General features: G+C 60.7%; 48 protein-coding genes and 1 tRNA gene (1 of these 49 running past the window's edge). 35 read left to right on the top strand and 14 right to left on the bottom strand.

The features are described from left to right. The first annotated feature begins 71 nt into the window (after window positions 1–71). The 7 genes from AC1D1M_RS11000 (at window position 72) to AC1D1M_RS10970 (ending at window position 8,226) form a co-directional block, all read left to right on the top strand. Entirely contained in the window at window positions 72–374 is a 303-nt protein-coding gene (locus AC1D1M_RS11000; protein WP_477775649.1) for a transposase, read from the top strand. Beyond that, window positions 371–1,018 carry an IS3 family transposase gene (locus tag AC1D1M_RS10995; RefSeq protein WP_477775656.1) on the top strand — a complete coding sequence of 216 codons (648 nt, stop codon included), beginning with the start codon at window positions 371–373 and terminating at the stop codon, window positions 1,016–1,018. Before AC1D1M_RS11000 ends, AC1D1M_RS10995 begins: the two co-directional genes overlap by 4 nt. 316 nt (window positions 1,019–1,334) lie before the next feature. Beyond that, window positions 1,335–2,243: a LysR family transcriptional regulator gene (locus AC1D1M_RS10990; protein ID WP_477775648.1), complete on the top strand. Its 909-nt coding sequence runs from the start codon at window positions 1,335–1,337 to the stop codon at window positions 2,241–2,243. Between the two features lie 78 nt (window positions 2,244–2,321). After that, entirely contained in the window at window positions 2,322–3,854 is a 1,533-nt protein-coding gene (locus AC1D1M_RS10985) for an MFS transporter (protein WP_477775647.1), read from the top strand. A gap of 26 nt (window positions 3,855–3,880) precedes the next feature. After that, window positions 3,881–4,951: an HlyD family secretion protein gene (locus tag AC1D1M_RS10980; protein WP_477775646.1), complete on the top strand. Its 1,071-nt coding sequence runs from the start codon at window positions 3,881–3,883 to the stop codon at window positions 4,949–4,951. Continuing rightward, complete coding sequence (locus AC1D1M_RS10975; protein WP_477775645.1) at window positions 4,948–6,525, top strand: efflux transporter outer membrane subunit; 1,578 nt, start codon at window positions 4,948–4,950, stop codon at window positions 6,523–6,525. The genes AC1D1M_RS10980 and AC1D1M_RS10975 overlap by 4 nt, the downstream gene beginning before the upstream one ends. A 117-nt stretch (window positions 6,526–6,642) precedes the next feature. Further along, window positions 6,643–8,226, top strand: coding sequence for a glycosyltransferase family 39 protein (locus AC1D1M_RS10970; RefSeq protein WP_477775644.1), 1,584 nt, complete (start codon window positions 6,643–6,645; stop codon window positions 8,224–8,226). Between the two features lie 18 nt (window positions 8,227–8,244). On the opposite strand, the gene AC1D1M_RS10965 is transcribed toward AC1D1M_RS10970, so the two are convergent. Both AC1D1M_RS10965 and AC1D1M_RS10960 read right to left on the bottom strand, forming a co-directional pair. Further along, window positions 8,245–9,003 carry a slipin family protein gene (locus AC1D1M_RS10965; protein WP_008049942.1) on the bottom strand — a complete coding sequence of 253 codons (759 nt, stop codon included), beginning with the start codon at window positions 9,001–9,003 and terminating at the stop codon, window positions 8,245–8,247. Between the two features lie 2 nt (window positions 9,004–9,005). Further along, the gene (locus tag AC1D1M_RS10960; RefSeq protein WP_477775643.1) at window positions 9,006–9,539 is read right to left on the bottom strand and encodes an NfeD family protein; all 534 of its coding nucleotides are present in this window, start codon (window positions 9,537–9,539) and stop codon (window positions 9,006–9,008) included. A 198-nt stretch (window positions 9,540–9,737) separates the two neighbouring features. Between AC1D1M_RS10960 and AC1D1M_RS10955 the strand changes: the two genes are divergently transcribed. After that, the gene (locus AC1D1M_RS10955; RefSeq protein WP_477775642.1) at window positions 9,738–10,199 is read left to right on the top strand and encodes an aminoacyl-tRNA deacylase; all 462 of its coding nucleotides are present in this window, start codon (window positions 9,738–9,740) and stop codon (window positions 10,197–10,199) included. A gap of 86 nt (window positions 10,200–10,285) precedes the next feature. Beyond that, window positions 10,286–10,531 carry a DUF2789 domain-containing protein gene (locus AC1D1M_RS10950; RefSeq protein ID WP_046040688.1) on the top strand — a complete coding sequence of 82 codons (246 nt, stop codon included), beginning with the start codon at window positions 10,286–10,288 and terminating at the stop codon, window positions 10,529–10,531. 4 nt (window positions 10,532–10,535) lie between these two features. On the opposite strand, the gene AC1D1M_RS10945 is transcribed toward AC1D1M_RS10950, so the two are convergent. Together AC1D1M_RS10945 and AC1D1M_RS10940 are read right to left on the bottom strand one after the other, a co-directional pair. After that, window positions 10,536–10,817, bottom strand: coding sequence for a type II toxin-antitoxin system RelE/ParE family toxin (locus AC1D1M_RS10945; RefSeq protein ID WP_095945026.1), 282 nt, complete (start codon window positions 10,815–10,817; stop codon window positions 10,536–10,538). Further along, a complete protein-coding gene (locus AC1D1M_RS10940; RefSeq protein WP_095945025.1) occupies window positions 10,814–11,092 on the bottom strand; it encodes an antitoxin of toxin-antitoxin stability system in 279 nt (92 codons plus the stop codon). The genes AC1D1M_RS10945 and AC1D1M_RS10940 overlap by 4 nt, the downstream gene beginning before the upstream one ends. A 199-nt stretch (window positions 11,093–11,291) precedes the next feature. Between AC1D1M_RS10940 and AC1D1M_RS10935 the strand changes: the two genes are divergently transcribed. The 7 genes from AC1D1M_RS10935 (at window position 11,292) to AC1D1M_RS10905 (ending at window position 18,848) form a co-directional block, all read left to right on the top strand. Continuing rightward, on the top strand, window positions 11,292–11,720 hold the full coding sequence (locus AC1D1M_RS10935; RefSeq protein WP_223463244.1) for a MarR family winged helix-turn-helix transcriptional regulator: 429 nt from the start codon (window positions 11,292–11,294) through the stop codon (window positions 11,718–11,720). Beyond that, window positions 11,717–13,789 (top strand): FUSC family protein, encoded by a 2,073-nt coding sequence (locus tag AC1D1M_RS10930; RefSeq protein WP_477775641.1) that lies wholly within the window; start codon window positions 11,717–11,719, stop codon window positions 13,787–13,789. The genes AC1D1M_RS10935 and AC1D1M_RS10930 overlap by 4 nt, the downstream gene beginning before the upstream one ends. Continuing rightward, window positions 13,786–13,995 (top strand): DUF1656 domain-containing protein, encoded by a 210-nt coding sequence (locus tag AC1D1M_RS10925; protein WP_007987399.1) that lies wholly within the window; start codon window positions 13,786–13,788, stop codon window positions 13,993–13,995. The genes AC1D1M_RS10930 and AC1D1M_RS10925 overlap by 4 nt, the downstream gene beginning before the upstream one ends. Beyond that, entirely contained in the window at window positions 13,992–14,879 is an 888-nt protein-coding gene (locus AC1D1M_RS10920) for an efflux RND transporter periplasmic adaptor subunit (RefSeq protein WP_477775640.1), read from the top strand. The genes AC1D1M_RS10925 and AC1D1M_RS10920 overlap by 4 nt, the downstream gene beginning before the upstream one ends. Continuing rightward, the gene (locus AC1D1M_RS10915; RefSeq protein WP_477775639.1) at window positions 14,876–16,324 is read left to right on the top strand and encodes an efflux transporter outer membrane subunit; all 1,449 of its coding nucleotides are present in this window, start codon (window positions 14,876–14,878) and stop codon (window positions 16,322–16,324) included. The genes AC1D1M_RS10920 and AC1D1M_RS10915 overlap by 4 nt, the downstream gene beginning before the upstream one ends. 93 nt (window positions 16,325–16,417) lie before the next feature. Continuing rightward, a complete protein-coding gene (locus AC1D1M_RS10910) occupies window positions 16,418–17,053 on the top strand; it encodes an NADH:ubiquinone oxidoreductase subunit N (protein WP_477775638.1) in 636 nt (211 codons plus the stop codon). Window positions 17,054–17,342: 289 nt separating this feature from the next. After that, a complete protein-coding gene (locus AC1D1M_RS10905; protein ID WP_477775637.1) occupies window positions 17,343–18,848 on the top strand; it encodes a YdgA family protein in 1,506 nt (501 codons plus the stop codon). Window positions 18,849–18,920: 72 nt separating this feature from the next. On the opposite strand, the gene AC1D1M_RS10900 is transcribed toward AC1D1M_RS10905, so the two are convergent. Next, a complete protein-coding gene (locus AC1D1M_RS10900; protein ID WP_477775636.1) occupies window positions 18,921–20,450 on the bottom strand; it encodes an FAD-dependent oxidoreductase in 1,530 nt (509 codons plus the stop codon). A 140-nt stretch (window positions 20,451–20,590) separates the two neighbouring features. On the opposite strand from AC1D1M_RS10900, the gene AC1D1M_RS10895 reads away from it, so the two are divergent. The 4 genes from AC1D1M_RS10895 (at window position 20,591) to AC1D1M_RS10880 (ending at window position 22,198) form a co-directional block, all read left to right on the top strand. Then, window positions 20,591–21,151, top strand: a complete 561-nt coding sequence (locus AC1D1M_RS10895; protein ID WP_477775635.1) for a YbhB/YbcL family Raf kinase inhibitor-like protein — start codon at window positions 20,591–20,593, stop codon at window positions 21,149–21,151. Window positions 21,152–21,206: 55 nt separating this feature from the next. Further along, a complete protein-coding gene (locus AC1D1M_RS10890) occupies window positions 21,207–21,476 on the top strand; it encodes a hypothetical protein (protein WP_223444253.1) in 270 nt (89 codons plus the stop codon). Window positions 21,477–21,593: 117 nt separating this feature from the next. Then, window positions 21,594–21,893 carry a type II toxin-antitoxin system prevent-host-death family antitoxin gene (locus AC1D1M_RS10885; protein ID WP_477775634.1) on the top strand — a complete coding sequence of 100 codons (300 nt, stop codon included), beginning with the start codon at window positions 21,594–21,596 and terminating at the stop codon, window positions 21,891–21,893. After that, window positions 21,890–22,198 (top strand): type II toxin-antitoxin system RelE/ParE family toxin, encoded by a 309-nt coding sequence (locus tag AC1D1M_RS10880; RefSeq protein ID WP_477775633.1) that lies wholly within the window; start codon window positions 21,890–21,892, stop codon window positions 22,196–22,198. Before AC1D1M_RS10885 ends, AC1D1M_RS10880 begins: the two co-directional genes overlap by 4 nt. A gap of 71 nt (window positions 22,199–22,269) precedes the next feature. Here the strand turns inward: AC1D1M_RS10880 and AC1D1M_RS10875 are convergent. Then, a tRNA-Arg gene (locus AC1D1M_RS10875) sits at window positions 22,270–22,346 on the bottom strand. Window positions 22,347–22,695: 349 nt separating this feature from the next. Here AC1D1M_RS10875 and gabD point away from each other — a divergent pair. The 3 genes from gabD (at window position 22,696) to AC1D1M_RS10860 (ending at window position 26,950) form a co-directional block, all read left to right on the top strand. After that, the gene (gene gabD, locus AC1D1M_RS10870) at window positions 22,696–24,138 is read left to right on the top strand and encodes an NADP-dependent succinate-semialdehyde dehydrogenase (protein ID WP_414876931.1); all 1,443 of its coding nucleotides are present in this window, start codon (window positions 22,696–22,698) and stop codon (window positions 24,136–24,138) included. 184 nt (window positions 24,139–24,322) lie between these two features. Then, window positions 24,323–25,600, top strand: coding sequence for a 4-aminobutyrate--2-oxoglutarate transaminase (gabT, locus tag AC1D1M_RS10865; RefSeq protein WP_007994487.1), 1,278 nt, complete (start codon window positions 24,323–24,325; stop codon window positions 25,598–25,600). 135 nt (window positions 25,601–25,735) lie between these two features. After that, entirely contained in the window at window positions 25,736–26,950 is a 1,215-nt protein-coding gene (locus AC1D1M_RS10860; RefSeq protein ID WP_477775632.1) for an HDOD domain-containing protein, read from the top strand. A gap of 38 nt (window positions 26,951–26,988) precedes the next feature. Here AC1D1M_RS10860 and AC1D1M_RS10855 read toward each other — a convergent pair whose 3' ends face one another. Together AC1D1M_RS10855 and desA are read right to left on the bottom strand one after the other, a co-directional pair. Beyond that, the gene (locus AC1D1M_RS10855; RefSeq protein ID WP_477775631.1) at window positions 26,989–27,978 is read right to left on the bottom strand and encodes a GGDEF domain-containing protein; all 990 of its coding nucleotides are present in this window, start codon (window positions 27,976–27,978) and stop codon (window positions 26,989–26,991) included. A gap of 217 nt (window positions 27,979–28,195) precedes the next feature. Further along, on the bottom strand, window positions 28,196–29,380 hold the full coding sequence (desA, locus tag AC1D1M_RS10850) for a delta-9 fatty acid desaturase DesA (RefSeq protein WP_046040722.1): 1,185 nt from the start codon (window positions 29,378–29,380) through the stop codon (window positions 28,196–28,198). A 146-nt stretch (window positions 29,381–29,526) separates the two neighbouring features. Between desA and dibA the strand changes: the two genes are divergently transcribed. From dibA to AC1D1M_RS10820, 6 genes are all read left to right on the top strand, one after another. Further along, window positions 29,527–31,446, top strand: a complete 1,920-nt coding sequence (gene dibA / locus AC1D1M_RS10845; RefSeq protein ID WP_477775630.1) for a phosphodiesterase DibA — start codon at window positions 29,527–29,529, stop codon at window positions 31,444–31,446. A gap of 217 nt (window positions 31,447–31,663) precedes the next feature. Next, window positions 31,664–31,846, top strand: coding sequence for a sulfur starvation response protein OscA (gene oscA / locus AC1D1M_RS10840; protein WP_007975618.1), 183 nt, complete (start codon window positions 31,664–31,666; stop codon window positions 31,844–31,846). Between the two features lie 75 nt (window positions 31,847–31,921). Continuing rightward, entirely contained in the window at window positions 31,922–32,935 is a 1,014-nt protein-coding gene (locus AC1D1M_RS10835) for a sulfate ABC transporter substrate-binding protein (protein ID WP_477775629.1), read from the top strand. A 69-nt stretch (window positions 32,936–33,004) separates the two neighbouring features. Then, window positions 33,005–33,823 (top strand): sulfate ABC transporter permease subunit CysT, encoded by an 819-nt coding sequence (gene cysT / locus AC1D1M_RS10830; protein ID WP_007972956.1) that lies wholly within the window; start codon window positions 33,005–33,007, stop codon window positions 33,821–33,823. Window positions 33,824–33,835: 12 nt separating this feature from the next. Continuing rightward, window positions 33,836–34,705, top strand: coding sequence for a sulfate ABC transporter permease subunit CysW (cysW, locus tag AC1D1M_RS10825; RefSeq protein WP_477775628.1), 870 nt, complete (start codon window positions 33,836–33,838; stop codon window positions 34,703–34,705). A 3-nt stretch (window positions 34,706–34,708) separates the two neighbouring features. Then, window positions 34,709–35,698: a sulfate/molybdate ABC transporter ATP-binding protein gene (locus AC1D1M_RS10820; RefSeq protein WP_090452434.1), complete on the top strand. Its 990-nt coding sequence runs from the start codon at window positions 34,709–34,711 to the stop codon at window positions 35,696–35,698. A 109-nt stretch (window positions 35,699–35,807) separates the two neighbouring features. Here the strand turns inward: AC1D1M_RS10820 and AC1D1M_RS10815 are convergent, their stop codons facing one another. Then, window positions 35,808–36,332: an Mpo1 family 2-hydroxy fatty acid dioxygenase gene (locus AC1D1M_RS10815; protein WP_477775627.1), complete on the bottom strand. Its 525-nt coding sequence runs from the start codon at window positions 36,330–36,332 to the stop codon at window positions 35,808–35,810. Window positions 36,333–36,415: 83 nt separating this feature from the next. Between AC1D1M_RS10815 and AC1D1M_RS10810 the strand changes: the two genes are divergently transcribed. Next, window positions 36,416–37,102, top strand: a complete 687-nt coding sequence (locus AC1D1M_RS10810) for a Crp/Fnr family transcriptional regulator (RefSeq protein WP_477775626.1) — start codon at window positions 36,416–36,418, stop codon at window positions 37,100–37,102. Window positions 37,103–37,310: 208 nt separating this feature from the next. Here the strand turns inward: AC1D1M_RS10810 and AC1D1M_RS10805 are convergent, their stop codons facing one another. Further along, entirely contained in the window at window positions 37,311–38,315 is a 1,005-nt protein-coding gene (locus AC1D1M_RS10805; RefSeq protein ID WP_477775625.1) for an AraC family transcriptional regulator, read from the bottom strand. A 100-nt stretch (window positions 38,316–38,415) separates the two neighbouring features. On the opposite strand from AC1D1M_RS10805, the gene AC1D1M_RS10800 reads away from it, so the two are divergent. Beyond that, on the top strand, window positions 38,416–39,489 hold the full coding sequence (locus AC1D1M_RS10800; RefSeq protein WP_477775624.1) for a fatty acid desaturase: 1,074 nt from the start codon (window positions 38,416–38,418) through the stop codon (window positions 39,487–39,489). 123 nt (window positions 39,490–39,612) lie between these two features. Here AC1D1M_RS10800 and AC1D1M_RS10795 read toward each other — a convergent pair whose 3' ends face one another. The 3 genes from AC1D1M_RS10795 to AC1D1M_RS10785 are packed head-to-tail and all read right to left on the bottom strand — an operon-like array spanning window position 39,613 to window position 43,649. Then, complete coding sequence (locus AC1D1M_RS10795; RefSeq protein ID WP_477775623.1) at window positions 39,613–41,223, bottom strand: arylsulfatase; 1,611 nt, start codon at window positions 41,221–41,223, stop codon at window positions 39,613–39,615. A gap of 15 nt (window positions 41,224–41,238) precedes the next feature. Then, window positions 41,239–42,054 carry an ABC transporter ATP-binding protein gene (locus AC1D1M_RS10790; protein ID WP_477775622.1) on the bottom strand — a complete coding sequence of 272 codons (816 nt, stop codon included), beginning with the start codon at window positions 42,052–42,054 and terminating at the stop codon, window positions 41,239–41,241. Then, complete coding sequence (locus AC1D1M_RS10785; protein WP_477775621.1) at window positions 42,051–43,649, bottom strand: ABC transporter permease; 1,599 nt, start codon at window positions 43,647–43,649, stop codon at window positions 42,051–42,053. The genes AC1D1M_RS10790 and AC1D1M_RS10785 overlap by 4 nt, the downstream gene beginning before the upstream one ends. A 402-nt stretch (window positions 43,650–44,051) precedes the next feature. On the opposite strand from AC1D1M_RS10785, the gene AC1D1M_RS10780 reads away from it, so the two are divergent. Continuing rightward, window positions 44,052–45,065, top strand: a complete 1,014-nt coding sequence (locus tag AC1D1M_RS10780; protein ID WP_477775620.1) for an ABC transporter substrate-binding protein — start codon at window positions 44,052–44,054, stop codon at window positions 45,063–45,065. 106 nt (window positions 45,066–45,171) lie between these two features. On the opposite strand, the gene AC1D1M_RS10775 is transcribed toward AC1D1M_RS10780, so the two are convergent. Next, entirely contained in the window at window positions 45,172–46,092 is a 921-nt protein-coding gene (locus tag AC1D1M_RS10775; RefSeq protein ID WP_477775619.1) for a LysR family transcriptional regulator, read from the bottom strand. Between the two features lie 182 nt (window positions 46,093–46,274). Between AC1D1M_RS10775 and AC1D1M_RS10770 the strand changes: the two genes are divergently transcribed. From AC1D1M_RS10770 to AC1D1M_RS10760, 3 genes are all read left to right on the top strand, one after another. Then, window positions 46,275–47,195 (top strand): TauD/TfdA dioxygenase family protein, encoded by a 921-nt coding sequence (locus AC1D1M_RS10770; protein ID WP_477775618.1) that lies wholly within the window; start codon window positions 46,275–46,277, stop codon window positions 47,193–47,195. Between the two features lie 134 nt (window positions 47,196–47,329). After that, window positions 47,330–49,690 carry a TonB-dependent receptor gene (locus AC1D1M_RS10765; RefSeq protein ID WP_477775617.1) on the top strand — a complete coding sequence of 787 codons (2,361 nt, stop codon included), beginning with the start codon at window positions 47,330–47,332 and terminating at the stop codon, window positions 49,688–49,690. Window positions 49,691–49,949: 259 nt separating this feature from the next. Further along, window positions 49,950–50,006: the start of an energy transducer TonB gene (locus AC1D1M_RS10760; protein WP_477775616.1), read on the top strand. 753 nt of this gene lie beyond the right edge of the window; 57 of the gene's 810 nt are visible here — the first part of the coding sequence; it begins with the start codon at window positions 49,950–49,952; the stop codon falls past the right edge of the window.

The following is a 50,006-nucleotide window of genomic DNA, read 5'->3' as shown; positions in this document are numbered from 1 at the left end:
TGAACTGGCCTAATGATTTTGGACACTTCAATCGGGCGCTATGATGGCGCCCAAATCTGAGGTGTTGGGTTATGCGTAAATCTTATTCGAGTGAGTTCAAACTCAAGGCTGCCAGCATGGTACTGGACGAGGGGCAGTCGGTGCCTGAGGTCTGTGCCAGTCTGGATATCGGCCCAACGGCTTTGCGCCGTTGGGTTGATCAGGTTCGTCACGAACGCTTGGGCTCAACCCCAGTGGGGGCCAAGGCGATTACCGCTGATCAACGAGAGATCCAGAGGCTCAAAGCCCTGCTCAGGGAGAAAGACCTGGACATCGAAATCCTAAAAAAGGCCAGTGCTCTCCTGCTTTTGGACGCCAAAGATCATTCGCGCTGATCGATGAGCTGGACGAGCAGTACGGCGTTAACAAATGTTGTCGGGCGTTCGGAGTCAACCGCAGCAGCTTCTACGCCTGGCGCCAGCGCCAAGGCAGGGCGAATCCTGAGCGGGAGAAGCTCAAAGCCGTGCTGGTCAAGCATCACAAAGCGTCGAGAGAGTCGGCGGGGGCACGCACCTTGGCCAAGGAACTGCAAGCCAGGGGGCATCGTGTCGGGCGGTACATGGCTCGCAGTTTGATGCGTGAAGCTGGCATCGCCAGTTGTCAGCGCAGGCGCCATAAGTACAAGTCGCCGGGCGTGGAGGCCTTGGTGGCACCGCACGTGCTCAAGCGCAAGTTTGATGTGACGGCGGTTAATCAGGTGTGGTGTGGCGACGTGACCTACATCAAGGTCGGCAAGCGGTGGCTGTATTTCGCTGCGGTCCTGGATTTATACGCTCGTAGGGTCGTGGGCTGGTCGTTCTCGATGATCTCCGATGCCAACCTGGCCTGCGAAGCGCTACGCATGGCGATTGAGCTACGCGGCCGCCCCCAAGATGTGCTGTTTCATTCTGACCAAGGTTGTCAGTACACCAGTCATAAATTCCGAAACGAGCTGCTGAAACATGGGCTCCGACAAAGCATGAGCCGTAAAGGGGAGTGACATGAGGCCCGAGCAGATGTGCAGCGCTATGTCTCGCGCTACAACATCAGCAGGCCTCACAGCTACAACGACTACCGGTCGCCAGTCGCGAAGGAGAGACTGGCGGCGTAAACCTTAACGGGTGTCCAAGATTACTTGACCAGTTCAGGCTCGCTCCTACATGGGGCCTTTGTCGTACGCAAATTTTGCAATCTCCTCAGATCCCTTGTAGGAGCGAGCCTGCTCGCGAAGAGGTCGGTGCTAGCAACACATGATTCGGAAGTTTGTTTGCTAGCATTGCACTTGAATCAGTCCTGATCAGACACGAGTGCTCACAATGCAACTCCCGGACATGAACCTGTTGGTCGCCCTCGATGCCTTGCTCGACGAGGGCAGTGTGGTGGGCGCGGCGCGGCGGATGAACCTGAGCCCGGCGGCGATGAGCCGGACGTTGACGCGCATCCGCGAAGCCATTGGCGATCCGATCCTGGTGCGCGCCGGCCGGGGTCTGGTGCCGACACCTAAGGCGCTGGAATTGCGCGAGCAGGTGCGCAGTGTGGTGGAGCAGGCCGGGTTGCTGTTTCGTTCCGCCGATGCGGTGGAGCTGAGTTCGCTGCGGCGGCGCTTCAGTATTCGGGCCAACGACTTCTTTGTCGGCGTCTACGGCGGCAAGCTGTTCGACACTCTTGACCGGCAGGCGCCGCACTGCGAATTGCGTTTCGTCCCGGAAGGCGATGGCGATGATGAGGCGTTGCGCGAAGGGCGGATCGATCTGAGCGTCAGCAACACCCGGCCGTTAACCCCGGAAGTGAAGGTTCAGAACCTGTTTTCCACCCACTTCGTTGGCCTGGTGCGCGAGGATCATCCGCTGTTGGACGATGAGATCACAGCGGAGCGTTACGCGGGGTTCTCGCATATCAGCATGTCCCGGCGCGGCATTGCCCGGGGGCCGATCGATACCGCGCTCAATGCTCTGGGGCTGGAGCGACGGGTGGCGGTGATCGCGCCAAGCTTTCATGCGGCGATGTTTGCCTTGCCCGATTCCGACCTGATTCTGCCGGTGCCCAAGGAAGCCTTGCTGAGTGTGCGACGGCTCGGTCTGAAGCTGCGCTCGTTCGACCTGCCGGGGAGCGAGCTTGCTCGCGATAGCGGCAGGTCAGCCAATAAAGATGTTGAGGCTGCCGGCCTCATCGCGAGCAAGCTCGCTCCCACAGGGTTTGTATTGTTGCGTCAGACGCACTTATAACCTGCCAATAAGTTGATTTTCGTCAGGCATCACGCTTCCTAGAATGCTTCGGTCTTTCCACTCCGGAGCGCGCTGTACATGACTTTCCTCACGGCCCCGGCACCCGTCGCCGCGACCGGCCCGACAGCTTCACCACAGGTTTTCGGCCCGCGGATCATCATCGGTCTGGTGGGTGTGCTGCTGGCGGTACTGGTGTCTGGCCTGAACGAGATGGTGACCAAGGTCGCGCTCGCCGACATCCGCGGTGCGTTGGCCATCGGCTACGACGAAGGCACCTGGCTGGTCGCCTGTTACACCGCGACTTCCGTGGCCGCCATGGCCTTCGCGCCGTGGTGTGCGGTGACGTTCTCGTTGCGGCGTTTCACCCTGTGCGCCATCAGCCTGTTCACCCTGTTGGGCGTGTTGTGCCCCTTCGCTCCGAATTACGAAAGCCTGTTGTTGCTGCGCACCTTGCAAGGCCTGGCGGGCGGCGCATTGCCGCCCATGCTGATGACTGTTGCCCTGCGGTTTCTGCCGGCCAACGTGAAGTTGTATGGCCTGGCCGGGTATGCGCTGACGGCGACATTCGGCCCGGGCCTGGGCACGCCATTGGCGGGGCTGTGGACCGAGTATGTCGGCTGGCAATGGACCTTCTGGCAAATCATCGCGCCGTGCCTGATTGCCATGGCGGCGGTGGCGTATGGCCTGCCCCAGGACCCGCTGCGTCTGGAGCGCTTCAAGTCCTTCAACTGGCGCGGTGTGCTGCTGGGTTTTCCAGCCATCTGCATGCTGGTGATCGGCATCCTGCAGGGCAATCGCCTGGACTGGTTCGAGTCCAGCCTGATCTGCGGATTGCTCGGTGGCGGGCTGTTGCTGCTGGTGCTGTTCTTGACCGGCGAGTGGTCGCAGCCGATGCCGTTTTTCAAGATGCAGATGCTCGGCATCCGTAACCTGTCTTTCGCCCTGCTGACCCTGGCGGGCGTGCTGGTGGTGTTGCAGGCGGTGATCATTATCCCGTCCAGCTACCTGGCGCAGGTCCAGGGATATCGCCCGGTGCAGACCGCGCCGATCATGCTGCTGGCGGCGCTGCCGCAATTGATTGCACTGCCGTTGGTGGCGGCGCTGTGCAACTTTCGCTGGGTTGATTGCCGCTGGGTATTGGGCATCGGCCTGAGCATGCTGGCGCTGTCGTGCGTCGGCGGCTCGCAACTGACGTCCGCGTGGATTCGCGACGATTTCTATGTGCTGCAATGGCTGCAGATTTTCGGTCAGCCCATGGCGGTACTGCCGCTGCTGATGCTGTCCACCGGCAGCATCAACCCGATGGAAGGGCCGTTTGCATCGGCCTGGTTCAACACCGTCAAAGGCTTGTCGGCGGTCATCGCCACCGGGGTGATCGAGGCGTTGACCACGTCTCGCCTGCATTTTCACTCGACCATGCTGGTCGACCGCCTCGGCAATTCGCCGCTGGCCGAACACGACAGCGCAAGCCTCGCTCATCGTCTGCATGAGCAAGCGGTGGTGCTCACTTCCTCTGATCTTTACCTGTGCATGGCCGGTATCGCCGTGACCTTGATCTTGTTGATTTTCTGGCTGCCGACGCGGATCTATCCGCCGCGCGCACCGACCTGAATGCTCCACTGATACAGAAGGTTTTTATGAACACTCAAGCAAAGCGGAAAGTCGTGGTTGCCGTGGCCGTCGCATTGGCCGTCGGCGTGTTGCTGTACCTGGCGATGCCCGGCCTGTTCGGCAAGCGTACCCAGCAGAACACCAACGATGCTTATGTCTCGGCGGATTTCACCCTGGTCGTGCCGCGCGTTGCCGGGTTTATCAAGCAAGTGCTGGTCGAGGACAACCAGCAGGTCAAGGCCGGGCAGTTGCTGGCGCTGATCGATGACCGGGATCTACGTGCAGCCGCCCAAGCCGCCGACGCCGAAACGCTGGTGGCCAGGGCGCAATTGCAAAACGCCCGAGCGACCCTGGAGCGCCAGGCGTCGGTGATTGCCCAGGCGCAATCCTCAGTGGTTTCGGCCAAGGCGGAAATGGCGTTTGCCGAGCATGAGTTGAACCGCTACAACCACCTCGCCGGCGTGGGTGCCGGCACGGTGCAAAATGCGCAACAGGCGCAAACGCGCATCGACCAGGCCTCGGCACGATTGGCCAATGCCACGGCGGTACTGGCGGCGGAGCGCAAGCAGGTGGAGATCCTCACGGCCCAGCGCGATGCAGCCGAAGGGGGGCTGAAACGGGCGCAAGCGAAGCTGGAAATGGCCAGCTACGAGTTGTCCTATACGAGGATCGTCGCGCCTCAGGACGGCATGGTCGGCGAACGCGCGGTGCGGGTTGGTGCCTACGTCACCCCGGGCAGCAAAATCCTCGCGGTGGTGCCGCTGGCGCAGGCGTACGTGATGGCCAATTTCCAGGAAACCCAATTGACGGATGTGCAGCCGGGGCAGGCGGTACAGGTGCGCGTTGACAGTCTGGGCGGTGCGGCACTCAACGGTCGTGTCGAAAGCATTGCCCCGGCTACCGGGGTGACGTTCGCCGCGGTCAAACCGGACAACGCCACCGGCAACTTCACCAAGGTGGTGCAGCGGATACCGGTGAAGATCGTGCTGGAGCCGGGGCAGTCGCTGGCCGAGCGCTTGCGGGTGGGGATGTCGGTGGAGGCGAGTATCGATACCGGCAGCAATGCGGCGCCTGTGCGTGAGGTGACTCAGCGATGAAGGACTGTGTTGACAGTGCAGACGCCATCGCGAGCAAGCTCGCTCCCACAAGGGTTATGCGCGATGTACAAGATTTTCGCATCACAGAAAGTCCATTGTGGGAGCGAGCTTGCTCGCGATGGGGCCAACTGTCGCAACTTACCTTGAGTGCCTTGCTCGCTATTAGCCTCAGCGCCTGCACCGTCGGCCCCGATTTCCAAAAGCCCGAAGCCACCGAAATCACCGAATGGGCAAAGCCGGCCAAATCCGCCGCCAGCCAAGCCATCGCCGAAACCATGAACGAGCGCTGGTGGGAAGTGTTCCACGACCCGAAACTCTCGGCCTTGAGCCAGCGCGCCCTGACTGACAACCTCGACCTGAAGCTGGCCAGCAGCCGCTTGCAGCAAAGTCGTGCGGTGCGTCAGGTCATCACCGCCGAGCGCTATCCCAACACGGCCGCCAGCGGCCGTTATGGACGCAACCGTAACAGTGGTGAAGGCCTGAGCGACCCGTCAGGACACAACGGCCAGTCGGCCTTCAACCTTTGGGATGCCGGCTTTTCCGCCTCCTGGGAGCTGGATGTCTGGGGGCGCGTGCGTCGGGAAACCGAAGCGGCCGACGCCAACCTGGAAGTCGCCGAGAACGACCGGCGGGGTGTGCTGCTGTCGGTGCTGGCCGAAACCGCCCAGGACTACATTCAGCTGCGCGGGGTGCAGAACACCCGGCTCGTCACCGAACAGAATCTAGATGTTGCCCGCCATAGCCTGAAGCTCTCGCAGTTGCGCCTGGCCGACGGCGTCGCGACGGATCTGGATGTTGCCGAAGCCGCCGCACAGGTGGCGGCCATCGAATCACGCCTGCCCGCACTGGAGCAGCGCCAGTGGCAACTGATCAACGTCTTGAGCCTGTTGATGGGCGAGCCGCCCCAGGCATTGGCGGCGGAGTTATCCACAGACGCACCGGTGCCACAAACGCCGCGACAGGTCGCCATTGGCTTGCCCTCGCAACTGGCTGAACGTCGGCCGGACATTCGCCAGGCCGGAGCACGTCTGCATGCCGCCACGGCCAGCATTGGCGTGGCCAAGGGCGATTTCTATCCGCGCATCACCCTGTCGGGGAACATCGGTTCCCAGGCCATGCAGCTGAGCGATTTCGGCTCCTGGGGTTCGCGTTCGTTCGGTATCGGCCCGCAATTCAGCTTGCCGTTGTTCGACGGTGGCCGCTTGCGCGGCGTGCTCGAGTTGCGTGAAGCACAACAACAGGAAGCCGCTATCGCCTATCAGCAGACCGTGCTGCGCGCCTGGCATGAAATCGATGACCAACTGACCGCCTACAACGCCAGCCAATTGCGCCGCGACAGCCTGGCCGAAGCCGTGCTTCAGAACCGTATTGCGCTGGACACCGCGCAACAGCAGTACGTCGAGGGCGTGGTGGATTTCGTCACCGTACTCACCGTGCAAGGGGCGTTGCTGGCGACGCAGGAGCAGTGGGTCGAGAGTTCGACCGGCGTGTCGCTGGCGGCCGTCGGGTTGTACAAGGCGTTGGGTGGGGGTTGGGAGTCGGTGTATCCAGTGGCGCAGACGACGCAGCGCTGACGGTGCAGCCACCGGCTATCGCTCCATTACCGGGTCGGCATCGACGTTGCTCGGCTTGAAGGTCTAAAGTGATGCGCAAACAATCTGGCTCTTTACTCAACGTCACAAGGGGAGGCAATGGAGGCGCGCAGAGAAACGCCGATGGGCGACACTCAGGGACCGCACGCCAATCCTGGTTTCGCCAGGGGCGCGCAGCCGTTGATCCGCTGGGCGCGAGAGCATTGGCTGGTGCCGATTCTGGTATTGGCCGCGCTGGTGCGCTTTTACGATCTGACCGCTGCCGCGATTTGGGGCGACGAGGGTTCCAGCCTGCTGCTGGCCCGTTATTCATTACCTGACATCTGGTTGCACGCCGCCTACGACGTGCACCCGCCGCTGTACTTCATGTTGCTGCACGGCTGGATCGCGATGTTTGGCGACGGCATATTGTCGATCCGCTGCCTCAGTGCCCTGCCGGGGATTGCCTCGGTCGGGCTCGGTGTGTGGCTGGTCGATCGGCTCGCCACCCGCCGTGCCGCGATCTTCGCCGGCGTCCTGCTGGCCCTGCTGCCCACGGCGGTGCGCTACAGCCAGGAAGTGCGAATGTATTCGCTGCTGGGGCTGTGGTTGCTGGGGGCAACCATTGCGCTGGTGTACTGGATCCGCAAGCCGCAGCGCCGGCGCTATCTGGTGATCTATGTCGTGCTGATGAGCGCGGCGTTTTACACCCATTACTTCACGGCCCTGTGCGTGCTCTGCCATTGGTTGTACCTGGGGATCATCCGCGTGCAGCCGGGGCATCGTCTGCGGCACATCCAGCGGGGTGACTGGTGGCTGGCCAATGTGGCTATCGTGGCGCTGTATCTGCCGTGGCTGCCGGGATTCGTCGACCTGTTACGGCACCTGGACCAACTGAAGGCCAATGGCGATGTTGGCTGGGAACTGCCCGTCAGCCTGGATTCCTTACCGTCGATGGTCTGGTCATTGCTGACCCAGGACGACGGAGAAACCCTGCCTCCCCTGGTGTTTATTGCCTTGCCGGTGACCTTGCCGGTGTTGGCGTGGGTGGCACTGGCACGTGATCGCAGTGTGTTCCGTGGCAGCGCGTTGCTCGCGGTCTACACCTTTGTCCCGATGCTGCTGGTGTTTGCGGTGTCGTTTTTTTCGCCGATATTCATCGAGCGCTACCTCACCGCGTATGCCCTTGGCCTGCCGCTGTTGGCGGCATTGGCAATCGACCGCTTGTACTCCGGTTCCCGGGTGCTGGCCCTGACGGTGCTGGTCCTGTTTGTCGGTGTTGAACTGGTGGGCCTGAAAAACAACGCGACGGTGGACGTCCATGATCAGGTCAACGTCCTGGTGGAAGACGTCAACGTGCATTTTCAGCCGGGGGACCGGATCGTTACCAGTGACATGCTCTGGTACTTGAGTTACGTCTACTACAATCGCACCAATACCCAGCCCCTGCTGTACACCCCGCCACGGGCCGATAGCACTTCGAGCCGGCCGAACGACTATGGTTTCGGTACCTTGACGACGCCAGACGTGTATCTGGACCACTTGAGCGATTTGCCCAAAGGCACGGGGCGAATCTGGCTGATCGGCACCGCCGACGTACCTGACGAGTTCGCACCGTTGCCGGTGCAATGGCATATCGCTCGTCAGATGAAGGCTGGTGGTGTTGCCGCGAGGTTGTACCTGTCCGGCAATACCGGACAATGAGTGGCGTCATCGCAACCTTCAGGGTTTCGACGACAAGTCCGCCATGCCCTTGAGCAACTCGATCGGCAGTGGAAAGACGATGGTCGAGCTCTTGTCGCCGGCAATCGAACTCAGGGTCTGCATGTAGCGCAACTGCATGGCCCCCGGTTGGCGGCCAAGCATTTCGGCGGCCTGCATGAGTTTTTCCGAGGCCTGCAATTCGCCTTCGGCGTGGATCACCTTGGCTCGCCGTTCCCGTTCGGCTTCGGCCTGCTTGGCGATGGCGCGGATCATCGATTCGTTGAGGTCCACATGTTTGATCTCGACGTTGGCAACCTTGATGCCCCAGGCGTCGGTCTGAGCGTCGAGTACTTGCTGGATGTCCAGATTCAAGCGTTCGCGTTCGGCCAGCAGTTCGTCCAGTTCGTGTTTACCCAGCACCGCCCGCAGGGTGGTTTGCGCCAATTGGCTGGTGGCGGCCAGGAAATCCTCGACCTGGATGATTGCCTTCTGCGGATCGAGTACGCGGAAATACAGCACCGCGTTGACCTTGACCGACACGTTGTCGCGGGTGATCACGTCTTGCGGCGGCACGTCCAGCACCACGGTCCGCAAATCGACCCTGACCATTTGCTGGACCACCGGAATCAGCAGGATCAGGCCAGGGCCCTTGACCTGCCAGAAGCGCCCGAGCTGAAACACCACCCCGCGCTCGTATTCGCGCAGGATGCGGAACGTCGACCCCGCCAGTGCGATGATCAACAATAGCAGCGCGACAAGACCCAATTGCAAACCCATGACTATTCTCCGCCCGGCGCCGCGTCAGCCGCGGCCACTTGCAGCAGCAAGCCCTTGCGCCCCACCACCCGCACCTGTTGCCCGGGTTGCAGCGGCGTCGCGCTGAGCACTTGCCATCGTTCTCCTTGCAGATGAATCCAGCCGCCATAGGCGTTGCCGGCCTGCAATGACGTCACCGCCGTCACGCTGCCGAGCAGCCCGGCATCACCACTGACGGTGTGGCGCGGTCGGGTCTTCAGGGCGTGAAATACCAAGTAGATCAGCAACAGCGCGCTGACCAGTCCCAGGCCGATCATTAGCGGCTCGGGCACATCGGTATTGGTCAGGATCACCGCGCCGATCACGAACATCACGATGCCGCCCAGGCCGATCACACCGTAATTGGGCAGTGCCGCCTCAGCGATCAGAAACGCGAGGCCGAAGGTGATCAGCCAGATCCCGATGGGGTTGGGCACCAGCAACACAACCGTGTCGGTGGCGAAGGCCGATCCGCTCAACGCCAACAGCAACGCAACTGCACAGCAACGCGTGTTCACTTGACCCTCCGGGAGAGTCTTGGGGTGGCTCTGTAGACAGTTTAGTTGACCGGAGGGTTGTATGAATTTTGCTCAACTGTAGACGACGTCCGATGGGCGGATTTCCCGCCGGAACGCGCCAGCGGGCCTAGACTTTCAGTACCGAAAGAGTTGTTAACCAGCGTCCGCCAGCGGTTGTTGCGGACACCGAGGTGCATCATGCGTATGGCAAGAACCGTGCAGCGAAGCCTGGAAAAGGCTCAATGCGAATATGACATCGTCAGCCACCCACACTCGGCCAGCAGCCTAGAAACGGCGCGGGTCGCAGGTATTCCTGCCGAACGGGTGGCCAAATCGGTGATCCTCGACGATCACCATGGGCATTACCTGATGGCCGTGCTGCCAGCCAGCCGTCACCTTGACCTGAGCAAAGTCCGCAGCAGCGGTGAGTGGCAGGTGTCCCGCGAAAGCAACCTGGCGCACCTGTTCGATGATTGCGAACGCGGTGCCGTACCGGCGCTGGGTGAGTCCTATGGGTTGGAGGTGATCATCGATCCGCTACTGACCCGGCAGAAAGACATCTATCTGGAGGCCGGCAACCACGTCAACCTGGTGCGCATGGACGTGCCCGAGTTTCTGAAAATGGTGCCGCATGCCGAGGTGCGGGAGTTGAGTCATTGAGTTTTGCTTCGTCAATGCTGACGTCATCGCGGGCTTGCCCGCGATGACCGCGTAGCGGTCCCTTAATCGGTTCACAGGAGCCAGACATGGAAAACCCAACCCACAACCTTCCTTCGCTGTTCAAACAACTCGGCCTGCCGGACGACGCCGAAAGCATCGATAAATTCATCGCTACCCATTCACCGCTCAAGCCGGAACTGCACCTTGCGGATGCATTTTTCTGGAGCCCGAGTCAGGCGGAGCTTCTGCGTGAGGAGATACTCGATGACGCGGATTGGGCGGAGGTGGTGGATCAACTGGATGTGATGTTGAGGAAGGGGCGGGGGGTGTGAATCGTCATCGTCCGGGCGGCCACTGTCGGGATGTATGGACTAGGGCGAGTATCCAGATGGCGTCTAGTCCCTGTTCATAAACAATGCGGTAACTCTGATGTGGAATCAGCTCGCGAGTGCCTGAAATGATCCCGGCAGGGCCGCTTTCCGGGTATTGGGCAAGCCGGGATAGCGCATCGCTGAACCGGTTGTCCATGTCGATGGCTGCTTTCGGGTTAACGGCATGCAGGTAATCCCAAATGTCTGCACGGTCCTGTGCTGCTTCTTTCGTCCATATTATTTTCATTCTTGTAGCTCGGCCCGCCTGCGCCTGGCAGCGAACTCTGCCTCGATTTCATCATTTGTCAGCCCGTCGCCGGCGCGCATCGAAGCGCGTGCGGTGTCGACCTTGCGCTGCAGGAATGCTTCGTACTCGCGAGACTCCCGTTGGGTTTGAACAAACTGACGCATCATTTCCCGGACGATCTGCGAGGCGGGGCGATGAGCGGCTTCTGCCTCTGCCATGAACTGTTCACGCAATTCAGACTCAAGTTTCATTGTAAAAACGGCTTGTTTCGACATGGCTGCCTTCTCAATTGTAATGCTGACGAAGTATATACATCTTCAGTATGGTGGCTGGTTCACCCCATGTGGCTTCGCGACGGATGGAAGCCAATTTGTTTCAAAACTTGACGGAAAATCCCCTCCAATGCAATATTGATAGTTAGCAAACTAACAGTGTGTATTTTCCCTCGTGCCGAATAACCTCGACGTTCTCCAGATGAACATCAGCAGTGCCATGGTGGTGGCCGCCAGGCATTGGCGAAAAATCTGCCAGACCACGCTGGTCAACTATGGAATCTCCGAAGCCTGCGCCGTTCCGCTGTTGATGATCGGGCGTCTGGGTGAGGGCGTGCGCCAGGTGACAGTGGCGCAGGCGGCGGGCATGGAAAGTCCTTCGCTGGTGCGCCTGCTCGATCAGTTGTGCCATGCCGGTTACGTCTGCCGGACCGAAGACGCACAGGATCGCCGCGCCAAATGCTTGAGCCTGACCGAAACCGGTCGTGAGCTGGTACAGGCGGTCGAAGTGGAGCTGGTGCGCTTGCGCCACGAAGTACTTGAAGGCATTGACCAGGGTGATCTGGAGGCAACGCTGCGGGTACTGAGAGCATTTGAAGCGGCCACGCCGCCATCGGTGGCCAACTCTTGAACGGATTTTTCGCTGGCATGCCCCCGGCGCGGGACTGGTTCTATGGAGTCCGCACCTTCGCCGCATCGATGATCGCGCTGTACATCGCCTTGCTCATGCAAATGCCCCGTCCGTACTGGGCGATGGCCACGGTGTACATCGTTTCCAGCCCGTTTCTCGGCCCTACCAGTTCCAAGGCGCTGTACCGGGCAATCGGCACCTTTATCGGCGCAGCTGCCGCCGTTCTGTTCGTGCCGATGTTCGTGCAGAGCCCCTACGTGCTCGTGGTGGTGATTGCGCTGTGGACCGGCACGCTGCTGTTCCTGTCCCTGCATTTGCGCACTGCGAACAACTACGCCTTGATGCTCGCCGGTTACACCTTGCCGTTGATCGCCCTGCCGGTGGTGAACAACCCGCTGGGGGTGTGGGACGTGGCCGAAGCGCGGACCGAAGAAATCTTTCTCGGCATCGCGGTGGCGGCGGTGGTCGGTGCGATGTTCTGGCCCCGGCGCCTGGCGCCGGTGTTCAATGATTCGGTGAGCAAATGGTTTACCGATGCATCGACCTACAGCCTGCGCTTCCTCAGCCGCAACGTGCAGCCTGAAGAAGTCAGCGTGTTGCGTGCATCGATGGTCGCCACGTTCAACTCCCTGGAGTTGATGATCGGTCAGTTGCCCCACGAAGGCTCGCGTCCGCAGACAGTGCGCAACACTAAGGAGTTGCGCGGACGGATGATTCACCTGCTGCCAGTGATCGATGCCCTCGACGACGCGCTTTACGCCCTGGAACGGCGCACCCCCGAGCTTGTGGACAAGTTCGCGCCCTTGCTGGCCGCCACCACCGAATGGCTCGGGCACAAGGATGCCGACCTCGACCGCTGGCAAGCCCTGAAGGATCAACTTGAGGCCCTGCAACCTGCTCCCGAAGCGCTGGACGATCGCAAGCAACTGCTGTTCTCCAACGCCATTTACCGCCTCGGCGAGTGGATCGATTTGTGGCAGGACTGCCGCAGCCTGCAATACGCCATCCAGTGCGAAAGCCAGGACAACTGGCGCGCGGTGTATCGGCACTGGCGCCTGGGACGGCTATCCCCGTTCCTGGATCGTGGCCTGATGTTTTATTCCGCGGCGTCCACCGTCACCGCGATTATCGTCGCTTCGGTGTTGTGGATTCTGCTCGGCTGGACCGATGGCGGCAGCGCAGTGATCCTGGCGGCGGTGGCGTGCAGCTTCTTTGCCTCGATGGACGACCCGGCGCCGCAGATTTACCGGTTCTTTTTCTGGACAGCGATGTCGGTGGTGTTCGCCAGCCTTTATCTGTTTCTGGTGCTGCCCAACCTGCATGACTTTCCGATGCTGGTGCTGGCGTTTGCGGTGCCGTTCATTTGCGTCGGCACCCTGACGGTCAAGCCGCAGTTTTACCTGGGCATGCTGCTGACCCTGGTCAACACCTCGTCCTTTATCAGTATTCAGGGCGCTTACGACGCGGACTTCCTCAGTTTTGCCAACTCCAACCTGGCCGGCCCCATGGGGTTGCTGTTCGCGTTCATCTGGACCCTGATTGCCCGGCCGTTCGGTGCCGAACTGGCAGCCAAGCGCCTGACCCGATTCAGCTGGCGTGACATTGTCGGCCTCTCCGAGCCGGCCACGTTGTCCGAGCATCGACTTCTGGGCATACGGATGCTCGATCGGCTGATGCAGCATCTGCCGCGCCTGGCCATGACCGGCCAGGACTCCGGCGTGGCGCTGCGGGAAGTGCGAGTGGCGCTGAATCTGTTGGACTTGCTCGCTTATACGCCGCGGGTCCTTGGTGTGCCGCAGGTGCTGCTGCGCCAGGTGGTGGCCGAGGTTGGCGAGTACTTCAAGGCCTGTCTCAAGGCCGGTGAGCGCTTGCAGGCACCGAGCCCGTTGCTGATGACCCTCGACCGCACGCGTCGTGCCCTCAGCGGTGCCGGCGACGATGAAACCCGTCGGCATCTGCTGCACGCGCTGAGCGGCCTGCGCCTGGCACTGTTGCCCGGCGTCGAATTCGTCGGTGCCGCCGAGCCCGAAGAACCGCTTCCCCATGGCATTGATGGAGCGCCTTTATGATCGGTGACCTGGATCTGAGCGGGGTGTTCCTGCCCACGCTGCTGGTGCTGATGGGCATTACGTATGTGTTGTACCTGTTGGTGCACGGGGTGCTGACGCGCCTGCACTTTTACCGTCTGGTCTGGCACCGGGCATTGTTCAACGTGGCCCTCTACGCCCTGCTGCTTGGCGCCGTGGACTCACTCAGTCGATACCTGATGACATGAAAAAACCGTTTCTAACCCTGGGTCGCGTGGTGTTGACCCTGCTGATCGTGAGCTTCGCCATTGTCGTGGTCTGGCGCATGGTGATGTATTACATGTTCGCGCCCTGGACCCGTGACGGGCACATCCGTGCCGACATCGTGCAAATCGCCCCGGACGTCTCCGGGCTGATCCAGCAAGTGGAGGTGCGCGACAACCAGCTGGTCAAGCGCGGCCAGGTGCTGTTCAGCATCGATCAGGACCGTTTCAAACTGGCGCTGCGCCAAGCCAAGGCGGCCGTCGCCGACCGCGAAGAAACCCTGGCCCAGGCCCAGCGCGAGGCCAAGCGGAACAAGGGACTGGGCAACCTGGTACCGGGTGAGCAACTGGAAGAAAGCCAGTCGAAAGTGGCCCGCGCCCAGGTGGCGTTGATGGAAGCCCAGGTGGCGGTGGACAGCGCGCAGCTCAACCTCGACCGCTCGGTGATCCGCAGCCCGGTGGACGGCTACGTCAACGACCGCGCGCCACGGACCCAGGAATTCGTCAGCGCCGGGCGTCCGGTGTTGTCGGTGGTCGACAGCAACTCGTTCCACATCGATGGCTATTTCGAAGAAACCAAACTGAACGGCATTCATATCGGCCAAAGCGTCGACATCCGGGTGATCGGCGACAATGCGCGCCTGCGTGGGCATGTGGAGAGCATCGTGGCCGGTATCGAAGACCGCGACCGCACCAGCGGCAACAACCTGCTGCCCAACGTCAACCCGGCCTTCAGCTGGGTGCGTCTGGCCCAGCGGATTCCAGTGCGGATCGCCTTCGATGATGTGCCGGAGGATTTCCGCATGATCGCCGGGCGCACCGCTACGGTATCGATCATCGACGATCAGAAACGGGAGCCGGCGCAATGAGCAAGGCCTCGGGTTTGGCGGTCGCCGGATTAGGTTTGCTGCTGTCGGCGTGTCAGATGGTCGGGCCGGATTATCATTTGCCCGAGGAGGCGGCTGTCCATCGTCCAGACTTCCAGGGCGATCTGGCGGTAGACGGTAAAACGGTGGTGTCTGCGCCGGTGCCGGCCGATTGGTGGCGGCTGTACAAGGATCCGCGACTCGACCAATTGGTGCAGCAGGCCATGGCCTCCAACACCGATTTGCGCGTGGCGGCGGCCAGCCTGTCGCGGTCTCGCGCTCAGGTCGATGAAGCCGAGGCAGCGGGCGGCTGGAGCGGCGGCGTGCAGATGGGCGCCCAGCGCTTGCAGGAGTCCGGCCAGGCGTTCCTGCTGCCGGAAAAAGTGCCAGTGGCCAACATCGGCGATATCGGCATCAGTGCGTCGTACCAGTTCGACCTGTTCGGTACCTTGCAACGCGGTATCGAAGCAGCCAAGGCCAATGCCGATGCAACGCAGGCCGCTGCCGATACTGCACGCATCACCGTAGTGGCCGACGTGGTTCGGGCCTACACCCAGGTGTGCGCGGCCAATGAAGAGCGGGAAATCGCCCAGCATTCCCTCGACCTGCAAGCCCAGAGCACCACGTTGATCCAGCGTCTGCGCGATGCCGGGCGTGGCGACGAAACCCAGGTCACCCGTTCGCAAACCCAGTTCAAATCCCTGCGCGCCGACATGCCGCGTTATGAAGCGGCACGTCAGGCTGGGCTGTATCGCTTGTCGATGTTGCTGGCCAAGCCGGTGGACCAATTGCCGGCCGGCACCGCCACCTGCGACGAGTTGCCGAAAATCGCGCAATTGATCCCGGTGGGCGATGGCGCCGCGTTGCTCAAGCGTCGTCCCGATGTACGGCAGGCCGAGCGTCGACTGGCGGCCGCGACGGCCGGGATCGGCGTCGCCACGGGGGAGCTGTACCCGAACATCAGCATCGGCGCGACCATTGGCACCGTCGGTATCCTCGACGATCTCGGCGACCCGTCCACTAACCGCTGGGGCTTCGGTCCGTCGCTGACCTGGAATGTGCCGACCAACGGCGCCCGGGCGCGCATCCGCGAGGCCGAAGCGGTGACCCAGGCGACCCTGGCGCATTTCGATGGGGTGGTGCTCAACGCCATTCGCGAGACCCAGACCGGTCTTGCCCAGTACACCGCGTTGCTACAACGTCGCGACGCCCTGGCAGACGCCGAGCAATCGGCAAAACTGGCAGCCGACCAGACGCACCGTTTCTTCCAGGCTGGCCGCGAATCGTTCCTGGCCGACCTGCAAGCGACTCGCACTTACACGGATGTCACGGCGCAATTGGCCGCTGCCAACACTCAGGTTGCCGCCAGCCAGATCGATTTGTTCCTCGCGTTGGGCGGCGGTTGGGAAAGCGGACGAACGCAAGCGTCGAACTCCGGCAAACCCTGAGGCCGTTGCTATGCTTTGAAGTGTTGGAAGGGCGCCTCGTGCAAAGCGCCCTTTCTTCGCACAAGGCTCGCGCAGGTCAGGGGGGAACCATTAATGAAAAACCCTTATGCTCTCGGCTTCTGGTGCGCCATCGTGGCATTAGTGCTGCTGTCGGCCACCTATTTCTACGGCATCATGCTGGCCCACCAGATCGACAAGGCTCTGGTGTTCCTCGACAGTGCCGTCGCGCTGATTGCCGTGATGTCCGTTGCGGTGGTGGCCTGGGCCTCGGTCCAGAATCAACGCATCAAGAAAAGACAACTCGAACAAGGCAAGACCCTGGTCCTGATCTGGGACACCAAGGTGGCATTGCGTCGTGTCGAAACAGTGTTCGACCGTTATTTCTGGGGCAGTTACTGGCAACCGGGGCGCACGTTTCAGGAAGTCATGGGCGAATTGACCGGCACGCCACTGGAAAAAAGCCTCGAGACCCTTAAAAAACAGTGCCTGGCGCTGGACCGGCAGGTGGCTGACGACGGTCGGCACTGGCTCAGCAATGCCCGGGAACTGGCCGATGTCGCCACGGCCATGGCCCGCGAACGTTATCAACTGGACGTCTGCGACCCGCGCGCGGAAGTGACGGGCGGGGCGGTGATCAACCGCGACTTCGAAGTGCTGGTGTACACCTGGACTGCGCGGCTCAAAAGCTTTGATCATCAGCTGGATGAGATTGAGGTTCAGTACTCCTGAAATCTTGATATTGGCTGTACCGACGCCATCGCGGGCAAGCCCGCTCCTACAGGTATGGCGTGAACCCTGTGGGATCGAGCTTGCTCGCGATAGCGATTGAATGCACAGCGAAAATTTCGAACCCAGCGAACGCCCCCCCCCCAAGACACTCTTTCACCTTTAATCATTGAGCCGTTCGTCGCGCCCGGTGCTAATCTCCATTCCACTTTCAGCACAGTCGAGCCGCAACCCGTCATGGGTTCAGGGAAGACGACCTCACTTTCAACAACGGACATTGAGCGGGTCATACATGAATAAATCAGCAGGCGTGCTACTGGGAATTGTTGTCGCAATCGGTGCCATCAGCGCAGGCGGAGCCTGGTTCACCGGCACCAGGCTCGAAGGTGTGTTGAACACCTCGATTGCCAATGCCAACAAGGAACTGCAAGCGGCCATGGTCGGTTCCAACGGCACCGCGTCGCTGGAACTGGTGTCGCTGGAACGTCATGTATTCAGCAGCACCGCGCACTATCGCCTCAAGGGCGAAGGTGAAATGTTCGGCGAAACGGCGGTCGAGTTGCTGTTTGTCGATCACATCGAACACGGCCCGTTGCCGTTCTCGCGGCTGATGTCGCTGAAGTGGCTGCCGGTCTTGGCGACCAGTCACTACGAACTGGAAAAGACCTCGTTCACCGAGAAGTGGTTTACCGCCGCCAAGGACAAGGCCCCGCTGACCGGCGTGGTCAACATCGGCTATGACAACGCCACCAACGGCACCCTCGAGTTGCAGCCGCTGGAAATGGCCCTGGATGACAAGTCGAGCATGAAGTTCTCCGGCTTGAGCATCGACGTCGCCGCCAGCGCCCAGGCGCAGAAGGTCAAGGCCAACGGCTACATGGACAGCCTGAAGGTGACCACCGTTTCCGAAGACCAGGCGCCGGTGCAGGTTGAATTGAATGGCCTGACCCTGGCCAGCAACCTGACAAAAAGCACCTACGGTTTCTACACCGGTGAGAACGTTCTTGAACTGGCCAGCGGCAAATCGACTTTTGGTGTCAAGCAGTCGGTGCTGGACTTCAAGAAATTCGAGATGAAAAACCTGACTGAAGAAAAGGGCAGCAACGCCTCCGGGCGTGCCGATTACAAAGTCGGCGAAGTGTCCCTGAACGGCAAGACCATCGGTTCCGGTGCGCTGGCCATGAGCCTGAAGAACCTCGACATTCCGGCCACCCTGTCGTTGATGCAGGTTTACCAGAGCAAACTGCAGCCGTATGAAAGGGCGGCGGCCGAAGCAACGGCGGCCGGTCTGCCGGCGCCGGAGCTGAAACTGACCGAAGCCGAAGAAGCACTGCTCAAATCCAGCCTGGAAAAACTGCTGGCGGCCGGTCCGCAGGTGGCTCTGGAAAACCTGTCGTTCAACACCGCCAACGGTGAGAGCCGCGCCAATATGGTGCTCGACCTGACCAAGCCACAGGCCATCGATCTGCCGACCGATCAGTTGGTCAGACAGCTGATCGCGCTGCTGGACTTCAAGCTGCAAGTGTCCAAGCCCATGCTGGTCGATGTGCTTACCGTGCAATCGCAAATCGCCGGTCAGACCGACGCCAAGCTGATTGCCGACCAGGCCACTGCCACCGCAGACATGTTCAGCAGCATGGCGGTTGGCAGCCAGCTGGCAAAACTGGACGGCAATAACATCGTCACCAACTTGCATTACGCCAACAATCAGGTGGACTTCAACGGCCAGAAAATGACCGTCGAAGAGTTTGCCGGTTTTGTCATGAGCAAGTTCGAGGGTGCTGGCGCCACCGAGTAACGGCGGCTGTTAACTGTGTAACGCCCGGCCTCTGCATCGCGCAGGCGCCGGGCGTTTTGCTGTCCGGCATCCCTAGGGAACATCACGGATCAGGCGCCATGCTTCTTCCCATGGCAACGCTTGTTTCATCCGCTCGGCGAGCATCGCCATGGCCCGGTCCATCTCGCAGGCTACCGCTGCCGACACCACACCGTTTTTTCCGAACAGGCCTATGAAAGGCGGGTCGTAAGGGTCGCCCTTGAACTCGACTTCGTCCCAGGCCTCGGCGTGCCCGAGGTATTCGTAGGTTTTACCGAAATGCCAGGTCCAGAAAAACGGCACATCGAGGTAATGCTCGTCACCGCCCAGCATATTGGCTGCGGCAATCCGTGCCTGCTGTTGGGCCAGTCGCCAGTGTTCGATGCGCAAGTGCTGGTCGTTCAGCGCGAATGTGGCGATATCGCCAGCCGCCCAGAGGCCGTCGGCCACGCGCATTCCGCCGTCGACACGCAGCGAGTGATCCTGCTCTTTTGGCAGCCCGGTGAAGGCAGCAGTGGCTGGCGTGACGCCAATGCCGACCAGCACCAGATCGGCCGCCAAGCGTTGGCCGTTGTCCAGGCGCACGGCTTCGACCTTTTCCGTCCCTTCGATCTGTACTGCATTGCCCCGGGTATGAAACACGACGCCATTGGCTTCATGTCGCGCGCGAATGGCCTTGCCGACCGTGTCACCGAACTGCTTGGCAAACGGCACTTCGTGGCGGGCCAGCACGGTCACGTGCAGGCCAAGCTGGCGCAGGGACGAGGCGGACTCCATGGCAATGAAACTGTCGCCGATGATCACAACTCGCTGGCCGGCGCTGGCGCTGTCCAGAATCTGCTGCGCATGGACTTTGGAGCGTAAAACGAACACCTGCGGCAGGTCGGCGCCGGGCAGCGTCAGCGGGTTGGGTACGCCGCCGGTGGCCAGCAGCGCGGCGTCGTATATCAGTGATTGGCCATCAGTCAGCCGCAGCGTCCTGTTCGGCGCATCCAGGCTTGCCACTTCGCCTCGCAGGCGCTCGATCCGCTGCTCGCGGTAAAAGTCCTCGTCACGCAGCGGCGGGACTTCGTGCAGCGGCATCTCCCCGGCGATTACGTATTTGCTCAGCGCGGTGCGGTCGTATCCGGCGTCGGCTTCGCGGTCGATCAACAGTAACCGGCCGCCGAAACCTTTCTCGCGCAAACACGCTGCTGCCGCCGTGCCTGCCGCGCCAGCGCCGACAATGATGAAGGTTCGCGGATCGTCGGCCGGTGGCGTATGGGCGTCCGACAACGGCTGGTCGCCGACCCAGATGTCGCCGTCACGGACTTCAAGGGGATAGCGTTTGAGGCTGTCCAGGGCCGGCGGCTCACACAGCCCGCCATCCTCGATCCGGAACTGCGCCTTGTGCCACGGACAGGTCAGGCGCCCGTTACATACCGCTCCGTCAGCCAGCGGGGCTCCGGCATGCGGGCATTCGGCCTGATAAGCGCGCAGTTGCTCACCAGCCCGCAACAGCAGAACCTTGCTGCCCTGGACCTGCACTTCCAGACCCCGGTCTTCGGGCACATTGGCGACACGCGCAACACGATGCAGAGTCATGATTGCTCTCCAGACAGACGTTTCACTTATGAGTCTGGTGCCTATCGCGAGGTTCAGCCAATTCCCCCCTGCCAAGGCGCGAACGGTCCGGCTATAGTTTGCACGCCGACGACGGCCCAACACGCACAAGGTGCTCCGGTATGACCCGATTGACCTCAATGAACACTTGGCTCGCGGCCTTGGCAGTCGCCCTTTGCGTGCAGTTCCCGGCGCAGGCCCAGGAACGCTTCACCCTGAACATTCCTGGTGTCTCCGATGACCGTCTGTTCACGTCGGCCGCTGCCAGTGATTCCGCCGGCTGCGGTGGACACAACATTTCCCCGGCATTGAACTGGAACGCCGGCCCGGCAGCCACCCAAAGCTACGCCATCGTCATGCACGACCCTGACGGCCAGAAGGGCCAGGGCGTCGATCAGTGGGTGCATTACGGCATCAAGGCCGGCACCCACCAGATTCCGGCCGGCGCCGGGAGCAAACCCGGCCTTGAGGGCATCGGCGGTACCAACAGCAAGGCAACCACCGGATACATCGGCCCTTGCCCGCCCGTTGGCGACAGCGCGCACCACTACATCATCCAGATCTACGCCCTGGACCTGACCCCGGACGCCTTGCCCGCCGGCCTGACCCGTACGCAGCTGCTGGAAAAAATCAAAGGCCACGTCCTGAGAAACAGCAGCGTGGTGCGGCGCTATCACCGCTAAGGCTGATCGCCCCAGCGGATTTGCAGAACACTGAAGTGCACGGCATTCCGGGGATTTGGCATCCACCCCCGAAAGCGCGCACTATCAGGCTATAGCCGATGCGTTGGAGGATGCCGTGGCAAAAAAAATCGACCGCATCGCCCAAATGCTCAACTGCCCGCAAAAGGGTGAAGAACTGCGGCGAGCGATTACCGAGAGTCGCAAGGATTTTCTGCTGAATCAGCCGGAAGAAGACGTTGTCGAAGACGACGACCTTGAAGAGGAATTCTTCGAGGACGACGAGGACGATGATGAGTACGACGAGTTCGACTGGACGACAGAATGAAAAAACCGCTTCGGCGGTTTTTTTGTGGGCCAGGACAGCACCGGTCGGAGATTCGTTGACCCCCATGCAGGGAATGGAACACTATAAGGTACTTTTTTTCGTACCTTTGGAGCCGTCATGGAGCAGCTACTTGCAAGCCGTTCGGTCAGTATCACCGAGCTCAAGCGCAGCCCGAGCACTGTAATCGAGCAAGCGGGTTCCGAGCCTGTTGCCGTGCTCAACCACAATCGCCCAGCCGCCTATCTTTTACCGCACACGGCCTATCAACAGCTGCTGGATCGGCTACAGGCTGCCGAACTTCGTGAAGCCATTGCGGCCAGCCGCAACGATCCGCGTCCGGCCATTGCTGCCGATACCGTGTTTGCCGAGCTTGATGCGCTGATTGATGAGGTAGCAGCCGAGCAAAGCCGTCCATGAGGCAATTGCTTTTCTCTGCATTGGCACGGGACGATCTGCTGCAAGTCGCTCGTTTTATCGCCCGAGACAACCCTGAACGGGCCCGGACGTTTGTGGGTGAGCTACGCAGGCAGTGCACACGGTTGATCGAACAACCGAACTTGGGTGTTTCAAGAGACGATTGTGCCAAGGGATTGCAAATGCTTGCCCATGGCCGATATCTGATTTTCTACTGTTTGATGGACGACGAGATCAAGGTCGAACGCGTACTGCACAGTGCGAGAGACATCAGCCGGCTGTTTGAAAAAAACAGCATTGATCATTAGGCACCAAGCCTTCAAACACCCACAAAAAAGCCCCAGACCCATAAGGCCTGAGGCTTTCTCGTTACAGCGTATGGTGCACCAGGCGGGATTCGAACCCACGACCCCTGCCTTCGGAGGGCAGTACTCTATCCAGCTGAGCTACTGGTGCAGCGGGCGCCATGATACTCATATGCGCTGCGGGCGTCCATGCTGCTGAATCGCCTGCGTTTTTTTTAAAGCTGTAATGCGCGTTTGCTACGTTGATCAGAAAAAATAGGCAAAAGCGTCGTTTTCGTTCTTTTTTTCGAACAGCCTATTGTCCTTTACCCCCTTTGATCCTAGGATTCGTTTGAGATTTCAAACGCTCTTGTCTGGGTGCTGAACCGCACGAGTTCAATCAGTGCGCTATTTATGTGCTTCAGCCCGGTGAATGATTTCCCTGACGGCAGCCTACTGAGGCGCCTTTCTACAATCATAATTTGCTCCGCGCGTGCGCGGTGCTGTTAAGGAAAGCCGACATGCAGCTTAAAGACACCCAGTTGTTCCGCCAGCAAGCCTTCATCGATGGCGCGTGGGTTGATGCGGACAATGGTCAGACGATCAAGGTCAACAACCCGGCAACGGGCGAAATTCTGGGCACCGTGCCGAAAATGGGCGCTGCCGAAACCCGCCGTGCGATCGAAGCTGCTGACAAAGCGCTGCCGGCCTGGCGTGCACTGACCGCCAAAGAACGTGCAAACAAGCTGCGTCGCTGGTTCGAGCTGATCATCGAGAACCAGGACGACCTGGCTCGCCTGATGACTCTGGAGCAAGGCAAGCCATTGGCCGAAGCCAAGGGCGAAATCGTTTATGCCGCTTCCTTCATCGAGTGGTTCGCCGAAGAAGCCAAGCGCATCTACGGTGACGTGATTCCGGGCCACCAGCCAGACAAGCGCCTGATCGTGATCAAGCAGCCAATCGGCGTGACCGCTGCCATCACCCCGTGGAACTTCCCGGCTGCAATGATCACCCGTAAAGCCGGCCCGGCCCTGGCCGCCGGTTGCACCATGGTGCTCAAGCCTGCTTCGCAAACTCCGTTCTCCGCCTTCGCCCTGGCTGAACTGGCCCAGCGTGCCGGTATCCCGGCTGGCGTGTTCAGCGTGGTTTCCGGCAGCGCCGGCGACATCGGCAGCGAACTGACCAGCAACCCGATCGTGCGCAAGCTGTCTTTCACCGGTTCGACCGAAATCGGACGTCAACTGATGTCGGAATGCGCCAAGGACATCAAGAAAGTGTCCCTGGAACTGGGCGGCAACGCGCCGTTCATCGTGTTCGACGACGCGGACCTGGATAAGGCCGTCGAAGGCGCGATCATTTCCAAGTATCGCAACAACGGTCAGACCTGCGTCTGCGCCAACCGCCTGTACATTCAGGATTCGGTCTACGACGCGTTCGCCGAGAAGCTCAAGGCCGCTGTGGCCAAGCTCAAGATCGGTAACGGTCTGGAAGTCGGCACCACCACTGGCCCGCTGATCGACGAAAAAGCCGTGGCCAAGGTGCAAGAGCACATTGCCGACGCCGTTGCCAAAGGCGCGACCGTGCTGTCCGGCGGTAAGTCGATGGAAGGCAACTTCTTCGAGCCGACCATCCTGACCAACGTGCCGAACAACGCTGCCGTGGCCAAGGAAGAAACTTTCGGCCCACTGGCTCCGCTGTTCCGCTTCAAAGACGAAGCCGACGTGATCGCGATGTCCAACGACACCGAGTTTGGTCTGGCCTCGTACTTCTATGCTCGCGACCTGGGCCGTGTGTTCCGTGTGGCTGAAGCCCTGGAATACGGCATGGTCGGCGTCAACACCGGGTTGATCTCCAACGAAGTCGCGCCGTTCGGCGGCATCAAGGCCTCGGGCCTGGGCCGTGAAGGCTCCAAGTACGGCATCGAAGATTACCTGGAAATCAAATACCTCTGCCTGGGCATCTAAGCCCGGCACGGCATTGCTTCAAGCGCAAAGGGCACGAGAGCGCTGTCCCTTTGCGCCGCTTCAAACCGGAATTTTCTCGGTGACCGGGAACGCCGTGGCAGTCGATCATCGCATGCTGCCGCCGTTGCTCCCCGTCGCTTTATCCTTGAACCACGCCGCCCGATGAGCGGTGAATGAGGAATGTATGAGCAAGACTAACGCTTCTTTGATGGCCCGCCGTACCGCTGCTGTTCCACGTGGTGTTGGCCAGATTCACCCGATCTTCGCCGATTCCGCGAAGAACGCGACCGTAACCGACGTTGAAGGTCGTGAATTCATCGACTTCGCCGGCGGTATCGCCGTACTGAACACCGGCCACGTGCACCCGAAAGTCATCGCCGCCGTGACCGAGCAGCTGAACAAGCTCACCCACACCTGCTTCCAGGTACTGGCCTACGAGCCGTACGTGGAAGTGTGCGAAAAAATCAACGCCAAGGTCCCAGGTGATTTCGACAAGAAAACCCTGCTGGTGACCACCGGCTCCGAAGCTGTGGAAAACTCGATCAAGATCGCCCGTGCCGCCACTGGCCGTGCCGGTGTGATCGCGTTCACCGGCGCTTACCACGGTCGCACCATGATGACCCTGGGCCTGACCGGTAAAGTCGTGCCTTACTCGGCCGGCATGGGCCTGATGCCAGGCGGCATCTTCCGCGCGCTGTACCCGAACGAACTGCACGGCGTGAGCATCGACGACTCGATCGCTTCCATCGAACGCATCTTCAAGAACGACGCCGAGCCGAAAGACATCGCCGCGATCATCATCGAGCCGGTTCAGGGCGAAGGCGGTTTCTACGTCGCGCCTAAAGAGTTCATGAAGCGTCTGCGTGCCCTGTGCGACCAGCACGGCATCCTGCTGATCGCTGACGAAGTACAGACTGGCGCTGGCCGTACCGGTACTTTCTTCGCCATGGAACAGATGGGCGTTGCTGCCGACCTGACCACCTTCGCCAAATCCATCGCTGGCGGCTTCCCGCTGGCCGGTGTGTGCGGCAAGGCCGAATACATGGACGCCATCGCTCCAGGCGGCCTGGGCGGCACCTACGCCGGTAGCCCGATCGCTTGCGCCGCGGCCCTGGCCGTGATGGAAGTGTTCGAAGAAGAGCACCTGCTGGATCGTTGCAAGGCTGTTGGCGAGCGTCTGGTAACCGGCCTGAAGGCCATCCAGGCCAAGTACCCGGTGATCGGTGAAGTCCGTGCCCTGGGCGCGATGATCGCGGTCGAGCTGTTCGAAAACGGCGACAGCCACAAGCCGAACGCTGCAGCCGTGGCGTCCGTTGTGGCCAAGGCTCGCGACAAGGGCCTGATCCTGCTGTCCTGCGGCACTTACGGCAACGTTCTGCGCGTCCTGGTACCGCTGACCTCGCCGGACGAGCAACTGGACAAAGGCCTGGCGATCATCGAAGAGTGCTTCTCCGAGCTGTGATCCCCAGTGTGACCTGATCCACAAAAAACCCGCTTCGGCGGGTTTTTTCATGCCTCTTGAAACGTATCCCGCGCATTAGCGCTGTATCGAATGGCCAGCATTGGCTAAGGTTCCTGCATTGCCAGGGAGAGCTGTATGACAACTGTCATTTTACCCGCGGTTCCGAGAGTCCTGATCGCCGAGGCTGACCCCTGGTCCCGGGATCTGCTCAAGGAAGTGTTGTTGAACGTACGCTGCGATGCGCGGCTGGATTTGTGCGCCGATGGTCAGCAAGCGTTGGAGCTGTTGGCTGCCACCCCCTATGACCTGGTGATCGCCGACTGGGAGTTGCCCGGCGTCGATGGCCTGAATGTCCTGCGCAACATACGACAGCGCAAACGCAATCCGCCGCTGCCGTTCATTCTGATGAGCAGTCGCAACGACAGTGCCAGCGTGCGTGAGGCCTTGCCGCTGGTGCCGACCGCTTACTTGACCAAGCCCCTGAATATGGAAAGCCTGACCCATCGGTTGCAGGGGTTGCTGCTGAATGCTGGCGAAGAAGTCTCGTGCGAAGTGCCGTCGCTGGCTCCGGGCATGACGTTGTCGGTGTTTCTGGAGCGTCGCCGGGAATTGGCCGACGGCGCGCCGCTGATGACCGATGTGCAAGTGGCGGTCAAGCGCAGCCTCAATCCCAATGGCCTCGACCTGACGGTTCTGGAAGGCGAAATCCGCACCGATCCGCAGGTCACGGCCGTGCTGATCGCCGCTGCCAACAGCGCGGCCCAGCACCACGGCGCCGCTGTGCAAACTCTGTCCCAGGCGCTGCATCGGCTGGGCACCGGGCAGAGCATGAACCTGATTCTCGGGCTGGCGCTCAAGCGCAGTGCACGGCTCAGCGATCCGCAATTGGCCGACTATGCCGAGCGTTACTGGGATCTGTCACTGCACACCGCTGAATACGCGCGAACCCTGGCGCGGTTGCTCGATCTGGATCAGGAGCGCTGCTATTGCGCCGGCATGTTGCATCGTCTCGGCGATCTGGCGTTGCTGCGCTGTTTGCAGGAGTGGAAACAGGCCGGTGGTGAACTGGATGAGCAGGAGGAAGTGGGCGAAGCGCTGGTTGAATTTGGCGCGGCCTATGGTTCGGCCCTGCGCACGCGCTGGCGTCTGCCACTGGAGTTGCGGGAGCTGATTGCGGCGGCCTACCAGCTCGGTGGCGGGGTTTACTCCCGCGAAGCGCTGGTGATGAACATGGCGGCGCAGATGGCGCGCCTGACCGAGCATGAGGGCATCGAGGCGCTGGCGAAGAGCCGGACGGCGCGGTTGCTCAAGATCGGCTTGCCGGAATTGATGCGTTTGCGCAGGAAGTAAGTACACCACCAACCCCTGTGGGTTTCAGGGGGATCCTGTCAGGCGGTAACAATCCGGTTCTTGCCCTCGCGCTTGGCCTGATACATCGCGGCATCCGCCCGGGAAAACAGGTTTTCCACGTTTTCATCCGTGGCGGTCAGGCTGGTCAGGCCCTGGCTGACGGTGATGCCGAACGTCTGGCCTTCATGGGTGAAACGCAATCGCTGAATCTGCAGTTGCAAGCGTTCAGCCACTTGCAGGGCCATCTGCGGCGTACAGCCGGGAAACACCGCTGCGAACTCCTCACCGCCAATGCGCCCGAACAGGTCGCCACGGCGCAACGCTGCGCGGCCGCTATCGGCAATGTGTTGCAACACGTTGTCGCCTTTCTGGTGACCGTAGGTGTCGTTGACCATTTTGAAGTCATCGATGTCCAGCATCAGGAATGACAACGGCTCGCCCCGTTGCCGGGCGTGTGCGAACTCGCGGTGGGCGCATTCGAAGAAATGCCGGCGATTGCTGCTCTGGGTCAGGGCGTCGGTGGTGGCCAGGCGATGCAGCTCGCTTTCCATCCGCTTTTTGTCGGTGATGTCTTCGGCGATACCGACGATGATCACCGGTTGCCCCGGCTCGACCTGGCGGTTGACGTAGCATTTGTCGCTGAGCCAGCGCACCTGGCCATCGGCGGCAATGATTCGATACTCGCGGTCTTCGACGGCGCCGTTGTCCAGCACTTCGGCCAAGCTGCGTTCGGCGTAGTCCAGGTCGTCAGGGTAAATGCTGTCGCGCCATTGATTGCAGTCGGCCAGCAGCCGATCAGCCGAACGGCCAAAGATCCGCTCATAGGCAGGGCTGACGTAAAGCACCTGACGGGTTTCCCAATCGAATGCCCACAGCACCGCGTTGACGCTCATCAGCAAGGTGTTGAGCAACTGTTCGCGTTCGCTCAGGCGTGCGACTTCACCTTGGGCGTGAATCAGCGCAATCAGGGTCTGCGCGGCCTCGGGCCCATGTGATGGAGATGAGTCTTGCAGGTCTTTCTGGGCCATCGACACAAATCTCAAAGGGCACGCCGCGTGTTAGATGGCGGTCAACATCAAGCCCGCCGGGGGATGGCGAAGTGTCTTTGAGATAGGGCTTTTCGGGTGAAGTTCCCGTCTTTTGTGGCGAGGGAGCTGGCTCCCGCCGGGCGGTACTGATGGCGCGATATTGCAGTCACACCACATAACCCAGTGGGAGCGAGCAAGCTCGCTCCCACTGGGTTTTTCAGACGGCGGCAGGACGCAGAGAGTAGGTCTTCAACTGATCGGCGAATTCGCGCAGGGACTGAATCCCGCTGGCTTCGGCTTCATGTATCCAGTCCTTGATGGCCGCGAGCATGTCGTGACCATTTGAGCTGGTCTTGACCCAGATCTGCTGCAGGGCCAGGCGTTTCTCGTAAATTACCTTCAGCGCCTGACTGTGCTCGAGCATGTTCTGGATGCGTACATGGTGTTTGTCATCCAGCAGGCTGGTCTCCCGCGAAAGCAGGCGTTTGGCCCGGTGGAACTGGTGACGTACCGAGTGATCGACCTTTTCCAGCTCTTGCTTGACCAGTGGGCCGATCACCAATTTGCGGTACTGGGCCATGATCTGGAAGCGGTTGTTGAGGATCGCCATGGCGGTGTCCATGTCAAGGTTGCCCTTGCCTTCGACGCGATGGGCAATTGGCGCAACCCGCTGGACCTTGGCCAGGCGCAGGAAGCTGAAGACTTGAATCCACGCCCAGCCCAGGTCGAATTCCCACTTCTTCACCGACAGTTTTGCCGAGTTAGGGTAGGTGTGATGGTTGTTATGCAGTTCTTCGCCGCCAATCAGGATGCCCCACGGCACCAGGTTGGTCGCCGCATCGCGGCATTCGAAGTTGCGGTAGCCGATGGCATGGCCCAGGCCATTGACCACGCCGGCGGCCCATACCGGGATCCACATCATCTGGATGGCCCAGATGGTGATGCCGATGGTGCCGAACAGCAGCAGGTCAATAACGCCCATGATCGCAATGCCCAGCAGCGGATAGCGGCTGTAGAGGTTGCGCTCGATCCAGTCTTCGGGGCAGTTCTTGCCGTAGATGCGCAGCGTCTCGGGGTTTTCCGCTTCGGCGCGGTACAACTCGGCGCCTTTGCGCAGCACCGTGGACAACCCCTTGATGACCGGGCTGTGCGGATCATCGACGGTTTCGCATTTGGCGTGATGCTTGCGGTGGATGGCGGTCCACTCGCGGGTGTTCTGCGCCGTGGTCAGCCACAGCCAGAAACGGAAGAAATGCTTGAGGCCCCCATTCAGCTCCAGGGAGCGATGGGCCGAGTAACGATGCAGATAGACCGTGACGGCGATGATCGTGACGTGGGTCATCAGCAGGGTGACTGCTACCAGAGACCAGGGCGACAAGCCAAGAAAACCTTCGTACCACATAGGCTGTAGGGCCCTCGATAAAGAAAAAACAGCCGTTGCATTATCACTAAGCCCACACAGAAAACCAGTCGCCCTTTCAGATAAGAGTGGCTGGATGTGTCTTTAAACTATAATCCCAACCTTTTAGTAGGGACATGGATCGCCGGATGTCTGCCACCTATCGCGATGCCTTGCGCGCAACGCTGCTCTATCTGTTGCTTTCTGTGGTTTGGCTGCAGATCAGTGGCTACTTATTAAACAGTTTCTTCGATAGCTCTGCCGAGCGACTGCGATGGCAACTGATCAACGGTTATGTCTGGGTGCTGTTCAGCGCCGGGTTGATCTTCATTGCCCGGGCGCGGCTGCTGCGGTGTCTGGGTATCGGTGCCAAACTGCGTGAGCGCGATGCCGATCGCATGCGCTTGCGCCAGGCGGCGGCGGTGTTCGACTGCACCCGCGAAGGCGTGCTGGTCACCAATCGGGAAGGCGTGATCGTCCATGTGAACCGGGCCTTTATGGAAATCACCGGTTACGGGTGTGAGGACGTGCTGGGGCAGCGGCCCAATCTGTTCAAGTCCGGGCGACATTCCCCTGAGTTCTATCAAGTGATGTTTGCCACGCTCGCCAGTGTCGGGGAGTGGAGTGGGGAAATCTGGAATCGGCGTAAAAGCGGCGAGATTTACCCGCAATGGCAAACGATCCGCCTGATCCACGACGACTACGGCCTACCGAGCCAATATGTGGCGGTGTTTACCGACATCAGTGCAATCAAGAACTCCGAACACGAACTGATGCACCTGGCGCACCACGATCCGCTGACTGACCTGCCGAACCGACTGCTGTTCACCGACCGCGCCGAACAGGCCCTGGCCTCTGCGCAGGTCCATAAGCGTGGCTGCGCGCTGCTGATGATCGATCTCGATCACTTCAAGATGATCAACGACAGCCTCGGGCATACCATTGGCGACCAGTTGCTCAAGGCTGTGGCAGAGCGCCTGGGCGCCATGTTCGGTCCTGGCTTCACCCTGGCCAGGCTGGGCGGAGATGAGTTCGCCGTACTCGCCGAAAGCTGTCCGCAACTGGTTCAGGCCGCTGCGTTGGCCCAGCGGATTATCGATGGCCTCAAAGAGCCTTTCCTCATTGATGGGCACCAGTTGTTCATCAACACCAGCATCGGCATCAGCCTGTTCCCCAGCGATGCCTTGAGCGTCGAGCAGCTGTTGCGTAATGCCGACTCTGCACTGTTCAAGGCCAAGAGCACGGGGCGCAATGATTATGCCCTGTACACCGAAGAGCTGACGGCCCACGCCCAGCAACGGGTCGAAATCGCCTTCGAATTGCGCCGTGCCCTGGACCGGCAAGAGCTGCGGGTCCATTACCAGCCGGTTCACGACCTCAAGACCAGTCGCCTGATTGGCGTCGAGGCGCTGGTGCGTTGGCAGCACCCGCAGCGGGGTCTGGTGTCGCCGGCGGAATTCATTCCGGTCGCCGAACGAACCGGTCTGATTGCTGAAATCGATGCCTGGGTCATGGCGCAGGCGTGCCGGCAGATGTGTCAGTGGCAGCAGGGCGGGGCGGTGCTGTCGTTCGTCGCAGTCAACGTTTCTTCGCGTTTGTTCGCCCGCCGTGAGCTGTATCAGCAGGTGGCGCAGGTGCTGCGCGAAACCGGGCTGGAACCGGCGTTTCTGGAGCTGGAAGTCACTGAAAGTGCGGTGATGGAGGACCCGGAAGTTGCGCTGGAACAGATGCATCGCCTGCGCGAGTTGGGTGTGCGCCTGGCCATCGACGACTTTGGCACGGGTTACTCATCGCTGCTGCGGCTCAAGCGTCTGCCGGTGCAGAAGCTGAAAATCGACCAGGGCTTCGTCGCCGGATTGCCGTGGGATGAGGATGATGCGGCGATCTCGCGGGTGATCATTGCGCTGGCGCAGAGCATGGGCATGCAGGTCCATGCCGAGGGGATCGAGCAGGCTGAGCAGGCGGCGTTTCTGCTCGAACACGGTTGCGATCTGGGTCAGGGTTACTGGTATGGGCGGCCGGTGCCAGCGGTGCAGCTCGATTGGACGCATGCGCCGGTGATCGGGTAAGCACCCATGCCAAACAATTGATACTCCCACAGGGTTTTTGGTGTGCTTGTAAGAGGGTGATTCACCTCAAACCCTTGCCTCTGCAGTTAATCTCTTCTGGTTATATAAACATTCTTAAATAGTCTTTTTAAGAATATCTACACCTCTCTAGTATTGCTCTCACGCCGCAAGCAGTGCCGACACTGCGAGGCAACCTCTCAGTTGAAGGAGCAGCAATATGAGCGCATCCCTGCGTAGCGTCGACGGTCAAGACGAAGCCACCATCCTGCGTGAAATCCAGAGTGCCCTGCGCGACCTGCGCTTTGGTGCCGTGGAAATCACCGTGCACAACGCCCAGGTGGTGCAGATCGAGCGCAAAGAAAAATTCCGTTTGCAGCAGCCGGGCAACAAGCCGGGCTGAGGCGAATCAGGCACCGCGATTTCCGATATCCCATAAGAAAAAGCCAACACACCAAGAATTCCAGGAGCTTTCATCATGTCGTCGATTCGCCACTTCGCATTGGCCGCCCTGGCCAGCGCCCTTTTTGCCGGTTCCGCAGTTGCCAAGGACTACGAGCTGCTCAACGTGTCGTACGACCCGACTCGCGAGCTGTATCAGGACTACAACGCCGAGTTCATCAAGTTCTGGCAGAAGGACCACGCAGGCGACACCGTGAAGGTCCAGCAATCCCACGGCGGCTCGGGCAAGCAAGGTCGGGCGGTGATCGATGGCCTGCGTGCCGACGTCGTGACCCTGGCCCTGGCCGGTGATATCGACGAAATCGCCAAGCTCGGCAAGACCCTGCCGGCGGACTGGCAAAAGCGCCTTCCGGACGCCAGCACGCCTTACACCTCGACCATCGTGTTCCTGGTGCGCAAGGGCAACCCCAAAGGCATCAAGGACTGGGGCGACCTGGTCAAGAATGACGTCTCGGTGATCACACCGAACCCGAAAACCTCCGGCGGTGCACGCTGGAACTTCCTCGCGGCCTGGGCCTACGGCCTGAAAGCCAATGGCGGCGACGAAGCCAAGGCCAAGGAATACGTACAAAACCTGTTCAAGCACGTGCCAGTGCTGGACACCGGCGCACGCGGTTCGACCATCACCTTCGTCAACAACGGTCAGGGCGACGTATTGCTGGCCTGGGAAAACGAAGCCTTCCTGGCCCTGAAAGAAGAGGGCGGCGCCGACAAGTTCGACATCGTCGTGCCTTCGCTGTCGATCCTCGCTGAACCACCAGTGGCGGTGGTCGACAAGAACGCCGAGAAAAAGGGCAACGAGCAGATTGCCGAAGCCTACCTCAAGCACCTGTACAGCCCGGCCGGCCAGGAGATCGCGGCGAAGAACTTCTATCGTCCACGTGACAAGGACGTGGCCGCCAAGTACGCCCAGCAGTTCCCGAAACTGGAACTGGTGAGCATCGACAAGGACTTCGGCGGCTGGAAAGCCGCACAGCCGAAATTCTTCAATGACGGGGGCGTGTTCGACCAGATCTACCAGGCGCAGTAATCTTAAATAGCCATCAAAGAGCCTCGAGTTTCGATTCGAGGCTTTGTGCGTTCTCAACCAAGGACTTTTATGTCGCGTCGTATCTCCCCCGTCATACCCGGCTTCGGGCTGACGCTGGGCTACACCTTGGTGTACCTCAGCCTGATTGTGCTCATACCACTGGCGGCGATGTTCGTGCATGCCGCTCAACTCACCTGGGATCAGTTCTGGGCAATCATCTCGGCACCACGGGTGCTGGCGGCGCTGAAGCTCAGTTTCGGCACCGCACTGTGTGCCGCGATCATCAACGGCATCATCGGCACGCTGCTGGCCTGGGTATTAGTGCGCTATACCTTCCCTGGACGAAAAGTGATCGATGCAATGATCGACTTGCCGTTCGCATTACCCACGGCAGTGGCCGGTATTGCACTGACGGCGTTGTACACCCCTACCGGTCTGGTCGGTCAGTTTGCAGCGGATCTGGGTTTCAAGATCGCCTACACCCCTCTGGGCATCACCCTTGCCCTCACTTTTGTGACACTTCCATTCGTAGTACGTACCGTACAGCCAGTATTGGCAGATATTCCTCGTGAAGTGGAAGAAGCGGCGGCGTGCCTGGGTGCAAAACCATTGCAGGTTTTCCGCCATATTCTGCTGCCGGCACTGCTGCCTGCATGGCTTACCGGTTTCGCTTTGGCCTTTGCCCGCGGGGTCGGCGAGTATGGTTCGGTGATTTTCATCGCTGGTAACATGCCGATGAAAACCGAGATCCTGCCGCTGCTGATCATGGTCAAGCTCGACCAATACGATTACACCGGCGCTACCTCCATTGGTGTACTGATGCTGGTGGTTTCCTTCGTCCTGTTGCTGCTGATCAACTTGTTGCAGCGGCGCATCGAAACCCCATAAGGAGGCGCACCCATGTCCCAATCGTCTATTGCTGCCGCTTCCTCGAACGCTGCCCGTCGTGGCAGTGCGACTTCGCGGCGAATTCTGATCGGCCTTGGCTGGCTGACTTTTGCGCTGTTCCTGCTGCTGCCGCTGTTCATCGTGGTGTCCCAGGGTCTGAAGCTCGGCCTCGGGGCGTTTTTCACCGCGATCTTTGAGCCGGACGCGCTTTCGGCACTGAAACTCACGGTCATCGCCGTGCTGATTTCGGTACCGCTGAACCTGGTGTTCGGCGTCAGTGCCGCCTGGTGCGTGAGCAAGTACTCGTTCCGCGGCAAGAGCATGCTGGTGACGCTGATCGACCTGCCGTTCTCGGTGTCGCCGGTGATTGCCGGTCTGGTCTATGTGCTGATGTTCGGTGCCCAGGGTCTATTCGGCCCATGGTTGCAGGACCACGACATCCAGATCGTCTTCGCCCTGCCGGGCATCGTGCTGGCGACGATTTTCGTCACCGTGCCGTTCGTGGCGCGGGAGCTGATCCCGCTGATGCAGGAACAAGGCACTCAGGAAGAGGAGGCCGCGCGTCTGCTCGGGGCCAACGGCTGGCAGATGTTCTGGCACGTCACCGTTCCTAACATCAAATGGGGCCTGATCTACGGTGTGGTGTTGTGTACCGCGCGGGCCATGGGGGAATTCGGTGCGGTGTCGGTGGTTTCCGGGCACATTCGCGGGGTGACCAACACCCTGCCGTTGCACGTCGAGATCCTCTACAACGAATACAACCACGTGGCCGCGTTCGCCGTGGCGAGCCTGTTGCTGATCCTGGCGCTCTTCATCCTGCTGCTCAAGCAGTGGAGCGAAAACCGTATTAACCGCCTGCGCGCCAGCGCCGCGGAGGAATAATTCATGTCGATCGAAGTGCGTAACGTCAGCAAGAACTTCCATGCCTTCAAGGCGCTGGACAACATCAGCCTGGACATCCAGAGCGGCGAGCTCGTCGCGTTGCTCGGGCCGTCGGGCTGCGGCAAGACCACGTTGCTGCGGATCATCGCCGGCCTGGAAACCCCGGACCAGGGCAACATCGTGTTCCACGGTGAAGACGTTTCCGGCCATGACGTGCGAGATCGCAACGTCGGTTTCGTGTTCCAGCACTACGCCTTGTTCCGCCACATGACGGTGTTCGACAACGTCGCGTTCGGCCTGCGCATGAAGCCGAAAAACCAGCGCCCGAGCGAAAGCCAGATCGCAACCAAGGTTCACGAACTGCTGAACATGGTGCAACTGGACTGGTTGTCGGATCGCTACCCTGAGCAACTCTCCGGCGGTCAGCGCCAGCGTATTGCCCTGGCCCGAGCGCTGGCGGTGGAGCCGAAAGTGCTGCTGCTCGACGAACCTTTCGGCGCCCTCGATGCCAAGGTCCGTAAAGAACTGCGTCGCTGGTTGGCGCGTCTGCACGAAGACATCAACCTGACCTCGGTGTTCGTGACCCACGACCAGGAAGAAGCGATGGAAGTCGCCGACCGTATCGTGGTGATGAACAAAGGTGTGATCGAGCAGATCGGTTCACCGGGGGACGTTTACGAAAACCCGGCCAGCGATTTCGTCTATCACTTCCTCGGTGATTCGAACCGACTGCACCTGGGTGAAGACAGGCACGTGCTGTTCCGCCCGCACGAGGTGTCGCTGTCACGCCATGAACTGGAAGACCACCACGCGGCCGAAGTGCGCGACATTCGACCGCTGGGGGCGACGACGCGGGTGACTTTGAAGGTCGAGGGGCAGAGCGATCTGATCGAGGCCGAAGTGGTCAAGGATCACGACAGCCTGATCGGTCTGGCGAAGGGTGAGACGTTGTTCTTCAAGCCGAAGGTCTGGCAGAAGGTCGCCAACATTTAAGATCAAAAGCATCGCGAGCAAGCTCGCTCCCACAGGGTTTTGGGTTGGCACAAAAATATTGTGTTCAACCCTGATCCACTGTGGGAGCGAGCTTGCTCGCGATGGCGTCTTACGCCGCAGCGTTTTTCTGACGCAGACGCACACCCCCCGCCCGCGCCTCGATCTGCTCTTTGAGCTCATGCCGCATCCCCAGCATGAATGCCAGCTCCGCCACCACAAACAGCGGTCCGACAATCAACCCGGTCACGTCATCGACAAATGCCGGTTTGCGCCCTTCGTAGTGATGGCCGACAAACTGAATCGCCCAGCCGATCACGAACATCGCCACGCCGCTGCCCAACCAGACCAGCGCGCTTTGCTGCGCCAGCGCATGACCGGCCCAGACACTCAGCCCGAGCAACAGGGTCATCAACACGCCCAGGCGCAACTCCAGGCGCAGGTAAAACCACGCCGATGCCAGCGAAACGAGCACCGCCGGTGACAGCCACACGCTGCCCAGCGACCACTCCGGCCGCGACAGCAACACCGCGACGGCCACCACGATCAGCGGAATGCCGATAAAGTGCGATGCGATGTTGCGCGGGTCACGGTGGTAGGCGGCGTATTGACTGAGGTGGTCGACGAGGCTTTTCATTGTTGTTCTCCTGTGGGGTGATTGATCATGCCCCGGGGGCACTTCCCGCTCTGTCAGCCAGGCGACAATCTCTAGGAGTTTTCATGGATATGCAGGTCTGGCGTCCACGCCTGATGAGCGGTCAGTGGTTCAGCCATTTGCCTGTTTCCCTACAGGATAGCCTGCTGTCGGCGGCCAGGCTGCGGCGCCTGTCGCCGGGCCAGCGGCTGTTCAAGCGTGGCGATCCGCCCTGCGGCCTGTACGCGGTGCTTGAAGGCGCGGTGCGCGTCGGTGCCGTCAGCGAGCAGGGCAAGGAAGCGTTGCTGAGTCTGGTGGAGCCGCCGCACTGGTTCGGCGAAATCTGCCTGTTCGATGGCCAGCCACGCACCCATGATGCCTACGGCGTGGGCCAGTGCACGCTGCTGCACATTCCCCAGAACACCTTGCTGGCGCTGCTCGACAAGCATCCGCAGCACTGGCGGCAACTGGCCTTGCTGATGAGCCAGAAATTGCGAATGACCTTCATCAACCTCGAACAACTGAGCCTGTTGCCGGCCCCGGCACGGCTGGCGCACCGCTTGCTGATGATCGCCGAAGGCTATGGCGAGACCACCCCTCCACGCCGCGTCCTGCAACTGCCCCAGGAGCAGTTGGCATCAATGCTGTCGCTGTCGCGCCAGACCACCAACCAGATTCTCAAGGATTTGCAGGGGCAGGGAATCATCGGGCTGAGTTACGGCGAAATTGAAATCCTCGATGCTGCCCGGTTGCGGGAACTGACCACAATCTGAAACTCGACGCATATCCCTTGTGGGAGCGAGCTTGCTCGCGATGACAGTGTGTCAGTCTCCAGGTATGTCGACTGACAGTCCGCTATCGCGAGCAAGCTCGCTCCCACAGGGGATCTGGGTGAATCAGAGATTTGTGGTCACCGAAAAAACTGTGGGAGCGAGCTTGCTCGCGATGGGGGCAGATCAGCCAACTCACCATCCGGATCTATCAGCGCAACCCATCCCGAAACTGCCCCGGTGTCATCCCGGTCCAGCGCTTGAACGCACGACTGAAGCTGCTGGTGTCGGCAAACCCGAGCAGATAACTGATCTCGCTCAACGAACATTGCGGGTCACGCAAGTGCAGCAGCGCGAGGTTTTCGCGGCTTTCGTTGAGCAGCGTATCGAACCGGTAGCCTTCATCTGCCAGATGCCGTTGCAGGCTGCGCAGGCTCAGGTGCAGGGCCTTGGCGATGTGTTCGGCGCTGGGTTCGCCCTCGGGCAGTTGTTCTTCAATGGCGTCGCGGACCTTGCGTTCCCACGTCATCGGTTTGAGTTGCGCCAGGGTGCGCTCGAGCACGGTTTCGTTGTGTTCGGCCAGTTCCGGGTTGGCGTCGTCCAGGTGGCTGTCAAAGTCGACGAGGGCGAACTCCAGTCGGTCCTCGTCGGCGCCGAAGTGCACGGGCGAGCGAAAGACTTTATGCCATTGGTGCGCGTCTGCCGGCTCCGGGCGGCGCAGGTAGGTCGCCAGCGGTGCGTAGTCGCGGCCCAGGCGATTGCGGCAGGTGCGCACGTAAATCGCCATGAACGCGTCGATGGCTTCGAAGGCCGGGGCCGGATTGCCCATCGGAATTTTCAGGCGGAAACAGTAGCGATCCTCGGCGCGGGTCAGCTCAAGTTCCAGGGCATCGCTGACCACCTGGTGATAGCGCACGATGCGCTCGAACACTTCTCGCAGGCTGCCGCTGGCCACCAGCGCATAACCCAGCGCATGAAAAGTGGTCGGGCTGACGAAACGCGAAACCCGCAAACCGATCGCCGAGTCGCCGCTGGCCTGCACCGCCAGATTCCACAGGTGCGTGGTGCCCGACAGCGGGTAGCGCGCGTTCGGGTCGTCCATCAGTTGCGGGTCGAGCCCCGCTTGCTGGCACAGGGCGGTACTGTCGATGCCCAGGGCATCGAGTTGCTTGCGCAGGGCGCGGGTCCAGCTGGCGAGGGAGGTCGGTTCAGTCATGCTGATTGGCGCTTCCAGTCAACAGGTTGGCGTTCTCGGCTACCGCATTGCGGGGGTTCGCAAGGCAGGATGCAACCATCAATAACCAGAGGATGGAAGCATGGACCGTACTTCTGCAAGCCCCCAACGACTGAATGCAGCTCAACGATCGGCCCATATCCGTGAAGTGGTGCTGGCCAGAGGCGTCGAGCTGCGCGAGCAATACCCGATTCTCAAGCATCAGGACGCCCTCGGCGCGGGCATTCTGGCCTTCGCCCTGGCCGGCATAGTCGGTTCGGCGGCGCTCTACATGACCGGGCACATGGCGTGGTGGGCGTGCCTGCTGCTCAACGCATTTTTCGCCTCGTTGACCCATGAGCTGGAACACGACCTGATCCACAGCATGTACTTCCGCAAGCGGAAGGTGCCGCACAACCTGATGATGGGGTTGGTGTGGCTGGCACGGCCGAGCACAATCAACCCATGGATTCGCCGCCATCTGCACCTCAATCACCATAAGGTGTCGGGTTCTGAAACCGATATGGAAGAACGTGCCATCACCAACGGCGAGCCATGGGGTATCGCGCGATTCTTGATGATTGGCGACAACATGATGTCGTCGTTCATCCGCATGTTGCGGGCCAAGACATGGGCCATGAAGTTCAGCATCATTTACCGAACGCTGAAGGTCTACGCACCACTGGCGCTGATGCATTGGGGGGCGTGGTACGTGTTTCTCGGTTTCCACGCAGCGAACGGCGTTGCGCATCTGATGGGCGCACCGATCGAGTGGTCGGCGACCACGTTGTCGGTGATGCAGGTGATCGACATCGCGGCGGTGGTGATCATCGGCCCGAACGTGTTGCGCACGTTCTGCCTGCACTTCATCAGCTCGAACATGCATTACTACGGTGACGTGGAGCCGGGCAACGTGATGCAGCAGTGCCAGGTGCTGAACGCGTGGTGGCTGTGGCCGTTGCAGGCGTTCTGCTTCAACTTCGGCAGCAGCCACGGGATCCATCACTTCGTGGTGAAGGAACCGTTCTACATTCGTCAATTGACTGTGCCGGTGGGGCACAAGGTGATGCGTGAGATGGGCGTGCGGTTCAATGATTTCGGCACGTTTGCGCGGGCCAACCGGTTTGAGGGCAAGGAAGAGGCGATAGGTGTTAGGACACAAACCGCTCAAGTCTGACTCGTACTTGTGGCGAGGGAGCTTGCTCCCGTTGGGCTGCGTAGCAGCCCCCTTCGTTTTCGGGATAAGGGGGCCGCTTCGCGACCCAGCGGGAGCAAGCTCCCTCGCCACAGGGGGTAATGTTTAGTCTGGCTGAAACGGCGACTCACTCAATATCACCCCAGTCTCATCCACATACCGCTGCCAATGCTCGATCAAGGCACTGAGCTTGTGCGGTTGGCTCGACGCCAGGTCATGAATCTCTCCCGGATCATTGCCCAGGTCATACAGCTGCCAGGTTGCCGGCCCCACCGGCCCCGGGATGTACACCGCCTTCCATTGCCCCTGCCGAATCGCCCGTCGTCCGAACAATTCCCACCCGGTAACGGTGTGCTCGTCATGCACTTGCGCCGTCTCGCCCGACAGAAACCCCAGCCACGACTTGCCGCGAACTTCCGCCACGGGTTTGCCGTGCCATTGCTTGCCCGGATGGCGCACACCGGCAAGATCCAGAATGGTCGGTGTGATGTCCATCACTGTGCCGAAACCGTGGCTGATCTGGCCCTTGAGCGACAGCTGCGGGTAGTGCACCAGCGCCGGAACGCGGATCCCGCCTTCGGTGGTGAAGGCTTTGAACAGCCGCGACGGCGCGGTCGCCACTTGCGCCCAGTTCGGCCCGTACCAGACGTAGGAGTTGGCGCGGCCGATGTTGTCCAGGCTGTTGTCGTAATGCTGGTTGAGATAGGTCAGCAACTGCGGGCCGAATTTCGGAAAGGCCTCCAGCAGCGCCCCTTCGGCACCGTTATCGGACATGAACAGGATGAAGGTGTTGTCCAGTTGCCCCTGCTGGCGCAAGTAATCGACGACGCGCCCGATGTTCCAGTCCATGCGCTCGACCATCGCCGCATAAACCTCCATGGCCCGCGCGGAGATCTGTCGCTGTTCGTCGCTCAGGGCATCCCATTGTGCAGTCAACTGGATCAACGGATGGGGCTCGACATCAGCCTCGATCAGCCCCAGTTTTTTGAGTTTTTCCAGGCGCTCAAGGCGCAGCACCTCAGGGCCGGCGTCATAGCGCCCGCGGTATTTTTCCACCACCTCGGCCGGCGCCTGCAGCGGCCAGTGTGGCGCGGAAAACGGCAGGTAGGCGAAAAACGGCCGGGTCTGGTCGCGCTCCTTGAGGTATTGCAGCAGCTTGTCGCCAAAGGCATCGGAGGAATAGAAATCCTTGGGCAGTTCATCGATGAATTGGTCGTCTTCGATGTACAGCGCCGGGGTGGATTTCAGCAGCCGTGGCGTCGTTTCATCGTAGGTCGGCTCGAAGCCGTAATGGTTGGCGGCGCCGGGCAGCAGCGAAAACGAACGCTCGAAACCCCGGGCGTGAGGCGCCCGTTCTGCGGTCAGGCCCAGGTGCCATTTGCCGCTCATCAAGGTCTGATAACCGGCCTCGCGCAGCAGCTCGGGCAGGGCCACCACGCGGTCGTTAAGGTGCCCTTCGTAACCCGGCTTGCCGATCAGGTCAGGGGTCAATGCTTCGGCCATGGTGCCGATGCCGGCGATGTGGTGGTCGGTTCCGGTCAGGAGCATCGAACGGGTCGGCGAGCAAGTCGGCGCAGTGTGGAAATCGGTCAGGCGCAGGCCATTGTTGGCCAATGCATCGAGGTTCGGCGTGTTGATTTCGCCACCGAAGGCGCCGAGGTCGGAAAAGCCCAGGTCATCGGCCAGGATCACTAGAAAGTTGGGACGTTGCGGCATCAGGAATTTCCTTTTTCAGTAGGCAATGAAGGACAGCGGCAGATCGCGGACCTGCACCGGCACGGGGGGCTGGTAGTGATCGTCGCTGGTGAGTTCGTGCAGCAGTTCTTCGCGCAGCTGGTGGAAGTCGAAACTGCTGCGCTGGCGCGGATGGGGCAGGGCAATGTCGACCACTTGCTTGATCCGCCCCGGACGGGGCTCCATCACCACCACGCGGTCGGCGAGGAAGATCGCTTCCTCGACATCGTGGGTGACCAGCACGGTGGTGATTTTTGCCCGGGCGCGGATCGCCAACAGTTCGTCCTGCATCTGCTGGCGAGTCAGCGCATCGAGTGCGCCGAAGGGCTCGTCCAGCAGCAGAATCCGTGGGCTGGCCACCAGGCCGCGAGCGATGGCCACGCGCTGCGCCATGCCGCCGGAGAGCTGGTGTGGATAGGCGCGGGCAAAGTCACCGAGGCCCACCAGTTCGATGAAGTCATGGATGCGCTTGTGCTTTTGCGCAGCGCTCAATGGCTCGTTGACCAGGCCCAGGCCGATGTTGTCGGCCACGCTCAGCCACGGGAACAAACGGTGTTCCTGAAAGACGATGCCGCGCTCGCCGCCGATGCCGCAGACGGCTTTTCCATCCACACGGATCTGCCCGCGAAACTGCGTATCGAGGCCCACCAGAAGCCGCAGCAAAGTGGATTTACCGCAACCGCTGGAACCGACGATGGCGACAAACTCGCCCTCGGCAATGTCCAGGTTGAATTCGCGAATGGCCTCCAGTTCGAAGCCGTCGACGTCGAAGGTTTTGCCCACGTGATTGAAGCTGACAATCGGTGCGTTCATGCGTGTCTCCAGCGAGTGGCGCAGATTTCCAGGTGTTGGCCAATGAGGTTGAGCAGGGCGCCGGTCAGGCCCACCAGCAGCATGCCGGCCATGATCAGGTCCATGCGCAGCAGTTGCTGGGCGCCGATCATCTGGCTGCCGATGCCGCCGTTGGACGGCATGAAATATTCGGCGCCGATGGTGCCGAGCCAGGCGTAGATCAGGCTCAGCCGAAGCCCTGCAAAAATTCCCGGCGCCGCGCCCGGTAGCACCAGTCGACCGAGGCGCAGGCGCAGGTTCAGGCGCAACACCTGCGCGGCCTCGTTCAGTTGCGGCGACAGGTGGGCGACGCTGCGTTGGGTGGCGATAGACAGCGGGAAAAAAGCGGCGAGGGCAACGAACACCCACTTGGCCATTTCCCCCAGACCGAACCACGCGGTGAGCAGCGGCACCCAGGCGAAAATGGCGATCTGGCGGATGGCGGCGAGGGTGGGGCCGAGCACGCGTTCGCTGGTGCGCGACAACCCCAGTAGCAACCCCAAGGCAAACCCAAGCCCGCCACCGAGCAGCCATCCGCCAAGGGTTCGGCCCAGGCTCAGGGCCATGCCGCCAAGCAGTGTGCCGTCGAGCAAACCATCCCGAGTGGTCTGCAGGACAGCCAGCGGGCTGACCAGAATGTTCGCGTCAATCCATTGCTGATCCGAGGTCAGTTGCCACAACGCCAGGAGCGCCAGCGGCAGCAGCCACGGTTGCAATCGCTGCCAACCGTGATAACGCGGTCCGCGACGGATTTCGGCGGTGGCCGGGTGCGGCCAGTGCACCAGTTTCCTGTCCAGCAGACCGATGCCGCGATCCATCGCCACGCCGATCAAGCCGATCACCACAATGCACACGAACACGATGTCGAGCATGAACAGCTGCCGCGCCCAGACCATCAGGTAGCCGATGCCTTCACTGGAAGCGAGCAGTTCGACAGCGAGCAGTGAAGTCCAGCCAGCGGCCAGCGCAAGGCGCACACCGGCCATGAATGCCGGCAGCGCGGCAGGCAGCACCAGGCGTCGGATCAACAGGTGCCTGGGCAGGCGCAACACGGCGGCGGCTTCGCGCAGCTTGGGTTGTGCGTCGCGCACGCCGACCAGCGTATGCAGGGTCACCGGCACCACGATGGCCTTGATCAGCACCACCAGTTTCAGCACTTCGCCAATGCCGAAAAACACCATGAACAACGGAATCCAGGCCAGGGTAGGGACCTGCGCCAGCCCGGCGAAGGTTGGAAATACCAGACGCTCCAGTCGACGACTGAAACCCAGCGCCGCACCCAAAACTGCACCAGCGCTGATCCCGGCCAGCAGCCCCCAGAACAAGCGTTGCAGGCTGATCCACAAATGGCCCCACAACTCGCCTTGGGACAGTTCCAGTGCGCTGCTCCAGACCAGGGTCGGCGCCGGCAGGATCTGCTCGCTCATCCAGTGATTGCGGCTGGCGAGCCACCAGAGGCTGAACAGGGCGGTTGGCAACAACCACGGCAACAAACGTTGGCTCAGGCTTGGCCAGCGTTGCCTGTTTTTAAGTGACGGCGCGGCCAGTGGCAGGCTGAGAAGGGAAACACGGGCCATGGATGACCTCCGTTGTCGGGTTGCAATAAAGACCTGCTTTTTTGTGGGAGCGAGCTTGCTCGCGATGGCGGTGTGTCAGGCAAAGATGTGTCGATTGCCCGTCCGCTATCGCGAGCAAGCTCGCTCCCACAGGGGGTTAAGGTTTATGCGAAATTGATCTATAAAAAATAAAATAAATTCTATTAAGAGATAAGAAAAGCCATTTAAGGCCTCCAGTTCAGCCGTATCCAATGCATTCGGAGAATATTTTTGATGCCGTTTTTGCATACACGCTCTAGAGGCCCGAAGGGGTTGATATAGATCTAAATAATCTAAAAATGTGAATTTATAGTATTTAAATGTTGGTTCCACTTCGGTCTACTTTCGGCTCCTCAACGCCCGTTGCCCCAAGGAGCCGCACCCATGAACCTTCCCTTCAAACGTGTCATCAGTCTGTTCGCCGCACCGGCCCTGGCGGGGCTGCTGGCTTTCACGGTCAACGCCGATGAGCTCAAGGAAATCCGCATCGCCGTGCCGGACCTGAGTGCGGGGACCCAGCACAGTGGTGGCGGTGTCGTGGATGTACTGCGTGATCAACAGATCTTCGAAAAGGCTTTCGCTGATCAAGGCATCAAGATTCAGTGGAGCTTCTTCAAGGGCGCAGGCCCGGTGATCAACGAGGCGTTCGCCAACGGTCAGGTTGACCTGGCCTACCTCGGCGATCTGGCGGCCATCATCGGCAAGTCCAATGGCCTGGATACGCGACTGCTCAGCGCCTCGGCGCGCGGGGTGAAGCATTACCTCGGCGTAGTGCCGGGTTCGGGGATCAAGACCCTGCAGGACCTCAAGGGCAAACGCGTGGCCATCTTCCGTGGCACCGCCAGCCAGTTGTCCTTCGATGCGGCGCTGGCCAGCCAGGGGTTGAGCGAGAAGGATGTGAAAGTCATCAACCTCGACTTCAACGCGGCGGTCGCGGCGCTGGCGGCGAAGCAGATCGACGCCTCGTGGGGCGGTTCCGGGCTGACGGCGTTGCAAGCCAAGGGGCTGGCCGAGTTGCCGCTCAATACCAAGGACCTGGGCGGCGCCGGCAGCGTGCAGGCGGTGCTGATAGGGACCGGGAAGTTTGTCGATGCGCATCCGGAGGCGGTGGCGAAACTGCTCAAGGCCCAACAGCAGGCCGTGGAGTGGCTGACCCGGGACAGCAACAAGGACGCCTACATTCAGTTGGTGTCGGGGCTGGCGAGTTATCCACCGGTAATTCTTTCTCAGGATTTGAAGGATCAGAAACTGAGTGAGGTTTTCCCCTCGACGCTTGACCCGGTGTTCCTTGGCAAATTGCAGGACGCGGTGGATTTGGCTTCGCAGCAGAAGCTGATTCGCAAGTCGTTCAAGGTGAGCGATTGGGTGGCGCCGGAGTTGGCGGCTGCCAAGCTCTGAATCTTCAGTGAGCTCACTGGCCCCATCGCGAGCAAGCTCGCTCCCACACTGACCGTGTGAACACCGGAGATCCCCTGTGGGAGCGAGCTTGCTCGCGATGGGGCCATCAAACCGCGACGCTGATCTGCTGCCTGTCCACCGCCACCAACGTCTCGATCATCGCCCGCGCCGCCGGTGACAAGCGGAACCCGGTGCGGCTGACGATCCCGCACCGTGCATTCATGCTCTCGATGTTCTGCGGCAGGTTGCGCCAGTGCAGCAGCGCCAGCGAACCTTGGGCAATGTCCTCGATAAACGCCTCTTGCGTCCCTACGCCGATGGCGTTGGATTGCAGCACCACTTTCACCAGCGCAGGAAAATGCTCGGTCTCGATGCTCGGTGAAAAATCCACCCGCCCACTGAGGTTCGCCAGCAGTTTGCGAATGCCTGGCGGGATCATCGTGGTCGCCAGCGGGTAATCGAACATGTCGTTGGTCGACAGGCTCTCCTTGGCCAGCAGCGGGTGCTCGGGGCGGCAGAAAAACACACCGCGCTTGGGCGTCAGGGCCTGGGTCTGGAAGTTCGGGTCGGATTCGAAATGGCGGATGTCGGCGATGAAGAATTCGATCTCCTCACGGCTCAGCGCACGGCTGAGTTTTTCCCAGTTATCCACCTCGAAACAGGTGCGGACTTTCGGGTGCGCGTTGATGAATTGCGCCACCGCATCCGGCACCAGTTTCACCGCAGGTGCCGGGCCGCAGCCGAAGCGCAGTTCGCCGGCATCTAGCTTGGTCATCTGCGTCACTTCGGCATTCAAGAGGGCCGCGCCTTGCACCAGGCTGCGGGCATGTTGCAGCACCACCAGGCCTTCGGGGGTGGGGCGCAGATCCTTGTTGCCACGGTCCACCAGGACGCAGCCGAACTCGTGTTCGAGCCCCTGAATGCTGCGGCTGAAGGCAGGCTGGGTAATGCCCATGGCCTCGGCTGCGCGCACGAAACTGCGGTGTTCGTCGAGGGCGATGAAGTAACGCAACTGGCGAAGATCCATATGCTTTTCCGGCATCCTAAAAATAGCTCGAAGGCATTTGCGACGAGGGTTGACTGAGGTTTTAAATGCAACCTCTTATTCCGTCAACGAAGCATGTTGATATCTATTAGATCTAAATTGAATATAGATAGAGCAGTGTTTCGCGGCCGGTCAACCGCAAGCAGTCCGATGAGGGTCTACCCATGAGCAATGCCGCTTTCGCAGTACAACCCACTGTTCACGCGCTTGAAATCCATCCGGTGGCCGGTCGCATCGGTGCCGAAATCCGTGGCGTACAGCTTTCGGGCGAGCTGGATGCCGCCACTGTTGAAGCCATTCAACAGGCACTGCTGCAATACAAAGTGATCTTCTTCCGCGAGCAGACCCAGCTCGACGATCAACGCCAGGAGGCGTTCGCCCACCTGCTCGGCGAACCGGTGGCGCACCCGACCGTGCCGGTGCGCGAAGGCACGCGTTTTCTGCTGGAACTGGACGGTGCCGAGGGCCAGCGAGCCAGCTCGTGGCACACCGACGTGACCTTCGTCGAGGCCTACCCCAAAGCCTCTGTCCTGCGCTCGGTGGTGGCCCCGGCTTTCGGTGGCGACACCCTGTGGGCCAACACTGCCACCGCCTATGACGGGTTGTCGGTGGAGCTGCGTGAGTTGGCCGACAAACTGGTCGCCGTGCACAGCAACGAATACGACTACGCCGGCACCAGGCCTGATGTCTCGGCCGAGAAGCTGGAGCGCTATCGCAAGATCTTCACTTCGACCGTCTACGAGACCGAGCACCCGGTGGTCCGCGTGCACCCGGTCAGCGGTGAAAAGAGCCTGTTGCTGGGGCATTTCGTCAAACGCATCAAGGGCTATTCCCAGGCCGATTCGGCGCACTTGTTCGGCCTGTTGCAGAGCCATGTGATCCGCCAGGAAAACATCGTGCGCTGGCGCTGGAAGGCCGGTGATGTGGCGATCTGGGACAACCGCTCCACCCAGCATTACGCGGTGGATGACTACGGGACCCAGGACCGCATCGTGCGCCGGGTAACGCTCAAGGGCGAGGTGGCGGTGGGTGTGAACGGGCAGGTCAGCCAGACGGTGAAAGGGCCGGATATCGACGGCGTCTGAGCTGACGCCATCGCCAGCAGGCTGGCTCCCACAGGGGATTTGTGGCGTACACAAAACCAATGTGGGAGCCAGCCTGCTGGCGATGGCGGCCTATCAAGCAATACAGAATTTCTTTTGATCGGGAACCCTGCCTTATGAGTCCGTTGCACATCGCTTCAACCTCTTCACCCCAACGGCTCAAACGCCTGCCACTGGCCTTGTTGCTGGCAGGCAGCGCCAGTTGGACCCAAGGCTATGCGGCCGACAGCACCACCCCTGAAACCACCCCCGCAAAAACCGCCACGGCCGACAGTGCGCAACTGGAAACCGTGACGGTCACCACTCGCCGTCGCGAAGAAAGTTCGCAGGATGTGCCGACGCCCATGAGTGTGGTCAGTGGCCAGACCCTGGAAATCCAGCGGGTCTATCGCATCCAGGATTTGCAGCAGTTGGTGCCCAGCGTCAACGTCGCCTACATGCATGCGCGCCAGTCCAGCGTGTCGATCCGTGGCCTGGGCAACAACCCGGCCAGCGATGGCTTGGAAGGCAGTGTCGGCCTGTACATCGACAACGTTTACCTCGGCCGCCCCGGCATGGCCGTATTCGATCTGATGGACATCGAGCAGCTTGAAGTGCTGCGCGGTCCGCAAGGCACCTTGTTCGGCAAGAACACCACCGCCGGCGTGATCAACATCAGCACCCGCGCGCCGACCTTTACCCCCGAACGCAGCATCGAATCTTCGGTGGGCGAGGACGGCTACTTCCAGACCAAGGGCACGATTTCCGGCCCGCTGAATGACGAACTGGCCGGACGCTTTTCTGCGTATCGCACCCGCAGCGACGGCGATATCAAGAACGAATTCGATGGTCACGATTTGAACGGTGGCTCGCGCGATGGCTTCCGTGGCCAGTTGCTGTTCAAGCCCAACGAGGCGTTCAACCTCCGCTGGATCGGCGACTACAACGAAGAGGATTCCAGCGCCGGCACCCGGGTGTTGTTCAATACCGGGCCGACCATCAATGGCTTCAATCTCTATCAATCGCGGGCCAATGCGGCGGGCGCGACACTGGTCGACGGCACGCACCGCAAGGTCAACCTGAACAACGATCAGCACGTCACCGTGCATCAGGGCGGCACGTCGGTCGAGGCCAACTGGACGCTGCCGAGCGACTTCACACTGACCTCCATCAGCTCCTATCGCTGGTGGAATTTCACCCCGCGCAATGATGACGGCCTGAACGTATCCACCTTCCGCAACGCCGGCGTTTCGGTGGAGGATAAGCAGTACTCCCAGGAGTTTCGCCTGGCGTCGCCTGCCGGTGGATTCTTCGATTACGTGCTTGGCGCCTATTACTTCGGTTCCGACCTGGACAACAAATCCTTCACCTTTTACGGCCCGCAAGCGGACATCTGGAACGGCACGCCCAACGGGGCGCTGAACAACATCGACAGTGTCGGTAACGGTCACATCGAAACCAACAGCTTCGCGCTGTTCGCCCAAGGCACCTGGCACCTGACTGAGCGTCTGGATTTCACTGCCGGGTTGCGCGGCACCTATGAGGAGAAAAACGCCAGGGTCACCCGTGATGCACCGGCCGGTGGTGCAGCGGTCACCGGTGCGGCGGCCGCGGCACGACGTGCTCGCGCCGGCGTCTTCGACTCCGGCGATTTGAATCAGTACAGCTCCAGTCCCTCGGGCCTGTTGAACCTCAGCTACCGCCTCACCGACGACCTGCTCACTTACGCCACGTTGTCCCATGGCGAAAAATCCGGTGGGATCAATCTGGCCGTCGGCACGGCGCCGGTGGCCGGTGCCGATTCGCTGCTGATCGGTACCGAGCGCGCCAACAACGCCGAACTCGGTTTCAAGAGCACCCTGTGGGACCGTCGCCTGCAACTTAACGCCAACTTGTTCTGGACCCAGGTCAACGGCTATCAGACCAACGCCTTCGACGACGTCAACCGCGTGCAGTTCCTGACCAACGCCGGCTCGGTGCGCTCACGCGGCGTGGAGTTAGAAAGCACCCTGATCCCGCTGCGTGGCCTGACGCTGAACATCAATGGTTCGTACAACGACGTCAGCTACCTCTCCTACAAGGACGCGCCGTGCCCGCCGGAAGTCAGCCTGGCGCCGGGTGCTCCAGCGTCCTGCGACCTCAGCGGCCATCAAGTAGTCGGTGCTTCGAAATGGATCGGCAACGCCAACGGCGAATACAAATGGAACCTGAGCAACGGCTTCGAAGAGTACGTCACTGCCAGCTATGCGTTCCGCTCCAAAGCGGTGGGCACGGTAGAGGATTCCGACTTCGGGCAGATCCCGAGTTATGCGGTGGTCAACCTGTCCACCGGCCTTCGCGGCGACTTCAACCAAGGGCAGTGGGACGTTTCGTTGTGGCTGAAAAACGCCTTCGACAAAACCTACTACACGACGCTGTGGACGGCCGCCAATGGTGGATATGAAGGCCTGCTCGGCACACCGCGAACGCTGGGCGTGACCGGTCGATACGACTTCTGACGGCGAAAAACCATGCCTTGGATGAATACTTTCAATGCGGGCAAGGCATCGGTTTTTTTCCGCTACGCCGGAGCCCTTGAACGGCGGGCTCTGGCGGTGGGTTGATGGTTTTATATATTCGCTTAAGGTCTAAATATAAGTTTAAACATTACTTTAAGAACTAAGTGTTCAAGCCAATGATTGCTCTACCAGGACGTCGTCGGGGGATGTTCAGTACGACGTTCCGGTAATTCGCAAAGAGACCGCAGGGAGTTAAACAATGGGCAATGTCCAGATCGCCGCCGGTGCACATGAGGTGCTGTGGCGCCAGGCACCC

Source organism: Pseudomonas sp. P1_F7 (assembly GCF_056405655.1).
Note: the sequence above shows the minus strand (reverse complement) of the source record. Positions and strands in the feature narration are given on the sequence as shown.

Excerpts from the sequence above, each read along its gene's own strand:
- AC1D1M_RS11000 (WP_477775649.1), top strand. The coding sequence starts at position 72 with ATGCGTAAATCTTATTCGAGTGAGTTCAAACTCAAGGCTGCCAGCATG.
- AC1D1M_RS10990 (WP_477775648.1), top strand. The coding sequence starts at position 1,335 with ATGCAACTCCCGGACATGAACCTGTTGGTCGCCCTCGATGCCTTGCTC.
- AC1D1M_RS10985 (WP_477775647.1), top strand. The coding sequence starts at position 2,322 with ATGACTTTCCTCACGGCCCCGGCACCCGTCGCCGCGACCGGCCCGACA.
- AC1D1M_RS10980 (WP_477775646.1), top strand. The coding sequence starts at position 3,881 with ATGAACACTCAAGCAAAGCGGAAAGTCGTGGTTGCCGTGGCCGTCGCA.
- AC1D1M_RS10975 (WP_477775645.1), top strand. The coding sequence starts at position 4,948 with ATGAAGGACTGTGTTGACAGTGCAGACGCCATCGCGAGCAAGCTCGCT.
- AC1D1M_RS10970 (WP_477775644.1), top strand. The coding sequence starts at position 6,643 with ATGGAGGCGCGCAGAGAAACGCCGATGGGCGACACTCAGGGACCGCAC.
- AC1D1M_RS10965 (WP_008049942.1), bottom strand. The coding sequence starts at position 9,003 with ATGGGTTTGCAATTGGGTCTTGTCGCGCTGCTATTGTTGATCATCGCA.
- AC1D1M_RS10955 (WP_477775642.1), top strand. The coding sequence starts at position 9,738 with ATGCGTATGGCAAGAACCGTGCAGCGAAGCCTGGAAAAGGCTCAATGC.
- AC1D1M_RS10950 (WP_046040688.1), top strand. The coding sequence starts at position 10,286 with ATGGAAAACCCAACCCACAACCTTCCTTCGCTGTTCAAACAACTCGGC.
- AC1D1M_RS10945 (WP_095945026.1), bottom strand. The coding sequence starts at position 10,817 with ATGAAAATAATATGGACGAAAGAAGCAGCACAGGACCGTGCAGACATT.
- AC1D1M_RS10940 (WP_095945025.1), bottom strand. The coding sequence starts at position 11,092 with ATGTCGAAACAAGCCGTTTTTACAATGAAACTTGAGTCTGAATTGCGT.
- AC1D1M_RS10935 (WP_223463244.1), top strand. The coding sequence starts at position 11,292 with ATGAACATCAGCAGTGCCATGGTGGTGGCCGCCAGGCATTGGCGAAAA.
- AC1D1M_RS10925 (WP_007987399.1), top strand. The coding sequence starts at position 13,786 with ATGATCGGTGACCTGGATCTGAGCGGGGTGTTCCTGCCCACGCTGCTG.
- AC1D1M_RS10920 (WP_477775640.1), top strand. The coding sequence starts at position 13,992 with ATGAAAAAACCGTTTCTAACCCTGGGTCGCGTGGTGTTGACCCTGCTG.
- AC1D1M_RS10915 (WP_477775639.1), top strand. The coding sequence starts at position 14,876 with ATGAGCAAGGCCTCGGGTTTGGCGGTCGCCGGATTAGGTTTGCTGCTG.
- AC1D1M_RS10910 (WP_477775638.1), top strand. The coding sequence starts at position 16,418 with ATGAAAAACCCTTATGCTCTCGGCTTCTGGTGCGCCATCGTGGCATTA.
- AC1D1M_RS10905 (WP_477775637.1), top strand. The coding sequence starts at position 17,343 with ATGAATAAATCAGCAGGCGTGCTACTGGGAATTGTTGTCGCAATCGGT.
- AC1D1M_RS10900 (WP_477775636.1), bottom strand. The coding sequence starts at position 20,450 with ATGACTCTGCATCGTGTTGCGCGTGTCGCCAATGTGCCCGAAGACCGG.
- AC1D1M_RS10895 (WP_477775635.1), top strand. The coding sequence starts at position 20,591 with ATGACCCGATTGACCTCAATGAACACTTGGCTCGCGGCCTTGGCAGTC.
- AC1D1M_RS10885 (WP_477775634.1), top strand. The coding sequence starts at position 21,594 with ATGGAGCAGCTACTTGCAAGCCGTTCGGTCAGTATCACCGAGCTCAAG.
- AC1D1M_RS10880 (WP_477775633.1), top strand. The coding sequence starts at position 21,890 with ATGAGGCAATTGCTTTTCTCTGCATTGGCACGGGACGATCTGCTGCAA.
- gabD (WP_414876931.1), top strand. The coding sequence starts at position 22,696 with ATGCAGCTTAAAGACACCCAGTTGTTCCGCCAGCAAGCCTTCATCGAT.
- gabT (WP_007994487.1), top strand. The coding sequence starts at position 24,323 with ATGAGCAAGACTAACGCTTCTTTGATGGCCCGCCGTACCGCTGCTGTT.
- AC1D1M_RS10860 (WP_477775632.1), top strand. The coding sequence starts at position 25,736 with ATGACAACTGTCATTTTACCCGCGGTTCCGAGAGTCCTGATCGCCGAG.
- AC1D1M_RS10855 (WP_477775631.1), bottom strand. The coding sequence starts at position 27,978 with ATGGCCCAGAAAGACCTGCAAGACTCATCTCCATCACATGGGCCCGAG.
- desA (WP_046040722.1), bottom strand. The coding sequence starts at position 29,380 with ATGTGGTACGAAGGTTTTCTTGGCTTGTCGCCCTGGTCTCTGGTAGCA.
- dibA (WP_477775630.1), top strand. The coding sequence starts at position 29,527 with ATGTCTGCCACCTATCGCGATGCCTTGCGCGCAACGCTGCTCTATCTG.
- oscA (WP_007975618.1), top strand. The coding sequence starts at position 31,664 with ATGAGCGCATCCCTGCGTAGCGTCGACGGTCAAGACGAAGCCACCATC.
- AC1D1M_RS10835 (WP_477775629.1), top strand. The coding sequence starts at position 31,922 with ATGTCGTCGATTCGCCACTTCGCATTGGCCGCCCTGGCCAGCGCCCTT.
- cysT (WP_007972956.1), top strand. The coding sequence starts at position 33,005 with ATGTCGCGTCGTATCTCCCCCGTCATACCCGGCTTCGGGCTGACGCTG.
- cysW (WP_477775628.1), top strand. The coding sequence starts at position 33,836 with ATGTCCCAATCGTCTATTGCTGCCGCTTCCTCGAACGCTGCCCGTCGT.
- AC1D1M_RS10820 (WP_090452434.1), top strand. The coding sequence starts at position 34,709 with ATGTCGATCGAAGTGCGTAACGTCAGCAAGAACTTCCATGCCTTCAAG.
- AC1D1M_RS10815 (WP_477775627.1), bottom strand. The coding sequence starts at position 36,332 with ATGAAAAGCCTCGTCGACCACCTCAGTCAATACGCCGCCTACCACCGT.
- AC1D1M_RS10810 (WP_477775626.1), top strand. The coding sequence starts at position 36,416 with ATGGATATGCAGGTCTGGCGTCCACGCCTGATGAGCGGTCAGTGGTTC.
- AC1D1M_RS10805 (WP_477775625.1), bottom strand. The coding sequence starts at position 38,315 with ATGACTGAACCGACCTCCCTCGCCAGCTGGACCCGCGCCCTGCGCAAG.
- AC1D1M_RS10800 (WP_477775624.1), top strand. The coding sequence starts at position 38,416 with ATGGACCGTACTTCTGCAAGCCCCCAACGACTGAATGCAGCTCAACGA.
- AC1D1M_RS10795 (WP_477775623.1), bottom strand. The coding sequence starts at position 41,223 with ATGCCGCAACGTCCCAACTTTCTAGTGATCCTGGCCGATGACCTGGGC.
- AC1D1M_RS10790 (WP_477775622.1), bottom strand. The coding sequence starts at position 42,054 with ATGAACGCACCGATTGTCAGCTTCAATCACGTGGGCAAAACCTTCGAC.
- AC1D1M_RS10785 (WP_477775621.1), bottom strand. The coding sequence starts at position 43,649 with ATGGCCCGTGTTTCCCTTCTCAGCCTGCCACTGGCCGCGCCGTCACTT.
- AC1D1M_RS10780 (WP_477775620.1), top strand. The coding sequence starts at position 44,052 with ATGAACCTTCCCTTCAAACGTGTCATCAGTCTGTTCGCCGCACCGGCC.
- AC1D1M_RS10775 (WP_477775619.1), bottom strand. The coding sequence starts at position 46,092 with ATGGATCTTCGCCAGTTGCGTTACTTCATCGCCCTCGACGAACACCGC.
- AC1D1M_RS10770 (WP_477775618.1), top strand. The coding sequence starts at position 46,275 with ATGAGCAATGCCGCTTTCGCAGTACAACCCACTGTTCACGCGCTTGAA.
- AC1D1M_RS10765 (WP_477775617.1), top strand. The coding sequence starts at position 47,330 with ATGAGTCCGTTGCACATCGCTTCAACCTCTTCACCCCAACGGCTCAAA.